General features: G+C 44.3%; 45 protein-coding genes and 1 pseudogene (1 of these 46 running past the window's edge). 22 read left to right on the top strand and 24 right to left on the bottom strand.

All coding sequences use genetic code 11. The features are described from left to right. The 3 genes from AB4329_RS06465 to AB4329_RS06455 all read left to right on the top strand — a co-directional run. Nucleotides 1–1720 carry the 3' portion of a PhnD/SsuA/transferrin family substrate-binding protein gene (locus AB4329_RS06465; protein ID WP_372137875.1) on the top strand. Its footprint begins 152 nt before the window's first position, so 1720 of the gene's 1872 nt are visible here — the last part of the coding sequence; its start codon lies beyond the left edge, outside the window; it ends in the stop codon at nt 1718–1720. A gap of 11 nt (nt 1721–1731) precedes the next feature. Further along, nucleotides 1732–2334 (top strand): response regulator transcription factor, encoded by a 603-nt coding sequence (locus AB4329_RS06460; protein ID WP_372137873.1) that lies wholly within the window; start codon nt 1732–1734, stop codon nt 2332–2334. 353 nt (nt 2335–2687) lie between these two features. After that, nucleotides 2688–3908 carry a tetratricopeptide repeat protein gene (locus AB4329_RS06455; RefSeq protein ID WP_372137871.1) on the top strand — a complete coding sequence of 407 codons (1221 nt, stop codon included), beginning with the start codon at nt 2688–2690 and terminating at the stop codon, nt 3906–3908. Between the two features lie 225 nt (nt 3909–4133). On the opposite strand, the gene sstT is transcribed toward AB4329_RS06455, so the two are convergent. After that, nucleotides 4134–5348 carry a serine/threonine transporter SstT gene (sstT, locus tag AB4329_RS06450; protein ID WP_017078589.1) on the bottom strand — a complete coding sequence of 405 codons (1215 nt, stop codon included), beginning with the start codon at nt 5346–5348 and terminating at the stop codon, nt 4134–4136. Nucleotides 5349–5983: 635 nt separating this feature from the next. On the opposite strand from sstT, the gene AB4329_RS06445 reads away from it, so the two are divergent. The 3 genes from AB4329_RS06445 to AB4329_RS06435 all read left to right on the top strand — a co-directional run bounded on the left by AB4329_RS06445 (nt 5984) and on the right by AB4329_RS06435 (nt 8379). Continuing rightward, entirely contained in the window at nt 5984–6304 is a 321-nt protein-coding gene (locus AB4329_RS06445) for a hypothetical protein (protein ID WP_017072398.1), read from the top strand. Beyond that, nucleotides 6305–7528 (top strand): HlyD family secretion protein, encoded by a 1224-nt coding sequence (locus AB4329_RS06440; protein ID WP_017081815.1) that lies wholly within the window; start codon nt 6305–6307, stop codon nt 7526–7528. A 188-nt stretch (nt 7529–7716) separates the two neighbouring features. Further along, a complete protein-coding gene (locus AB4329_RS06435) occupies nt 7717–8379 on the top strand; it encodes an OmpA family protein (RefSeq protein ID WP_371715186.1) in 663 nt (220 codons plus the stop codon). A 56-nt stretch (nt 8380–8435) separates the two neighbouring features. On the opposite strand, the gene AB4329_RS06430 is transcribed toward AB4329_RS06435, so the two are convergent. Beyond that, a complete protein-coding gene (locus AB4329_RS06430) occupies nt 8436–9443 on the bottom strand; it encodes a helix-turn-helix domain-containing protein (RefSeq protein WP_372137868.1) in 1008 nt (335 codons plus the stop codon). A gap of 284 nt (nt 9444–9727) precedes the next feature. On the opposite strand from AB4329_RS06430, the gene AB4329_RS06425 reads away from it, so the two are divergent. The 3 genes from AB4329_RS06425 to AB4329_RS06415 all read left to right on the top strand — a co-directional run bounded on the left by AB4329_RS06425 (nt 9728) and on the right by AB4329_RS06415 (nt 11036). Continuing rightward, nucleotides 9728–10267 carry an alpha/beta fold hydrolase gene (locus tag AB4329_RS06425; protein ID WP_372137866.1) on the top strand — a complete coding sequence of 180 codons (540 nt, stop codon included), beginning with the start codon at nt 9728–9730 and terminating at the stop codon, nt 10265–10267. Nucleotides 10268–10288: 21 nt separating this feature from the next. Continuing rightward, nucleotides 10289–10696, top strand: a complete 408-nt coding sequence (locus AB4329_RS06420; RefSeq protein WP_372137864.1) for an alpha/beta fold hydrolase — start codon at nt 10289–10291, stop codon at nt 10694–10696. Between the two features lie 148 nt (nt 10697–10844). Beyond that, nucleotides 10845–11036: a hypothetical protein gene (locus AB4329_RS06415; RefSeq protein WP_017072403.1), complete on the top strand. Its 192-nt coding sequence runs from the start codon at nt 10845–10847 to the stop codon at nt 11034–11036. A 330-nt stretch (nt 11037–11366) separates the two neighbouring features. On the opposite strand, the gene AB4329_RS06410 is transcribed toward AB4329_RS06415, so the two are convergent. The 7 genes from AB4329_RS06410 to malT form a co-directional block, all read right to left on the bottom strand. Further along, nucleotides 11367–11900 (bottom strand): DUF4136 domain-containing protein, encoded by a 534-nt coding sequence (locus tag AB4329_RS06410; RefSeq protein ID WP_372137862.1) that lies wholly within the window; start codon nt 11898–11900, stop codon nt 11367–11369. Nucleotides 11901–12287: 387 nt separating this feature from the next. Next, nucleotides 12288–13352 carry a ribosome small subunit-dependent GTPase A gene (gene rsgA, locus AB4329_RS06405; protein WP_017072405.1) on the bottom strand — a complete coding sequence of 355 codons (1065 nt, stop codon included), beginning with the start codon at nt 13350–13352 and terminating at the stop codon, nt 12288–12290. A 507-nt stretch (nt 13353–13859) separates the two neighbouring features. Beyond that, entirely contained in the window at nt 13860–14318 is a 459-nt protein-coding gene (locus AB4329_RS06400; RefSeq protein ID WP_017068936.1) for a copper chaperone PCu(A)C, read from the bottom strand. Between the two features lie 83 nt (nt 14319–14401). Further along, nucleotides 14402–14998 carry an SCO family protein gene (locus tag AB4329_RS06395; protein WP_004732104.1) on the bottom strand — a complete coding sequence of 199 codons (597 nt, stop codon included), beginning with the start codon at nt 14996–14998 and terminating at the stop codon, nt 14402–14404. Next, a complete protein-coding gene (locus AB4329_RS06390; RefSeq protein ID WP_017061864.1) occupies nt 14995–15435 on the bottom strand; it encodes a hypothetical protein in 441 nt (146 codons plus the stop codon). The genes AB4329_RS06395 and AB4329_RS06390 overlap by 4 nt, the downstream gene beginning before the upstream one ends. 203 nt (nt 15436–15638) lie before the next feature. Then, complete coding sequence (locus AB4329_RS06385; protein WP_372137860.1) at nt 15639–16559, bottom strand: DUF368 domain-containing protein; 921 nt, start codon at nt 16557–16559, stop codon at nt 15639–15641. A 627-nt stretch (nt 16560–17186) separates the two neighbouring features. After that, on the bottom strand, nt 17187–19895 hold the full coding sequence (gene malT, locus AB4329_RS06380) for an HTH-type transcriptional regulator MalT (protein ID WP_372137858.1): 2709 nt from the start codon (nt 19893–19895) through the stop codon (nt 17187–17189). 567 nt (nt 19896–20462) lie between these two features. Between malT and AB4329_RS06375 the strand changes: the two genes are divergently transcribed. The 3 genes from AB4329_RS06375 (at nt 20463) to glgB (ending at nt 27637) form a co-directional block, all read left to right on the top strand. Next, nucleotides 20463–22916: a glycogen/starch/alpha-glucan phosphorylase gene (locus tag AB4329_RS06375; RefSeq protein ID WP_136973658.1), complete on the top strand. Its 2454-nt coding sequence runs from the start codon at nt 20463–20465 to the stop codon at nt 22914–22916. A 185-nt stretch (nt 22917–23101) separates the two neighbouring features. After that, nucleotides 23102–25282 (top strand): 4-alpha-glucanotransferase, encoded by a 2181-nt coding sequence (gene malQ, locus AB4329_RS06370; RefSeq protein WP_372137856.1) that lies wholly within the window; start codon nt 23102–23104, stop codon nt 25280–25282. Between the two features lie 174 nt (nt 25283–25456). Then, on the top strand, nt 25457–27637 hold the full coding sequence (glgB, locus tag AB4329_RS06365; protein WP_017067442.1) for a 1,4-alpha-glucan branching protein GlgB: 2181 nt from the start codon (nt 25457–25459) through the stop codon (nt 27635–27637). A gap of 98 nt (nt 27638–27735) precedes the next feature. Here glgB and AB4329_RS06360 read toward each other — a convergent pair whose 3' ends face one another. The 6 genes from AB4329_RS06360 to AB4329_RS06335 all read right to left on the bottom strand — a co-directional run bounded on the left by AB4329_RS06360 (nt 27736) and on the right by AB4329_RS06335 (nt 33337). Next, the gene (locus AB4329_RS06360) at nt 27736–28200 is read right to left on the bottom strand and encodes a TetR/AcrR family transcriptional regulator (RefSeq protein WP_372137854.1); all 465 of its coding nucleotides are present in this window, start codon (nt 28198–28200) and stop codon (nt 27736–27738) included. Nucleotides 28201–28423: 223 nt separating this feature from the next. Next, on the bottom strand, nt 28424–29263 hold the full coding sequence (locus tag AB4329_RS06355) for an energy-coupling factor transporter transmembrane protein EcfT (RefSeq protein WP_017064241.1): 840 nt from the start codon (nt 29261–29263) through the stop codon (nt 28424–28426). Next, the gene (locus AB4329_RS06350) at nt 29260–30954 is read right to left on the bottom strand and encodes an ABC transporter ATP-binding protein (RefSeq protein WP_017061873.1); all 1695 of its coding nucleotides are present in this window, start codon (nt 30952–30954) and stop codon (nt 29260–29262) included. The genes AB4329_RS06355 and AB4329_RS06350 overlap by 4 nt, the downstream gene beginning before the upstream one ends. 6 nt (nt 30955–30960) lie before the next feature. Continuing rightward, nucleotides 30961–31509, bottom strand: coding sequence for an ECF-type riboflavin transporter substrate-binding protein (locus AB4329_RS06345; protein ID WP_017066579.1), 549 nt, complete (start codon nt 31507–31509; stop codon nt 30961–30963). 302 nt (nt 31510–31811) lie between these two features. Next, the gene (locus AB4329_RS06340; RefSeq protein ID WP_017061874.1) at nt 31812–32942 is read right to left on the bottom strand and encodes an HlyD family secretion protein; all 1131 of its coding nucleotides are present in this window, start codon (nt 32940–32942) and stop codon (nt 31812–31814) included. Continuing rightward, a complete protein-coding gene (locus AB4329_RS06335) occupies nt 32942–33337 on the bottom strand; it encodes a DUF3302 domain-containing protein (protein ID WP_017061875.1) in 396 nt (131 codons plus the stop codon). Before AB4329_RS06335 ends, AB4329_RS06340 begins: the two co-directional genes overlap by 1 nt. A 250-nt stretch (nt 33338–33587) precedes the next feature. On the opposite strand from AB4329_RS06335, the gene AB4329_RS06330 reads away from it, so the two are divergent. Next, complete coding sequence (locus AB4329_RS06330) at nt 33588–34490, top strand: DMT family transporter (RefSeq protein ID WP_017061876.1); 903 nt, start codon at nt 33588–33590, stop codon at nt 34488–34490. 31 nt (nt 34491–34521) lie between these two features. Here AB4329_RS06330 and AB4329_RS06325 read toward each other — a convergent pair whose 3' ends face one another. From AB4329_RS06325 to deoD, 4 genes are all read right to left on the bottom strand, one after another. Beyond that, nucleotides 34522–36102, bottom strand: a complete 1581-nt coding sequence (locus tag AB4329_RS06325; RefSeq protein ID WP_017061877.1) for a GGDEF domain-containing protein — start codon at nt 36100–36102, stop codon at nt 34522–34524. Then, on the bottom strand, nt 36102–37571 hold the full coding sequence (locus AB4329_RS06320; RefSeq protein WP_017061878.1) for a hypothetical protein: 1470 nt from the start codon (nt 37569–37571) through the stop codon (nt 36102–36104). Before AB4329_RS06320 ends, AB4329_RS06325 begins: the two co-directional genes overlap by 1 nt. A 186-nt stretch (nt 37572–37757) precedes the next feature. Next, nucleotides 37758–39227: a lactate dehydrogenase gene (locus AB4329_RS06315; protein ID WP_017061879.1), complete on the bottom strand. Its 1470-nt coding sequence runs from the start codon at nt 39225–39227 to the stop codon at nt 37758–37760. 82 nt (nt 39228–39309) lie between these two features. Beyond that, the gene (gene deoD / locus AB4329_RS06310) at nt 39310–40020 is read right to left on the bottom strand and encodes a purine-nucleoside phosphorylase (protein WP_017061880.1); all 711 of its coding nucleotides are present in this window, start codon (nt 40018–40020) and stop codon (nt 39310–39312) included. Nucleotides 40021–40366: 346 nt separating this feature from the next. On the opposite strand from deoD, the gene AB4329_RS06305 reads away from it, so the two are divergent. Further along, nucleotides 40367–41341: a L,D-transpeptidase family protein gene (locus tag AB4329_RS06305; protein ID WP_372111989.1), complete on the top strand. Its 975-nt coding sequence runs from the start codon at nt 40367–40369 to the stop codon at nt 41339–41341. Nucleotides 41342–41498: 157 nt separating this feature from the next. On the opposite strand, the gene AB4329_RS06300 is transcribed toward AB4329_RS06305, so the two are convergent. Next, complete coding sequence (locus AB4329_RS06300) at nt 41499–41765, bottom strand: Lpp/OprI family alanine-zipper lipoprotein (RefSeq protein ID WP_017061882.1); 267 nt, start codon at nt 41763–41765, stop codon at nt 41499–41501. 361 nt (nt 41766–42126) lie between these two features. Between AB4329_RS06300 and AB4329_RS06295 the strand changes: the two genes are divergently transcribed. Continuing rightward, nucleotides 42127–43458 carry a DEAD/DEAH box helicase gene (locus tag AB4329_RS06295; protein WP_017061883.1) on the top strand — a complete coding sequence of 444 codons (1332 nt, stop codon included), beginning with the start codon at nt 42127–42129 and terminating at the stop codon, nt 43456–43458. 115 nt (nt 43459–43573) lie between these two features. Here AB4329_RS06295 and AB4329_RS06290 read toward each other — a convergent pair whose 3' ends face one another. Then, a complete protein-coding gene (locus AB4329_RS06290; RefSeq protein ID WP_372074510.1) occupies nt 43574–44821 on the bottom strand; it encodes an SGNH/GDSL hydrolase family protein in 1248 nt (415 codons plus the stop codon). Between the two features lie 474 nt (nt 44822–45295). On the opposite strand from AB4329_RS06290, the gene AB4329_RS06285 reads away from it, so the two are divergent. Both AB4329_RS06285 and AB4329_RS06280 read left to right on the top strand, forming a co-directional pair. Continuing rightward, entirely contained in the window at nt 45296–46237 is a 942-nt protein-coding gene (locus AB4329_RS06285; protein ID WP_372137852.1) for a lipase family alpha/beta hydrolase, read from the top strand. 38 nt (nt 46238–46275) lie between these two features. Beyond that, entirely contained in the window at nt 46276–47163 is an 888-nt protein-coding gene (locus AB4329_RS06280; RefSeq protein ID WP_136973670.1) for a lipase secretion chaperone, read from the top strand. Between the two features lie 107 nt (nt 47164–47270). Here the strand turns inward: AB4329_RS06280 and AB4329_RS06275 are convergent, their stop codons facing one another. Then, the gene (locus AB4329_RS06275; protein WP_372137851.1) at nt 47271–48914 is read right to left on the bottom strand and encodes a methyl-accepting chemotaxis protein; all 1644 of its coding nucleotides are present in this window, start codon (nt 48912–48914) and stop codon (nt 47271–47273) included. Between the two features lie 480 nt (nt 48915–49394). Between AB4329_RS06275 and AB4329_RS06270 the strand changes: the two genes are divergently transcribed. The 5 genes from AB4329_RS06270 to AB4329_RS06250 all read left to right on the top strand — a co-directional run bounded on the left by AB4329_RS06270 (nt 49395) and on the right by AB4329_RS06250 (nt 55457). After that, nucleotides 49395–50216 carry a phosphate ABC transporter substrate-binding protein gene (locus AB4329_RS06270; RefSeq protein WP_017064254.1) on the top strand — a complete coding sequence of 274 codons (822 nt, stop codon included), beginning with the start codon at nt 49395–49397 and terminating at the stop codon, nt 50214–50216. Between the two features lie 111 nt (nt 50217–50327). Further along, on the top strand, nt 50328–51257 hold the full coding sequence (gene pstC / locus AB4329_RS06265; RefSeq protein WP_019822958.1) for a phosphate ABC transporter permease subunit PstC: 930 nt from the start codon (nt 50328–50330) through the stop codon (nt 51255–51257). Nucleotides 51258–51272: 15 nt separating this feature from the next. Next, a complete protein-coding gene (gene pstA, locus AB4329_RS06260) occupies nt 51273–52136 on the top strand; it encodes a phosphate ABC transporter permease PstA (protein ID WP_017064256.1) in 864 nt (287 codons plus the stop codon). A 90-nt stretch (nt 52137–52226) separates the two neighbouring features. After that, a complete protein-coding gene (gene pstB, locus AB4329_RS06255; protein ID WP_004732036.1) occupies nt 52227–52976 on the top strand; it encodes a phosphate ABC transporter ATP-binding protein PstB in 750 nt (249 codons plus the stop codon). Between the two features lie 336 nt (nt 52977–53312). Beyond that, nucleotides 53313–55457 (top strand): GGDEF domain-containing protein, encoded by a 2145-nt coding sequence (locus AB4329_RS06250; RefSeq protein ID WP_372137848.1) that lies wholly within the window; start codon nt 53313–53315, stop codon nt 55455–55457. A 69-nt stretch (nt 55458–55526) separates the two neighbouring features. Here AB4329_RS06250 and AB4329_RS06245 read toward each other — a convergent pair whose 3' ends face one another. Together AB4329_RS06245 and AB4329_RS06240 are read right to left on the bottom strand one after the other, a co-directional pair. Further along, complete coding sequence (locus AB4329_RS06245; protein WP_372137846.1) at nt 55527–57206, bottom strand: BatD family protein; 1680 nt, start codon at nt 57204–57206, stop codon at nt 55527–55529. Nucleotides 57207–57208: 2 nt separating this feature from the next. Further along, a pseudogene (locus tag AB4329_RS06240) lies at nt 57209–57671 on the bottom strand (hypothetical protein); the annotation flags it as partial.

The raw sequence follows: 57671 nt of genomic DNA, 5'->3' as shown, positions 1-57671 counted from the left end.
AGGCAAGCTTTCCGCGCAGCAGCGTTGGCAGCCGACGATGGATTGGTTGTCGGAGCGCATTCCCGGCAAACACTTTGTTCTCAAGCCTTTCAACTTAGAAGAGATGGCTGATGCGGTAAAAGGTGTTGAGGTCGACTTTGTCATCACCAACCCCGGTCAGGCGGTTCGATTAGGACGTCAATACGCGCTCTCTTGGATGGCGACCATGACCAGTCATAACTTTGAAGCTCAAGACACTAGTAATACACGCAGCATTGGTTCCGCCTTGGTGGTGAGAAGAATGTCGCCTTATATCTCTCTCGAACAACTCAGCGGTAAGCCGATTGCGGCAGTATCTGAAAATGCTTTTGGTGGTTACCTCACTATGCGTTACCAAGTGATGCAACAAGGGCTTAATCCCAACCACTTTTTCTCTAACACCCAATTTTTAGGTTTCCCGATCGACGCCAGCTTGTATCAACTACGTGAAGGGCACATTGAAGCGGCTGTCGTACCAAGCTGTTTAGTTGAGAACATGATCAGTGAAGGTTTGCTGGTGGCTGGGCAATATCGAATCATCGGTAATCAAGCGCCTGAAGGCTTCCGATGCCAAGTGTCTACACCTCTGTATTCTAATTGGTCGTTTGCCAAAACAGAACGAGCCTCTTCGGCACTGGCTAAACAAATGAGTCAGGTGCTGTTTTCGATGCCAAAGAGCAGTGCACCAGCCATTGCAGCGAATGCATCGGGTTGGACGTCACCGACAAGCTTGCTGGCGATCGACAAGCTATATCAACAACTCGACATGCATCCACTGCAACAACCTTGGTGGAAAGAAGCGTTAATCTGGCTCAAGTACAATCAACAGTGGGCATGGGCGTTCTTTATTCTTGTCGTGTCTCTGAATGCTTACCACTTCTGGCTAGAATACAAATTCAGTCGCAGCAAAAAGCAACTAGAAGCGACGCTTTATAAGCTGAAAAGTAAGAGTGAACAGCTAGAGCACTCACAACGAATCGCGGTAGTTGGTGAACTGGGAAGTAGCTTGGCACACGAGATTAATCAGCCTTTGGCAGCTATTCGGAATTATAGCGAAGGTGGTTTACTGCGGATTTCGAAGAACAAACCGCTGACTGACATAGAGCCTGTATTTGAGAAGATCCAGTCGCAAGTGGACCGTGCTGATGCGATCATCCAGCGCTTAAGAAACATGATCAAAAAACGCTCATCAGATAAATCTCAAACTGATATAGAAGCTCTTCTTACAGATACCATCGAGCTACTGCAATTTCGATTACAGAAACACAAGATAACCATTGAACGTTATGTCGTGGGTAAACCTATCACGCTACATGTTGACCCCGTCGGATTGCAGCAGGTGCTTGTAAATTTGATCAACAATGCGACTGATGCGTGTAATGCTCAGATGCATCGCGAACAAAGCGCTACGTCTGATATTGGTAACAAAAACAACGAACCATCGACAATTAAAGTGATTACCGAGTATCAACCGGATAAAATAATGTTGTCGATTATCGATAACGGAACGGGCTTAGATTTCACTGAACAAGAAGTGACTCAAGCCTTTGTGAGCAGCAAAGAAAATGGCTTGGGGCTTGGGCTCGCGATTTGCCAAGATGTTATTGAAGATCACAGTGGTCAAATGACGATCACGTCACTCACCCCACATGGATGTCATGTTGCGGTGACACTGCCTTTCTCTCTTTCAAATGATTCATAAGGAATCTTGTTATGTCTGAACTTCATCAAAGGCTTCCTGTCTATGTGGTTGATGACGATGAGTCGATGCGCGATTCGTTGGTGTTCTTATTAGAAGAGCATGATTTCACTGTGTCAGCTTTTGAAGATGGCCCCAGTTTTTTAGACTCAGTGGATTTGAGTGCGCCGGGGTGCGTGGTGTTAGACAGCCGAATGCCTGAAATGAGAGGGCAACAAGTTCATGAATTGATGGTGAAAGCGCAGAGCCCACTGTCGGTGATCTATCTGACGGGCCACGGCGATGTGCCAATGGCGGTAGAGGCTCTACAAGCCGGTGCGGTGAACTTCTTCCAAAAACCGGTTAAGGGCAGCGAATTGGCTCAGGCAATCAAACAAGGGCTAGAGGCTTCTGAAAAGCACTTACACATGAACGTGCATCGCCAAGCGTATGCGTCGTTAACTGAACGCGAAATAGACATACTAAAGCAGATCATTGATGGCAAACGTAACCAGAAAATTGCCGATGAATTATGTATCGCGATGAGAACGGTGGAAGTACATCGAGCGAGTTTGATGAAGAAGTTTTCGGCGAAGACGGTTGCCGAGTTGGCTTACATATACGGTCAATTGACCTAGGCATAGAGCTATTTCTGTATGCCATTTGAACTAAAGCTGTATGAAGGTTGTACGAAACTATTGATTGGAAAACATCAAGTTCGTCACCAAGCTTTAGGACTTTCCTGATGAAAGGCAGCCTTCATCATTTATTTATATTGAAGCAAGATCACATCGTCTATGGACTGCATACGGATTGAAACCCCTAGGCTTCTTATCGCAATGTAATCCTGAGATACTGAACTAAGTTCATTTTAAGGCGGAACGTGCCAGTAACTGCACTTTTCCCTGTAATTCGAAACATAACATTCACTATGGGTAGAACACACTCTCAACGTCGAGTCTTGTATCTGCCGAGTTAGGTTAAATATTTTATGAGTACAATGGGAATCGCAATTGGTGCGACGGCTCTTTCGTTAATACTTGTCGCCGTGTGGCTGATCTCTTTATCACTAAGAAAGCAGCGCTTGGAACAAGAACGTAAGGCTCGTGCTGTCGCTTACCGAAAAGCGATTGAAAAAGCGCGCATACAAGAGCAAAAAGAGCGTCACTTCAAAGCCGAAACCGGTCATGTACCGTCGATTCTGTATTTGGCAAAAGAAGCTGAACGTAACAATATAAAGGAAGCTCTGTATTGGTACGACAAAGCGGCGCAACTCGATAATATCAATGGCATGTACGGCATTGTGCGCCTAAGCATGAAGCGTAAAGAAGACCTCATTTTAAGAGAGAAAGCCAACTTTTGGCAGCTAGCAATCTCTGCTTTAGACAATGACGTATCGGCGAAATTCGAGATGGGCAAAGCGCTCGTCTTTGGTCGTGGAACCGATAAGAACATCCCTAAGGGTTATACCTATATTGAAGAGTCTGCGGCTGGTGGTAATACCGAAGCGATGCTGTTTATCGGTGACTGGTGTCTAGATAAAGAGAATCCAGATTACTCGGCTGAAAGCTCTGTCGAGTGGTACCAAAAGGCCGCTGAAAAAAACAACCTAGACGGCAAGATCAAACTGGGTATGAGCTATTTGAACGGTGTTGGTGTTGAACCGAATCACGGCGAAGCGGTGTACTGGTTTGAAACTGCCGCAGAAAAGAACAGTGCAGAAGCCATGTTTAGAGCTGGCGAAGCTTGGATTGACCATGGTGAACACGGCAACGCGATTGCTTATATCTGGCTATTTTTGTCTGCTCATTTTGGCTACTCAGAAGCGAAGCATTTGCGGGATAAAGTTGGTGGTGAACTGGGTGTCGATGCCGTCGTGGGCTTACAAGCTCTGACTAAGCCGATCATGACTAAGTTGACTCAAGAAGCGATCACTAAGCATTCAATCATTAAAGCGCTCAATAAGCTCTACAAGCGCAATATACCGATCCCTAAGAAAGTGAAAGAAGCGTCTGATGAAGAAGGTGAGGCATTAAAAGTAGATGCGAGCCATCTAGATACTCAAACGGCGAGTGCTCAAGATACGAATGTTGATTACAGCCAACAACCTAATTCCGAGCAAGCATCAACAGAGAGACAAGCGACCCCAAATAGTGACCCTCTAGACTTCAGTCAGGCAGCCGTGGATCCAAGCTGGAAAAGCAACCACTAAAACGTGTTGGTTAGCTTTGATGAGTTAGACAAAAATGACTGAAGCTATAAATCTATATAGCTTCTGACCGTAATCTAGAAAACCAAGACAACAAAAAAGGGAAGCGAATGCTTCCCTTTTTATTTGTGTGCTATTTGCTTTTAGAGCTTAGAGCTTAGAGCTTAGAGCTTAGAGCTTAGAGCTTAGAGCTTAGAGCTTAGAGCTAAAGCCTAATACCAAGAGCTGTTAAGCTTTGTTTTGCTCAGCTTTACATACAGCCGCAGTGAACACTACGTCAGTTGAGCTGTTAAGCGCTGTTTCAGCAGAATCTTGAATCACACCAATGATGAAACCAACCGCTACAACCTGCATCGCTACATCGTTTGAGATACCGAATAGGCCACAAGCTAGAGGAATCAGTAGCAGTGAACCACCGGCAACGCCTGATGCGCCACATGCTGAAATTGCAGCAACAAGGCTTAGTAGAATCGCAGTGAAGATATCAATCTCAATACCCATTGTGTGTACAGCTGCAAGCGTTAACACAGTGATGGTGATTGCAGCACCCGCCATGTTGATGGTTGCGCCTAGAGGGATTGATACAGAGTAAGTATCTTCATCTAGCTCTAGCTTCTTACAAAGGTTCATGTTCACTGGGATGTTTGCAGCGCTTGAACGAGTGAAGAATGCCGTTACACCAGATTCACGAATACATTGCAGTACAAGTGGGTATGGGTTCTGTTTTGTCTTTACAAAGACAAGCAGTGGGTTAACGACAAGAGCAATGATCAGCATTGAGCTTAGTAGAACCGCTAGCAGTTGACCGTAGCTTGCTAGTGCATCGAAGCCCGTTGTTGCGAATGTAGTCGAAACAAGGCCGAAGATACCGAATGGCGCAAGACGAATAATGAAGCGAACAATGTGTGAAACACTGTGGCTAAGGTCTTCGAAAACCGCTTTGGTTGTTGCAGATGCGTGGTGCAGTGCAAGACCAAGACCGATTGCCCAAGCAAGAATACCGATGTAGTTCGCGTTCATTAGTGCGCTAACTGGGTTATCTACAAGCTTGAATAGAAGCGTATGAAGAACTTCTGCAATACCTTGAGGAGGGTTAGCACCTTCAGCGCCAGCAACCAGTGTCAAAGTGGTTGGGAACATGAAGCTCAGTACTACAGCAGTCAGTGCTGCAGAGAACGTACCAATCAGGTAAAGCACAATGATTGGACGCATATGAGTATGCTGACCTTTCTTTTGGTTTGCGATAGAAGCTGCAACAAGAATGAATACTAAAATTGGGGCAACAGCTTTCAGAGCACCAACAAACAGACTACCTAATAGGCCTGCATCTTGAGCTGCTGAAGGAGAAACCATGGCGAGAACGACACCGAAAACAATACCAGCAAGGATCTGTAGAACGAGATTTCCACGAGCGATGCGGGCGAGCATGTTGTTATTTTGCATAAAATACCTGCAATTGTTAATTTATTATAGTGATGTATTTTTTATAAAGTTGTACCAAATCCAACTATACACTAGTGGAATGGGCGGTCATATTAGCGGGATCTAAGAGGGTGTCTAGGAATAGTTTACTTTTAGGGTGATTGTTTGCGCTGCGTGGTGTTTTTAGAGCTAAATGTTAAATTTTTGTGCTTTTGTTGAGGTGTAAGTCTGCTGAATAATGTTCCATTGGCTTAATGTTCTAGTATTTATGGTGTGTAAACCATTACTGATAAAAACATTGTGTTCGGAAATAGCTGCCTAAACTTGTATAGGTAAAAAAGCTACTTCAACAGACATCATAGACATCACCTACTTTGCTTAATCTACGTTGGTGCATGACTTGCCATGTTTTGTCGTTATCTAATCTTTCTATCGGCATTCCCACCTACTTAAGCAGCGTTAGCTGTGAATCTCATCAGCTCTCCTTAATAGCGTCAGGCTACTGAACTTAATACCTTGCTACTTTGATATATCGCACACCTTATCTGGTGATTTATATCATCATGTTATTTTATATGACGTAATTTATCTAAAATTTCCGTTGTAAGTGGGTGGCATATATCCTGTGTTGGTCTTAATTTACAAGAGTATGAGCAATGAGTTTAATCAGTATCCCTTATGTAGAGACCTCTGCAGATACCGTTTTACATATAGCAGCCGCTATCGTGCTGATCAGCACCATAGCGGCTGGCCTGTTCGGTTTTTGGAAGCTTCACGAGATCCCTATTCAAAAGGCTCATAAGACTGACCACCATCAGATAGGGTTGATTACCGCGCTCACTTGGATTGGCTTCATTTGGCACTGGGTGTGGGTGCTCGCCATTATCATTGCGTTTGTAGATTTTGAAAAAGCCATTATCCGACTGCGTGATTTATGGAATTCTCCGGCTCAAGTTAATCAATCAGAGGATGTCTAAATGTTAGAAGGTTTAGCGGTTTGGTGTTTGTTCATCTATTTATTAAGACTTGTTGGCATGCCTTGGAACACAGGGACTAAAGCATTCGCTTATCTAGGAGGGAGTGGTTGGTTGTTATTTGTGTGGGTAGGATTAATTAACTATACACCAATGGATTTGTCGGGAGGCTCTGTGGTGCAGTCTCCTCACATTCAGCTTCGCCCAACCTCAACCAATGTCTCGGGCAAGGTCGATCAGATTTATATCACCCCGAACCAACGCATTGAGAAAGGGCAGTTAATCTATGAGATTGAAAACGAGCCTTATCAAATTGCTTATGAACAAGCGAAGATTTCGCGCGACTCGGCAAACGTAGCGGTTAGCACTGCGGCTGAAGAAGTAAAAATCGCTGAATCCAGCTATCAGGCAGCGTTACATGATTTTGAAATGACACAAAGTGAGCTTTCAGCTGCTCAGTCAAATAGAGACTTACAGAAAAGAACGTTGAAGCGTTATCTTGAACAAAACCGAGTCGTGCGTAATACGATCACTGAAAGCATGATTGATAACCAGCAAACGGTCGCCGATTCTGCTGTGTACACTGTGGCCAAGCTTGAGTCACAGCTGAGCAAAAAGAAATCTGATGTAGAGAAAGCCAAGCTACAAATAACCAAAGCGGAACTCTCGGTTGAATCCCGTCAGTCAGACTTTAACGAAACAATTCAGAAGGTGAATAAAGCAAAATGGGATCTTGATAGCACCAAGATTTATGCACCCGCTGATGGCTTTGTGACTAACTTTATTCTTCGTGAAGGTCAGCTTGTTTCTAGAGTTCCACGATTGCAGATGTACACCAACGAGAAATACGTATTGATGAGAGTGAATCATCAAGCTATTAGAAATGTTAAACCGGGTCAATTGGCTGAATTTACAACGCCAGTTTATCCAGGGAAAGTATTCACGGCAGAGGTTGAAGGTATTATTGAAGCAACCGGCGAAGCGCAAAGTAACTTGCTTGGCTTTGACCAGAATGTTCGCTCTACGACAGGCAAGAACCTACAAAACAAACATCACTTTGTTAGGTTGAAAGTCTTTGAACCTGAAGGCTATAGCGTACCAGTCGGCTCGGTTGGTTTAGCTTGGATTAGCGGAGAAAAGCCAACAGAGCTTATGGCGTTTCTTGATGTAATACGTGGAATCATTTTACGTATGAAGTCGCAGCTTTACTACTTCTACTCTTTCTAGATCTAGAACCAGAGTTAATTCGGTTATTTAATTCCGAATTATTCAAAATAAGATTATTAATGAAATTACGGGCCACAGTCGTGGTCTGTAATTTTAATATGTTTGCTATTCAGTGAATATTTAATCGAAAGTCTAAATTTAACTGGAATATATTTATGCTGTTCATATCTTCTGAAATAAAAAGATGCATTAAACCTATTATCTCTCTGTTGCTATTAACGAGCTTGGTGGGCTGTCAGGCGACTCAACGTCAGGACGCAACGACTGGTGAGATGGAAACGAATTCCACAACAAAAGGGGCTGCGATTGGTTCTTTGTCTGGTGCTGCGATTGGTCTCCTGTCTGGAGATAATTCAAAAGAACGGAAAAAGAGAGCGTTAATTGGGGCAACGGCTGGCGGTCTCATCGGTGGAGGAGTCGGCTACACACTGGATAAGCAAGAGGACGCTTTGCGTCAGGAGTTGCTAGGTTCAGGCGTTCAAGTAAAGCGTGTTGGTGAAAATGAGTTAGTGTTGGTGATGGAAAACGGCATCGGTTTTCGCTCTGATGAATACCTACTTGAAGCGACGGTATACAATTCATTGAATGGTGTTGCGAGAATATTGGTCGAGTACCCAGATTCGTATTTGCAGATCAAAGGCTATACCGACAGTACTGGCAATGATGCTTCTAATCAGCAGTTGTCTGAGAAACGTGCTGATTCAGTAAAAGCTTACTTAGTGAATCAAAAAGTGAAAGGTGGACGAATCAGTACCAGCGGCCTTGGTGAACGTTACCCTATTTGTGACAATGCAACCGAAGACGGAAGAGCCTGCAATCGCCGTGTCGAGATCAGTATCCAAGCCATCTAGCGAGGTGATGCAACCTTTCTCATCCGCAAGTAGAGACACTCTGCGGATGTTTTATTTTATTCCAATGATTTGAGATATTGCTTGGGTGTCATGCCTCGATGCTTCTTAAACATATGCGTAAAGCTATCGAGATGGTTATACCCTAAACTGCTTGCAACTTCTTCGACTGGTATTGATTGGCTTAGCATTTTGACCGCTTTGTTGCTTAAGACAAAACCACACATTTCGGTAAAGTTGTGGCCATATTTATGGAATCTACGTTGAAACTGCTGAATTGATAGGCCCAACAGGTTCGATACTCTTTCGAGTGTCGGTAAACCAAAATGACATGAGTAGTTGATGGCTTCATAAACTAACTTAGTGTCATCGCTAGGATCGGGCATGTCTAAACATCGGTCCAAATCCTCAAAATTCAGCGAAAAGGTTTGCTTGGTATCTTGATTATCAGCCAGGTTTGCCAAGCGTAAGCTGGAATGAAACCAGATCTCTGTTTGATGATGATTCCACGCGACATCACAGCCAAAATAATCTTGATATAGTTTCTCATCCGCACGCTCTCCTGAAAGTAGTACGCGCATCGGAGCAAAGTCTGCCCCAAGGTGTTTTTTCAATATTTTTGACATCAAAACAGCGACTCTAATACTGTCATGAACGTCTAAGTGTTCTGCATCATACTGATTGTTGTAAGTCCACTTGATGATAGACCCCGCAGGTGCAGCAACCCAAAAAGCACCGGATTGAATACACCCCATGCCGTAATTTACCTTTCTTATCGTCGACATTAAGTCATGACCAGAGAACATCCATTGGCCTAATCCGCCCAAGTCTTCGACCCGGAAATGGCGCACAGCCTCGAGCATAAAGTTTGGATTTTTTGTATAGCATTCGAGTTCTTCATAAAGCTGAAATACCTCAGAAATGGGCAACAGGTTCATTGTGTGATTAAACGCGGATTGGGGAATTGTCTGTGGGGAGATTGGATCTGAATAATATTGATTACATACGTTGTAATACAAATTCATCAGGCTATTTACCCTTATAAAGTAAGTTGTGTTGATAGTCATTGATCCATCCAAACCTCTGTGAATTAGGTCATAAACATAGCATAAATGACGTAATTTAACGAGTTTTAACAGACCCCAACGATGTTAGTTAACATCAAATATATCGGTAAAGTAGTGGCGATAATATTAGTAATAATGGTGTTAACTACAATTATTGATAGCTGTAAATACTGAGTTGAGTAAACCCCAATACTATTTTTGAGAACCAGAAATAAATTGGATGGAAATTTTTAATCATGGTTTCAGCGTCTTTTAACTTCAGAGAATTAAATAGAGATTAATTAATGACACATACTCCTAAGATAGAAAAAATTAGCGTGTTTGATCGTATTAACGCATCGGCACTGATGTTATTGACTTCTGAATATAAAAGCTTGGAGCAGTTGCGAAGAAAAAACGACTATCCAATGTTCCCAACATTTGAAACGACACCATCCATGCCAATAAAGCGAACCAAGATAAATGGTGTCGATATTCGATACGCACATTCTGAAGCGATTGGTAAACCGACTCTTGTGATGCTTTCCCCTTTTCCTCAAAGCATTCTTGCGTATGCCCCTATCTGGAGTGGGTTGGCTGAACACTACAACCTATATGCTTACGATATGCCTGGGTTCGGCGGCAGTGCGGGCGGGATTAAATACATGTCTTTCAAGGCTCAAGGCGACTTTTTAAAAGAATTCTTAAATCATTTGGATATTCAAGAACCACATTTATTGGGGCCTGACGTTGGTATGCCCGCGATCGTTTACTACGTGGGCACATATGACAATGATGTCAAAAGTTTATTGATAGGCGATGGTCCAGCAATTAATCCTTCGTGAAATGCAAGCGCCATCCGAAAAATGGTCGACTCATCGTTTTGGCGCACTGTTTTTAAAGTGACAGGGGCTGGCTCTTTAGTTCAAGGCTGTATCAAGGTTTGCTATACGAACTATCGCCCCAATCAAGAAGAGATTTCCGACTATATTGCTTCTTATCGCAATCGAATTCCTGCCGTCATGCAATGGTTTAAAGACTACCCAAAAAGTCTAGCAACGGTTGATCCATTGCTCGATAAAATAGAGTTACCCACTCAGATATTTTGGGGAGAAAACGATGCAATTCTTTACGTCGATAATGGAGAACGTTTAGCTAAACGTATGTCGAATGCTGAGTTAACAGTATTCAAAGGCAGTGGTCATTTTTGTTATCAAGATAGGTATCAAGAGTTTTCGCTAATGGTGAAATATTGGATTGATAAGACGCAATAACAGTTAAATGATTGAGTAAATATGATTGAAATGGAACTACGAGAAGGTTCATGCTCAATAAAAGTGAATGTCGATTTATTGAGCGCCTTTCGAGCTTTTTACCACTTCTATCCTCATCCCTTACCTAAAACTAATCAAGGCATTGTAAATGCAGAAGCTAACCCTTTTAGCGCTAAGTTGTATTCTATTATTAGGTTGTTCTATTAATAAGGCAGCCGAAGAAAAAGACCACTTCGTTGATGATTATATCGAAATTAATAAACAAAATATTAAAGACTTACCTCAGTTGTTAAATGCTATCGCGTTTGAATATTCTAGGTTTGCTAATCAAGCTGAATAGCCGCTTTTGCCCTCGCTGACAATTATGTTTCACGATCCTGTTTTAGAGTCGAGTCTGGTACATAAAGAGCATTTGAGTACGTTAGGCATCCCCTTAAACGTCTCGCTATATATAGACGAAAATGGAGCTCCTAACGTGATTGGAGTGAAACTCGTCACTCGGACGTGAGTTACAGCGTTAGCTTTAAGGTTGAGGGTATATAACAATATGATGCAGCTTTGATCTATTGCATTAGTGGCTTTGGTGCCTTCTTCCTCTAATGCCTAGGCTTCCTCTATCTGCACATTCAATGGCCGATATTTGAAGAAGTTATCACCTAGAAGTTTTCAATCATTTGTACGAAGGGTACTGTTGAAACATTTCAGCGATCTCCTCGTAAATCAGCTCTTCACGTTCCTTAGAACTCATTGAGCGAGTCAATTTTCGGCTTGAATTCGCTGTCCATACAACGATGTTGGTTCTATCATCGATCAGTTCTACAACCAATTGTCCGTACGTCTGTCGGTGATAATTTTGTGGAGTGGACATTCCCCCACGGAAATTGTTCCAACCATAGCCAATACCAACTGACGAGCCGGAAGACACAAGTTCAGATTCTTGCTGAAGTTGGTAGCGGACGTATAGGTCGCCTCCGTCCTCTACAAACGAAACCCCTGTGCGGCTCATTTCTTTAATGATCGCACTTTCAATCCTGATTAAGTCGATACTAATCGGTATTTTGTTCTTCTCTTCTGCCGCAGTCCCGGGCGAGCTGAAATCATAGGTTTTATACATTGAGAAATCGGTTTGCTTATCGAAGTCAGTATTTATTGTAGAGCAGGCAGCTAGAGGAAGCGTTAATAATATGGTGGTTAGACGAAGCATTTTCTATCTTCTTGGAAGGTGGTTTGAAATGAAATTTTCTTCTGAAGGTGATTATACTTGTCCGGTATTCGATACTTTATGTTCGTTATATTCAGTCAATCTGATAGTAAAAGTGACGCGATTAATCGTATTTTAACTTTATTGTTCAAGGGCGAATTATATTGAACTGGATAAAGAGAATCATTAACGTGATGATTAACTCGCTAAGAAAAATTCCAACTATTATAAATGGTGAATTTTTACTTTCGGAAGCAGACGATATCTTAATATCCCTTGTTGATGAGGAAGGGAATTTGTAGATAAAGCCCCACGCGATTGACACGTGGGGCTCGGTGTTTCAGCTCAGCGTTGAGCGATTAACTCAGATTACCGTCAATATCCAACTGCTTAAGCTGAGCCTTTCTTAATATTGCGGCTTTCTGACTGTACGTTTCGGTACATTTTGGAAAGCTGCTTATTGTTAGCGCGTTGCTCTGCAAGAGAAGCGCCGTTTCTTGCTTGCTCTCTCAGTAGCTTTTGATAGTTAGTAAATCGTCTTTCAGACAGTTCACCACTCTCAATGGCAGCCCTTATCTTGCATCCCGGCTCTGATTCATGATGACAATCAGAGAAGCGGCAGTGCATTGCTAACTCTTCGACGTCTGAAAAAGTTTCACTCACGCCTTCAGCGCAGTCTGCAAGTTGTAGCTCTCGCATTCCTGGAGTGTCGAGAAGCAAGCCACCTGATGCGAGCAAGTGGAGTGATCGTGATGTGGTTGTATGACGACCTTTACTGTCGTCTTCACGAATACCACCAGTTGCCTGCGATGCTTCACCTAGCAATGAGTTAACCAAAGTCGACTTACCCACACCAGAAGAGCCCATTAGCGCGACGGTCTTGCCGATTTTACACCAAGGTGAAAGTACTTGGGTTGAGTCTTGATCTAGGCTGTTGACCGCTTCGATCATCAGCATCGGGTCTAAGCTTTGTACCTGTTGTACTTTGTCTTCGTAGTCGTCACACAAGTCTTTCTTCGTCAGGACGATAACCGCTTCAACTTGTGCTTCATTTGCGAGTGCCAGGTAGCGTTCAATGCGACTCAGATTAAAGTCGTTGTTCAATGAAACCACGATAAACACTGTGTCGATATTGGCTGAAATATATTGTTCAGCCACACGACTGCCCGCAGCTTTTCGGCTAAAGAGCGATTGGCGTTCTAGTAAGCGATCGAATTGCAGTTCAGAGTTCAATATTACCCAGTCGCCAACGGTCATTGCCGGTTGGTTTTGGTGGATGGGTAGAACAATTTCACCTTGCTCTGACGCTAATGTATAGCCATTGCGGTGATGTGCGACGATACGAGCAATGACGGAGTGATCATAGTCTTCGAGTGTCAGTTGTTGTTGGAATACAGGTTGCCATCCAAGTTGTTGAAGTGACATTGGATGAGAAAATGCGTTTTGTGAATTCATGTCTATTTACCCAGACGTGCGAGCTTTCTTTTCTTGTGAGAGCATTAAAGTCTTATCAGTGCATTAAAGTCTTATGAGAGCATTAACGTCTTGTAAGATCTCAGGTTGTCGATGAGATCGAAAAGCGTTGGTCAGTTCAAAAAGCGTCGAGACGTCAAAAATGTTTGAGCTTGGGTCGAATTCAAAATCGATAGGACCCCGGATTTGAGTCATGCTTTACAGGCATGCAGATATTGATCACTTACGATCAACAGTAAACCGGGTAAAAGTGTGCGGTAGCCAGCTGATGGCTTAATGTTGGTAGTTCGAGATTAAAGTTTGATTAACCAAACAAATTAACGCGTTACTTTTACTGCCAGTTTTAGTGTTTTCATTACAATCATCTTCTATTCTCCTTGGTTTATTAATGTGTTCAGGCTTTGAATAAAAAGCGCGCTCAGTTTAACAAAAAGCCACGATGGCGAGAAGTCATCGTGGCTTAAATTATTTTATCAATTGTGAATACGATTAATGATGGTCGTGGTTCATCTTTTTCATGCCGCTCATCACTTTCTTCACTGGTGCGTCGAAGGTTTGCGTTTCACCGTTAGCGAAAGTCAGAGTCATCTCGATTTGCTCACCTTCTTTTAGGCTACTTTTTAGGTCGAACAACATGATGTGTAGGCTACCAGGTTTAAGTACCGCTTCACCGTTTGCAGGGATGGTGATCTCTTGAACTTGGCGCATTTTCATAACATCGCCATCCATGATTACATCATGAAGTTCTACTTTACCTGCTGCAGGTGTTGTTGCAGAAACAATAGCGCGATCTTTATCGCTGTGGTTCATCAGAGTCGTGAACACCGCGCTGTTCACTGCTGAAGGCGGGGTTGCACGAGCGTACGCGTCATGAACCATAATATCGCTACTAGCCTGAGCAAAAGGGGTGAGCAATAAGCCTGCTAGAGCAAGTGCTTTTAACTTCATGTTGTTGTCCTTAATTTTTATGTTTTTGGTCTGGGACCTGACTTTTTTTGAACTTTATTGAGTAAGTTCTTTGTTTTTACGTTTTACTGCGTCAGCTTGTTGATAGCCTCAACAATTGGCGCTGGCGTCAACGTGTGCGGTACTTTGGTAATCAAGGTACCGTCGGGCTTTAAAAAATAAAAATATGAGCTGTGGTCTAGGGTGTATTCCAACTCTGAACCTTCCAGCTTGGTCTTTCTGAAAATAACACCGTAGTTGTGTGCAAGCGTGGTTGTCACATCCAAAGGACCACTTAATCCTTCCATCATTGGGTGGAAGTATTGTGCGTATTCGTATGAGGCTTCTGCTGCATCACGCTCAGGGTCGAGAGAGACAAACATCGGGCGAATCTTGGCTTTTGCTTCATCAGAGACTTGGTTAAGTGCTCCGGCCAACATAGCCAAAGAAGTGGGGCACACATCTGGGCAGCGTGTGAAACCGAAGTAAACGATACGAATTCTGTCATCGGTTTGGTCAAAGATTTCCGTTGGTTGGTTGTCTTTGCCGAAAAGAGTCGTTGCGGAGAACTCTTGTTTTGCAGCGTGTTGTTCTTGAACTTCGTTTTGCCCATCAAGATAGCTTTTGACACCAAAGCCAAGTACAAAAGCGACAACCAATGCTAACGACCAATTTCTACTCATCTTGCCATCCTTATTGCAGGGTTTACAGTATCGACACCATCAGTGAGTTCACCGATCCATGTCATTTTATCTAAAGTACATACAGGTAAAATCACATCACCTTCATAGGTATTGTTGCCAATGCTCTTTAATTGAAAACGCGCTGATCCCATTTCCATTTCTAAACCTGTGAGCGATAACACCAGTGTCTCAGATGCAGCACCTTCCCAAACTACCTTTATCTTTGTGGGTAGAAGAGGTTGCGCGGTTTCTCGGTCAAGCGACATTGAAATGGATTCCTGCTCACACGATGTGGTTGAAAGCATGCAGTAATCATCCAAGCTGACGTCGGCAGTTGAGTGCTCCATCGCTGATTTAAATTGCTGAATTGCTTGCGGCCCATAAAAGCCTGCCACGAGAGCGATCCCAACAGCAGCAACCTTTAATGCAGAGTGCATGTCGTGTTCTCATTTGATTTTATAAGAACGGCGATGGTATCACACCACTCAATACGTGCTTGTATCAAAAAGCAATTTTGTGCGTATGGTAGAACTAAAAAAGCGAAGCCATTGGCTTCGCTTTTGTCTGTTTAATAGATATGTGAGCTTAGTATTTCTAAGTTCTATCCATTCTGAACATGTTCCAGAAATACGTTGAATGATTAGTCAGCGTTACGCTCTGCGAACTTCTCCAGGCCTAAAACCAATGCAATCGCAGCAAACATCATCACAATAGCCATTACCAGCTGAGAAGGCTGAGAAGTTACGGCTTCAAAATCAAACGGTGACAGGTTTTCTTGAATCAGAGGAACTTGTTCACCTTTTGAGTTTGTGCGCCAGCTGATGGTCTCTTTCCAAGGCCAGATCTTAGGCAGCGTACCGATCATCAAACCGGTTAAGAATACCAATGTGAAGTCGCGGAATGAACGCAATAGCCAAGACAGTGCATGTGAGAAAGTCAGCAGTCCGATCACACAGCCCGCAAGGAATAGCGCAAGTACATCGACTTGAAATGATTTAACGGCGCCAAGCACGGGGCCATACATGCCAATCAGGAGCAGAATAAAGCTGCCTGAAATACCGGGTAAAATCATCGCGCAGATAGCAATCGCACCCGCAATCAATACGTTGATGCTGGTTGGTTCCATTTGCAGCGGTTTAAGCACGGTAATGCTATAAGCGAAAGCAACGCCAAGCAGCAAAAACACGAAGCGAATCATATCGCGTTTCTCTACTTGCTTAAGAATATGGAAAACCGAGACCAAGATCAGGCCGAAGAAGAAAGACCACAGTGGAACAGGGTGGGTGACTAATAACCAATAAATCAATTTTGCGAATGTCGCAATGCTCGTGAATACGCCCGCGAACAGTGAAATTAGGAAGAAACCATTGATGTGATTAAACGCGGCTTTGAAGCCTTCGCGTTTCCATAAGCCAAGTACGCTAGGGTTAATTCTGCGAATGCTTTCTAGCAGCGTATCGTAGATACCAGTGATGAATGCGATGGTTCCGCCCGACACGCCAGGAACAACGTCTGCTGCGCCCATAGCCATGCCTTTGAAAAAAGTACTTAAGTAGTTCATTGCTTCATAGAGTTGAGGATGATTTTGTGCAGTATACAAACTTTAGTGTAAAAAAAGTATGAATATGCTTTTGGGGAAGGGCTTTTATTACTCTATTAATTGTAAGGCAATAAGTTGAAGTGAATATTTGCCTAACATTTAGATAACAACCACTTAGTGATTTGTCATTAAGAGCAGCAATGAAACTGATCTCTTATCGATATTGCATCTTGGTTGCATTATGCAAATGCACTTTGCAATTCGCATGACAAATTCATGGTTTTTATGCGATGCAGGGCTTATAAAACGTCGAATAAAAGTTGGCACGCTAACTGCATTATATACATTGACCCTTCTTAAGCCGAGGGTCACCTAGCCAACTGACGTTGTTAGTGAACTTATGATTTGTTCACAAATATATAGAGCCAATCGCGATTATTGCGGTTGGCTATTTTTTTGCTTGTCATTTGGTGATTGTCTTTTTTCATTTCCCGTTCCTACACTTTTAGGCTCTAAACTTCAGATGAAAAAAAGCCAGCCACCATAGGTGACTAGCTTAAACTTTTCTCGAATCTCGAATCTCGAATCTCGAATCTCGAATCTCGAATCTCGAATCTCGAATCTCTAATCTCGAATCTCGAATCCGTTTTAGTACCCCATCAACTGCAGCAAGTTCTCCGCTGTGCTGATTGCTTCTTTACGGTTAGCAATGTTGAGCTTTTGGTAAAGGTTACGGATGTGAGTCTTGATTGTGGTACCCGCTACATCGAGTTCTTGAGCGATCTGCTCATTACTGAATCCTGAGTAGATCAGACCAAGTACTTGCCATTCACGCTGGGTGAGTGGGCTAGTACGCACAAGCTCAGGAATGTTCGGGTGATTAACCAAGTTCTCAACAAAGTCTTCATCGAAGTGAACCGAGCGGCTGCGTTGGGTCGCGGAAATATCTTTCATGATTTGTTGTGCGCGGTGACGTTCTAAATCACCTAAGCCTGGCTTGTTGCTCAACTTATCCAAGATATGCCCGATAGTCCCACCGTCTACCAAGAAGTTACCGACCATACCGGTTTGGTTAGTCATATGAAGCGCTTCTTCGAGTAGTATTCGTGCGCTGTCTTCATCGTTAATTTGTGTACGTAACACGGCTTCAACGATCAAGTTGCGGTTGGTGTCTGTAATCAGGTGCGAACGCTGGGCTTCACTCTTAAGGAAAGTCAGCGCTTCTTCTGCGTCTTCATACTGCTCAAGGATGATGTGAGCACGAACGATGTTTCGCCACTGAAGTTGGCAGAAGTGGTTACTTGCCGATTCAGGTCGAACAGCCACACTCAGCCAATCACGGATAGCTTCTTTATCGCCTTTTACTTGCCAGAACAGAATCAAAGAAAGAGAAGCATTTGCCGTCCAATCTACGTGGTAAGTCGATTGACGCAATAGGTGCTGAATCTGGTCGATAAATTTCGACGCTTTATCAATCTCACCACGGCTCAATGAAATACGAGCCAACATAGAATAGCTGTGCAGGTGTTTACTCGGAGAGTGGTGACCAAGGATATCTAAGCCTTTGTAGCAACACTCTTCCGCTTCATCTAGTCGGTTCCAACACCAGAAGATCTGAGCGCGAACACGCAGCAAGAATTCGTGCAGAGGTACGTATTGCAGCTGATGTTCTTCAATCAATTTGAATGCACTGTCTTGTAGCTCAAATGCAGCTTGAACATAACCTTGAGCAATCAAGATTTCGCTTTGTTGCAGAATCGCCCACAGGGCCTGATGGTAAACCTGATACTGACGTGCCAGTTTTTCTGTTTGTTGCATCATCGGTAGCGCACGGCTTAGGTTACCCATTACGTGATTCACTTCGCCTACAACCGAGGTTGCGACAATGCGGCTACGATAAACGGTGGTGTTCAACTGACTCAACGAAAGCTCAGCCAATTCCAATGCTTTCTCAGGCTCATTGCTGTTGATGGCAACTTGTGCGCGTAAGGCGTTGTATTGGCCTTGCTGCTGAGTATCGAGTTCAATGTTTCGAGCTTGATATTGAGTCTCAGCCTCTTCCAACAAAGTACCCACTTGGTCATAACGGTGCTGACTTTGTGCAAGCCAAGCACGCAACATCGAAAGCTTTGGCTCACTGTAAAGTTGGTCGGTAGTCAGTTGCTTGATCGCCATCTCTAGTGACGACAGCTCACCTTGGTTGAACATCGGCCAACCGTGCTCAGTAAGGATTTGAATGATCAGTTCTGGATCTTCAGCGCGCTGTGCGTGACGTAGTGCTTGGTGCGGTGTGTTTTGCTTGATCCAAGCTTTTGCAGCACTTCGATGCAGTTCTGCTTCTTGCTGAGGAATTCGAGCTTGGCGCTCATGTGCGAGGAATTCACCAAATAGATTGTGGAATCGGTACCAGTTTTTCTCGCCTTCAAGCGGGTAGATGAATAAGCCAAATCGGTTGAGTGATTCGATCATACCCAGTGCGTCTTCACGCTGTGTAAGCGCGCAGACTAATTCGTCATTGAAATGATCAAGTACTGAACACTGCATTAAGAACTGTCGGGTTTCTTTATCCAGTAGATCGAATACTTCTTCAACCAAGTAATCCCAAAGGTGGGCATGGTTAAAGTGAGAGAATGACTCTGCGGACTGTGCAAGAGTGCGTTTTTGGTGTTGTGCTTGTAGCGCGATAAGTTGTAGTGCAGAAGGCCAACCTTCTACATAACTACAAATGCTATCTGCCGTGGTGTCATCAATGCCGTCGGCTACGCGTTGGTTGAAAAAGCGTGTGGTTTCTTCGGTATCAAACGCCAACGAGTCATTACCTAATTCGATCATTAAGTCACGAACGCGCAGGTTTGCTGTACCAAGTGGTGGCGTACCACGACTGGTGACAACCAACGTTAGGTTATCGGGCATGTGTTTGAGGAAGAAGCGCATGGCTTCGTGGATGTCGTCATTGTTGACCAAGTGATAGTCATCCAACACCAGAAAGTACTCGTGATGGAATTCCGACATCTCGGCAAATACTTCACTTAATAAAGAATGCAGCGATGAAAACTGTCGCTTTTCTGCCAGTTTTTGGGCATTCGGACAGGCATTTTGAGTCGCTTTATTAAGTGATTGAAGTAGGTAGTTGATAAAGCGGAAGGCATCATTGTCGCTATCATCAATGCTGTACCAACCCACATTAGGTTTATCTACCAACCATTGTGCAGCCATGGTGGTTTTGCCGTAGCCCGCTGGAGAGCGGAACAACACAAGCTTATAGCAATCTGCATTGTGAAGCAGATCGAGAACCCTAGGTCGTAGGATTGCATTATGTAAGCGGCCGGGACGAGTCAGTTTCGAAGGGATCCACATATCGAAGTTTTACACCTATTCCGTGGCTATGTTCTGGAATATCCCAATCTATCGTTGAGTGCACTCCAATGACATGAGCCTAATTACTTAAGTCTTTACTCATATTACGTGAAGCCAAACGTTACCGACTACGATCCTCCTCAGAAACCTTGCACTCCTGCATGTTTTTGGGTGTCTACGCCCTTTATTTGAGACTTTGCTCACGTTGCGGGTTGGTTTGTGAATGTGACTTCGTTCATCCCTACACGGGAATCAATGCAAAAGATGAGAGTTGGAAATTATTTTCGTGATCTGAAACTCAGATTTGGCAATGACTTTAAATGGGTTAAATAAAAGTCACATCAATTGAAGTTAAGTTATCGAACGGGAGCTTGTGATCTTAGTCACTCCAAGTTTTTGTTCGCAGTCAGAACATGAGAGTCAGATCACTAACCCTAAGTCGGTACGCCCCCTACGCCCTCCCATCTACTCCTAGTCAGTTGCATTAGCGGGAGGATGTTTAGTTTATGGTGACCATGCACGATATGTCACAGATGAATTAGAACTATTAAAAGCGAGATTTCTGAAATGAAACCAACTCAGCAAAAAACTTTCGATAAAGTGTCATTCCAAGAGAGTGTTAAGAAACATTTATCTGCAACCTACGCAACAACGATTGAAAACGCAGATAGCCGCGCATGGTACCTAGCAATGGGGCGTGCGCTAGCAGAACTCACAACATTTGATCTGTTAGAAACTGAAAATGACGAAAAAATTAAGAACGCGAAGAGCGTTAACTACCTTTCATTAGAGTTTTTGATTGGTCGTTTAACCGGTAATAACCTGATCAGCATGGGTCTGTATGAACAGATCACTCATGCAATGGAAGAGCTAGGTCAAAACCTAACTGATCTTCTAGAAGAAGAGCGCGACCCATCACTAGGTAATGGTGGTCTTGGTCGTCTAGCCGCTTGTTTTATGGATTCTTGTGCCGCTCAAGAATACCCAACAGTAGGCTACGGTCTTCACTACGAATACGGTCTATTCAAACAGTCTTTCCAAGACGGTCGTCAGCAAGAAGCACCTGACGCATGGCGTGGTGTTGAAGGTTACCCATGGGAAGTAGCTCGTCCAGAACTAGCACAACACATTGGTTTTTACGGTCATGTAGACGTTGAATTCATCGACGGTAAAGAAGTACGTACTTGGGTTCCAGGTATGGAAGTAAAAGCAATGCCTTGGGATCTACCAATCGTAGGTTACGAGTCAAGCACGGTTTACCCGCTGCGTCTTTGGGAATGTCAGGCAATTGCACCATTCTCACTAGCAAGCTTCAACAACGGTGATTACTTCGAAGCGCAACACTCGCTAATCGATGCAGGTAACATCACTAAGGTTCTTTACCCGAACGATAACCACGAGAAAGGCAAGACTCTGCGCCTAATGCAGCAGTACTTCCACTCAGCAGCGTCTGTTCGCGATATTCTACGTCGTCACGAAGCAGCAGGTTTCTCTCTAGAAGATCTGCCTAAGCAAGAAACGATTCAGCTTAACGATACGCACCCAACGATTGCGATTCCTGAGCTAATGCGCATCTTGATTGACGAGAAAGGTCTATCTTGGGACCAAGCATGGGAAATCAGTGCTCATACGTTCGCATACACGAACCACACACTACTTCCTGAAGCACTAGAGACTTGGTCTGAATCACTGATCAACCGTCTTCTTCCACGTCACATGGAAATCATTTTTGAAATCAACCACCGCTTCATGCAAGAAGTTCGCAAGATGTGGCCTGGTGACGGTGAGAAGCAAGCGAAGCTTTCTATCATCCAAGAAGGTTTCCACCGCATGGTTCGCATGGCAAACCTATGTGTGATTGGTTCTTACAAAGTAAACGGTGTAGCTGCGCTTCACTCACAACTGGTTAAGAAAGACTTGTTCCCTGAGTTCAACGAAATCTTCCCAGGTAAACTGACTAACGTAACGAACGGCATCACGCCACGTCGTTGGTTGAAGTTCTGTAACCCAGGTCTATCTACGCTAATCACGGGTAAGATCGGCACTGAATGGCCAGCAAAACTTGAGCAGCTAGAAGGCATCGCTAAGTTTGCAACAGACGCGAAATTCCAAAAAGAATTCATGGCTGTTAAGAAAGAAAACAAACAGCGCCTAGCTGATTGGGTTCAAGAGAACATGGGTATCGAGCTAGATACTAACGCTATCTTTGACGTTCAAATCAAACGTCTTCACGAATACAAGCGTCAGCACCTAGATTTGCTACACATTCTATCTCTGTACCACCGTATTCTTAACGAACCTGGTTTCGAGTGTGAGCCACGCGTATGTTTCTTCGCAGCGAAAGCAGCACCGGGTTACCACCTAGCGAAAGAGATCATCTTCGCGGTTAACAAGATTGCAGAGAAGATCAACAACGACCCTCGCATCGGTAACAAACTGAAAGTGGTATTCATTCCTGACTACCGTGTAAGCATGGCTGAAATCATCATCCCTGCAGCAGACGTTTCTCAGCAAATCTCACTAGCGGGTAAAGAAGCATCTGGTACGGGCAACATGAAGATGGCTCTAAACGGCGCGCTAACTATCGGTACGATGGATGGTGCAAACGTTGAGATTCGTGAAGAAGTGGGTGATGAAAACATCTACATCTTCGGCCTAGACGTTGATGGTGTTCAAGCTCTGAAAGCTCAAGGCTACAACCCATACGACTACTACAATGCAGACCCACTACTGAAAGCATCTCTAGACCTACTGACTGGCGATGAGTTCACTCCAGGTCAACCAGGCCTTCTACGTGCAACGTTTGATAGCCTGCTAGACGGTGGTGACCCTTACCTATGTCTTGCTGACTTCGCATCTTACGTGAAAGCGCACGAAGACATGGGCACGCAATACAAAGACCAAGCAGGTTGGGCTAAGAAAGCAATTCTTAACACAGCATTGGTTGGTAAGTTCACATCAGACCGCTCTATCCGCGACTACGTGAACAACATCTGGAAACTTGAAGCGGTTAACCGTTAATACTTCCAAAGTAGCCAAGGCAGTTTCTGCCTTGGCTCAATTAGCTTGTGAGCAAACGAAAGGCTTAAAGGTTTCGTTTATAAACAAGCTGCTTACAAACCGATTGTCACAAGCTAATTGATTAGTAAAAATTAAATTAACAACCCTACAAAATAGAAAGCGTCAGAACGTTTTCGGAGAGAGCGATGAAAGAACAGACCGTATTAAAACAAGTCGCAGAAATGGCAAACATTGCCGACAGTTACGTTAGTGCGTGGGGCGATGAAGCACAAGTATCAGACGAGACGATCACGTCTCTATTGGCTTCGTTGGGCTACGATACAAGCAGCGATGATGCACTGCTTAAGTCAGCAGAAAGAAAACACAAAAAAGATGTACTAGACCCAGTTCTTGTCTTGCGTGACGGTGAGCCAGTAGAAGTGGCGCTTAATCTAGGTGTAAGTGCTCGTGAAAGTGAGTTCAGCTGGCGCTTAGAAACCGAGCAAGGAGAGGTACTTGAAGGCTATCTTCAATCTCAAGTCATTCGTGACGAGCGTGCCGAGGGTGGCCCTTTAGTGTTTGCATTGCCAAGTGATTTGGCATGGGGTTATCACAAGCTCATTGTGAGCCGTAAGCGCCGTAAGAAGCCTTACGAGATGACACTGATTATTACGCCAAAAGCGTGTTTCAAGCAGTCACCAATCGAGCAAGGCAAAAAGCTTTGGGGACCCAGTGTTCAACTTTATACCCTAAGAACTCAGCATAACTGGGGTATTGGTGATTTCGGAGACCTAAAACAGCTTGTTGCGGATATCGCTTCTCGTGGTGGTGACTTCGTTGGTCTAAACCCAATTCACTCATTGTTCCCTGCGAACCCTGAAGGTGCGAGCCCATATAGCCCATCTTCTCGTCGCTGGTTGAACATCTTATACATTGATGTGAGTTCAGTTCCTGAATTTGCACTAAGTGCAGAAGCACAACAAACAGTCGGCAACGCAGAGTTCCAACAGCGTCTACAAAAAGCGCGTGAAGCACACTGGGTAAACTACACCGAAGTGTCTGAGCTTAAGATGAGCATCTTGCCTCTGCTATTCGCAGAATTTAAGACTCGTCATCTAGACAAAAACAGCGACCGTGCACAAGCGTTCTTAGCCTTCGTAGAAGAGGGTGGCGATAGCCTGATGCATCAAGCGGCGTTTGATGCTCTACATGGTGAACTGCATGCAGAAGATTCTGGCATGTGGGGATGGCCGGTATTCCCTGAGAAGTACCGTACATTCGACAGCCCAGCGACACAGAAATACATCAAAGAGAACTTAGAAAACGTTCATCTGTACATGTACCTGCAATGGCTAGCAGATTGCCAGATCAACGATGCACAGTCTCTTGCAGAAGAGAAGGGCATGGCTGTTGGCCTGTACCGTGACTTAGCGGTAGGTGTTGCAGATTCAGGCAGCGAGACTTGGGCTGACGAAGGCAACCTAGTGATGGATGCGAGCATTGGTGCTCCACCTGATATTCTTGGTCCTTTGGGTCAGAACTGGGGTCTACCTCCGTTAAACCCAGAAGTGCTTCAAGAAACAAGCTACGACGCTTACATCAAGCTACTTCGTGCGAACATGAAGCACTGTGGTGCACTGCGTATCGACCACGTTTTAGGTCTACTGCGCTTGTGGTGGATTCCAAAGGGTGAGAACGCAACTAAGGGCGCGTACATCTACTACCCAGTACAAGATATGCTGTCTATTCTGGCGCTTGAATCTCACCGTTACCAATGTAGCGTTATCGGTGAAGATTTAGGAACGGTACCGGATGAGATTGTCGACATCCTTGCAGATGCTGGCGTGCACTCTTACAAAGTGTTCTTCTTCGAAACATCAGAAGATGACGGTGGTTTCATCTCACCAAAACACTACGCATCACAATCGATGGCGGCACTGTGTACTCACGATATGCCAACGCTTCGTGGCTTCTGGCACTGTGATGACCTGAAAATGGGCCAAGAGATTGGCTTATACCCAGATGCAGAACAATTAGAAACCTTGTTCGATGACCGCCTAGAGTGCAAGCAAGGTATCTTAGATTCAGTAGCATGGCATGGTTTCCTACCAGAAGGTGTGGGCCGCGATGCGAGCCAAGTACCGATGGACTCTTACCTTGCTGAGGCACTTCAACTGCACGTAGCGGCTGGTGGTTCAACACTACTGAGCGTTCAGCTAGAAGATTGGCTAGAGATGGACAAGCCAGTAAACATTCCTGGCACGGTTGATGAATACCCTAACTGGCGTCGTAAACTATCAATGAACTTGGACGAAATATTTGCTCACGAAGGCGTTAATCGTATCGCTTCTAAGCTGACTGACGTTCGAGAAAAAGCCGGTAAGTAATGACGTGAGTGACTTGAAATTAGGTGGTTTTTTGCTTACGCCGTACGAAACTACAACCTCGGTCACTCAATAATGAATGCTCATCTGGTAGAATAAACCGTCGTTATATTGCCCGCACTAATAGCGGGCATTTTTGTATTATGTTTTTTGGATGTTTGGTTAGGGAGAAACGTTTTGGAACTAAGTTCGATTTCAAAGCAAAAACAAATATATACCCAACTATCACAGGCTTGTTTCACAGACCCATTCGCGTTTTTAGGGCCATACCTACCTTCTGAGCAAGGTGCATTACGTGTGTGGATTCCTGGGGCAGATAAAGTCGAGTTGATTGTTGGAAAGGAACCTCGTATTGAGTTAGCGCGAGAGGGTGAAAGTGGTTTCATTCTTAAGCAAGAGAGAGACTTACGTTTTACTCACTATAAGCTTGCGGTTGATTGGGCTGGCGTAGAACAGATCATTGATGATCCGTATCAGTACCACGATCTATATGCGAGTTATGAAGATCTTCATACACCGAAAGATATGTATCATCACATGGGGGCTCAGTTTATTACGCTAGAGCGTGATGGACAGACGATTTCAGGTACGCGTTTCTTGGTGTACGCACCGCATGCAACTGCGGCAAGCTTGGTGGGTAACTTCAACGCTTGGGATGGTCGCCGCCACCCAATGCAACGCCTAGATTACGGTATGTGGGGCTTATTCATTCCTGAACTGGAAGAAGGCGCTCAATACAAGTTTGAATTAAAAGGACCAAATGGCGAAGGCTTACCACACAAAGCTGACCCATGGGGTTTCTACTCTGAGCAATACCCATCGTTCTCATCTGTAACTTACGATCACGCTCGTTACCAGTGGCAAGATACTCAATGGCAAAATCGCCCGGTAACGCAAAAGCGCAAAGAAGCGCTTTCGTTCTATGAATTGCATGCAGGTTCTTGGAAGCGTAACGCTGAAGGTGAATTCTTAAATTATCGCGAGCTTGCGGCAGAGCTGATCCCATACCTAACGGATCTTGGCTACACGCACGTTGAACTAATGCCAGTTTCAGAACATCCATTCTACGGTTCTTGGGGCTATCAGCCTGTAGGTCTATTTGCACCGACTAGCCGTTTTGGCTCTCCAGATGATTTCAAATACTTCGTCGATCAATGTCACCAAGCGGGTCTTGGCGTTGTTCTGGACTGGGTTCCTGCTCACTTCCCAAGTGATGATCACGGCCTAGCAAACTTCGATGGTACGCCATTATTCCATGATCCAGATCCACGTCGTGGTTGGCATCAAGATTGGAACTCGTACATTTACGATTTAGGCAAAGAGCATGTTCGTCGTTTCTTAGTTTCTAATGCACTGTACTGGTTCGAGCAATTCCACATTGATGGCATCCGTGTTGATGCGGTTGCTTCGATGTTGTACCTCGACTATTCGCGTAGCCATGACCAATGGATCCCGAATGCGGATGGCGGCAACGAAAACTACGACGCTATCGCAACCCTTAAGTGGATGAACGAAGAAGTGTATAAACACTTTCCGAATGCGATGACGATTGCTGAAGAATCAACGGCTTTCCCTGGTGTTTCAGCACCGACTTTTATGGGCGGCTTAGGCTTTGGCTTTAAGTGGAACATGGGTTGGATGCACGACAGCTTGTCTTACATTCAAGAAGACCCAATCAACCGTAAATATCACCACGATACGATTACCTTCCCACTGGTTTACGCACACAGTGAGAATTATGTATTGTCTCTGTCTCACGATGAGGTGGTTTACGGTAAAGGTTCTATCCACAACAAGATGCCTGGTGATGAATGGCAGCAAACGGCAAACCTACGTGCTTATATGGGTTACATGTATGCGCAACCAGGTAAGAAGCTGAACTTCATGGGTGCAGAATTTGGTCAGACGGCTGAATGGAACCATGACGACCAGCTGCAATGGTTTTTGCTGGATTACGAGCGTCATCAAGGTGTTCAGCGTTTAACGAAAGACCTGAACAATCTGTACCGCTCTGAAGCTGCAATGCACGATCTTGATTTTGATCCGAAAGGCTTTGAATGGCGTCTACAGGACTCTGCTGAAGCGAGCATTCTTGCGCACGAGCGCATCAGTGAATCTGGTGAGCGAGTATTGATAGTGTCTAACTTTACGCCAGTGCCTCACGAGCATTTCCGCTTAGGTGTTCCTGCAAAAGGTGAATACGCATTGTTGTTGAATACAGACTCTGTCGACTATGCAGGCAGCGGTTTTGAAGTGAAGCAGACTGCTGAGATTGAATCTGTAGAGAGCGAAGGGCTAGACACATCGATTGAGCTGCGTTTGCCGCCGTTATCGACCGTTTTTTACAAGCTAAATTAGGTCTATAAGTTGAGCAGGTCATCGCTGCTCACTTTTCTGAAAGTCTAAAAAAGGGAACCCTAGGGTTCCCTTTTTCTATTTCAGTAAGCTGGTTAGCGTTACTTGAAGTTGGTGAGATAGAACATTGAGCGTCCGACTACCATTTCAAGGATTCGAACTGAGTCGTTGCCTAAACTGTCCAACATCTTTTCACGAAATTCGCCGTTCGAGCTGAGGTTAAATTGCTCAGGGTTCTTTATTTGCGAAGCATGGAAAAACATCAATTTAATCACGTATCGAAACTGCTCATTATCTAGAGCGGCTTGCCAAGATTGGATAAAAAGCGCTTCCGATGAAAAGTCTAGACTGTCTATAACGATCGATAGCATGTGTTCGTGAAGTACTGAACGAATAGCGCGGGTCGACGGATAATAGCCCTGAAGCGTCGTTAAACTAATGCCAACCTCTTGAGCAATCCTTGCATAAGTTAGTGCTTCATGTCCTTCAGCCAGAAAAAGGTTTAGTACGATCTCATCGTAGTTTTTTTGATTTTCTAGTTTCTGTACTTGAGTAATTCGAGCCATTACAAATCTCTACTGATTGTAACATTCTGTAAACGAGTATATTAAGAGCTTATGAATTAAATCTCAAACTCCAAGGGTAAATAACTGGTCAATTTATCGTTAAATATAGTCAGTATTGTGTCATTGGTTCAATTATCAATCAGATTTTGGCATAAACAAAAACACCGCCCTATTGAGCGGTGTGTTATTTAAAGTCTTTGTTTATCTATGCTAATTCAGATGACTAGAACGGATACCAAAATAACTGCGGCTCTAGAATGCGTTTCGCAATGGCTAACACCACGATAAAAGCGATGACACCTAAACAAACAAAGTCGATACGTTTCAAAGGTGCATAGCTATACCAAGTGCGAGCTTTGTGTCGGCCAAAACCTCGTAACGTCATTGCGTTAGAGATCTCGTCTGCTCGGTCCAAGCTAGAGAAAATGAGCGGGCCTAGAACCTTAGCCACATTTTTGATTCGAGTAATTAGAGGCGCTTTCTTTGAGAGCTCTACACCACGAGCCTGTTGAGCATGCATGATATTGATGAAGTCCTTCTTAACTTCTGGCAAGTAACGCAGTGTTAAGCTGACCGCATAGGCGATCTTGTAGGGAACACCGATACGGTTGAGGCTCGCAGCAAACTCCGTTGGATGCGTTGTGAAGACAAAAATCAACGCTATCGGGAACATGCTCATGTATTTGAGCGTCACAGTAACCAAGTAAAACAGAGTCTCTTGGCTCAACGAGTAGTTACCCGGCAATGTCAGCAATAAGGTTTTGCTGCCGATGAGCTCAGTACCTTGCTGTGGAGCCAGCAGATACATGAACAAAGCATTTAGGCTCAATACACTCGCCGTACCCAATAACAGAGGCTTATATACGCGTACAGGCACATTGGTCAGCTTTAGCAGGTATAAACCAGTCACAATAAGCAGTGCAATCAATCTTAGGTCGAACGTAGTTAAGACCACGGTTACCCAAGCTAAGAAGAGCGCAAATTTGGTGATGCCGTTAAGTGCATGAAGCGGTGATTTTGTATCAATGTAATTGATGCCGAATTTTACTTTTGATACGTTCATTGAGCGCTTCTCTCGTAGTCGATGAAGTACTGCATGAATGCGTTGGTGTCGTCGATTTTCATCATAGTCGCGAGTTCATAAATGCTGGTGGTACAAAGATTTGCGCGTTCTAACAGCGATGGCTGACTGAATACTTCCGTCATCGCGGCATTGGCAATCAGCTTGCTGTCAGCAATGACAATTGAGCGTGTGGTGTACTCTAGAACAAGGTGCATGTCGTGTGAGATGATCACAACGGTAATACCCAAATCACGATTAAGCTTTTGGATGAATGCCAGCATGGATGTGTAGTTACGGTAGTCTTGACCTGCTGTCGGCTCATCCAAGATAAGAAGCTCAGGCTCCAGCACCAAAATAGAAGCGATGGTTACTCGTTTTTTCTGACCGTAGCTCAGTGCTTCGATCGGCCAGTGGCGGAACTTACTCAGCCCACACAACTCAAGAGCATGCTCTACTTTTTCTGTGATCAGCTCTTCTGCAATGTTGCGGTTACGAAGACCAAAAGCAATCTCATCAAAAATCATATGATGCGAGATCATATGATTTGGGTTCTGCATCACGACACCGACTTTCTGGCTTCTTTCAAAGATAGAAAGCTCAGATAGGTCTTCACCATTTAGATAGGAAGAGCCTGAATCGGCATCGATCACACCCATGATGAGTTTAGTGATGGTAGATTTGCCTGAACCGTTTTTGCCTAAGATTGAAACGAACTCACCCTTACCAATCTTAAAGCTGACATCTTCGAGAGCGTTCTTTTCACCATCGTAAGAGTAAGTCAGGCCGTGGACCTCAAGCAAAGGTTGGTACTGCTTCTCGGCAACTGGAGTCGGGCGCTCTGCAAACCAAGCCTGAACCGCAGGGCGGAATCTTTTGTAATCGAGAGCTTTGAGGTTTGATAGCTTATCTTCACTGGTCAAAGGTGCTTTCGCTGCCTTCAGAGCAGATAAATAAAGTGGTTCACGAATACCGTGTGTTTCAAGCAGTTCAGAAGCTAAGATTTCATCGGGTGTCATGTCCGCGACAATTTCACCGCGCTCCATCAAGATCACTCGATCGATATCGCGATGTAGTACATCTTCAAGGCGATGCTCGATGATGACTATAGTCTTGTTGGTTTCTTTATGCAGTTGGTCGATGATTTCGATAGTCGCTTTACCCGTTTTCGGGTCAAGGCTAGCCAAAGGTTCATCAAACAACAGGATGTCAACGTCATCAACTAAGATGCCCGCTAATGACACGCGTTGTTTCTGGCCGCCGGATAAATCATGTGGCGAGCGATCAAGCATATCTGCTAAGTCGACCATTTTTGCTGTCGACTTAACCAGAGGGTACATATCAATGTTCGACACTAACTGATTTTCCAGTGCGAATGCGATGTCTTCGCCAATACTCAAACCGACAAATTGGCTATCAGTATCTTGTAATACTGTGCCAACCTGCTCGGTATAGTCGTGCATAGAAAAATCAGAAATGTTCTTACCGTTGATCTCTAGAGAGCCAGTCACCTCACCTTTGATAGCATGAGGAATCAGACCGTTAAGGCATTGACCTAGGGTAGATTTACCACTACCGCTTGGTCCAATAATGACGATTTTCTCTCCTTTCTCTATCCTTAGATTGATATTTTTTAGCGTCGGTTTATCCAGCGACTCATATCTAAAAGAGAAGTTCGAAAATGCTATAGTCATTATCGCTTATGCCTCAGTCAGGTTACGGCTTTGTTTGTTGCGTTTAGCGACTGATTTTAGGATCAGTAAGCCAACAACAGCGATCAGAACGGTGTTACCCGCAGCAATGATAGAGAGTTGAGTGAAGACTTTAGTAAACGGTTCTGCATAAAGGATGGTATCTAGGAATGCAGAGCAGCCGTAACCAACCACATTACCGGCAAGGGCAAGTACCACAAACAGCGCGAAGTCCTTCATAGGCAACTCACCTTGCTGAAGGCGGTTCTTGGTCAACATCGGGAATAAGCCGATAACCATGCCTACGATACCTGAGCCTAAAACCCAAGTTAACCACACACCCCAGCCTGCGAACAGATCCGTTACCCAGTGACCGATAAAGCCAACTAAGAAGCCAACAATAGGGCCGAACAAAACAGAAAACAGTGCTAGAACTGCCATTGCTGGTTTCAATGTCGTGTTAGCAAACACTGGGACACCAAACATAGGTAAACCACCAATGCCGTACAGTGCCGCGCCAATGGCGATAACGACCACTGTTTTAGCTGAAAAGTTCATAGATAACCTCGAATTCTGAAAAATAAAGCAAAATAAAGAATAAATATTCGCCATTATTAATATGCGTCTCAATGAGAACGTTTTTTGGGCAAATATAAAAAATAAGGCGCGCATTATACAGTAGAACCTTTCCATAAGGGAAGGTAAGTGTCTAGATGTCTAAAATTCCATCTGAACACCTAAATATCGTGTAAAAAGCGTAATTTTACGGTTAATCCAGCAACAAAAAAGCCAGAGCGAGTCTGACTTTTTCATTCGTCTTAACAATGTGTTAAGCGGGTTCGTCACGTACCTTTGACCGTTTAGTGGTCTAGGTATAGATAGTTTTGCCAACTCTTCATGCGAATAAGGACCTTGCGCATGATTGAAACGTGGGTGAAGCTGTCAGAATAAACGGCAACTTCAACCGCGGTACCCATAGGTAAATGGTAGTCAGACAGGTCATCAGTGATGGTCATTTTAGCAAATACGCGTCCATTAGTACGAAGTGCATTGGTACCAATAAGTGTCCCGCGCGCTTGAATTTGACTCTCACCAATAGCTGGGATTATTTCATCAATGCGTCCTTTGAAAATCTTGCCTGGTAGTGCTCTGAATAAAAATTCAGCTTCGAAACCAGGATGCAGTCGTTGCAATGAGTTTTGTCTGAATGCTGCGATGTAGTATTTTTCTTCCGTATGGACAAATGTCATGACAGGAGCAAGAGGTAGCGGTACAGCCATTACGCCTGGACGCAGTGCTAGTTGTGTAACATATCCATCCGTTGGTGCTCTCACGACCGTTTGGTCAAGGTTGAATTGAGCCTTACGTAAGTCTGCAAGTAACCCTGCCACTGCGGTGTTCTCGCCACCAATTTCAGAATTTAGAGCGATCTGAGCTTGTTGTTGACTTGCTTCTGCTACTTTTACTGCTGCTTCCGATGCCTTATAAGCTTGTCTACGAGTATCCAATTGTTGTTCGGTAAACGCACCACTTTCAAAGCCACGCTTATAACGAGAAAATTCGCGTTGCGCTTTGTCTCTTTCTGCAATCGCTTTGATTTTAGCAGCTTCAGCTTCAGCAACTTGAGATTCAAGCCCAAGTGCTCCTTGGCTTGCTTCTTTTACTTTCGCTTCGAGCTTAGCGACTTCTGCTTCAAAAGGGATAGGGTCAATTTTAAAGAGGATGTCTCCTTTCTTTAAAGGAGAATTCGCCTCAACAGGAACCTCAATGACTTTACCTCTAACGCCTGAAACAATTGGAGTCGTTGAGTAAACTTGGTTGCCAAGTTGTGTGAAAGGATGGTTGTAGTTCATTAATAGGATCAATGTTCCTACGATGACCACACCACCGAGCACTGCGGTAGGCACTGTCCATTTGTTTAGTGGGATATTAAATACTTTGAAAATAGTGATACAAAGTGCCGCGTAGGTCATTATCAGTAGTAAATCCATTACTTAGCCTCCTGATCTTGAACGTTGTTTGACTCTTTTTTTGTGCTGCTTTGTTTAGTATTTGCTTGTTTGAGCTGTGCGATCTCTTCTTGAAGGGTGCTAACTTGATCGATTAAAACATCCACTCGGTGATGAATATCGTGCTGCTCTTCTTCGAGTTTTTCGAAGCCCCAGCCTCGGTCTTTCCGCCATAATGTTGCCCAAATCCATAGAAAGGGCCAAATTGTGTGCAAAGTGAATAGGCTAACCCAGCCTGAGACGTGAATTGCGTCTTGGTGAGGATGATTACGTTCTTTGGCTATTTCATAAGGGATATCGTGAATAACGATGATGCCGTAAAAGATGACTAGAGCAACGAAAATGAGTAAGCCGAGTGCAAAGTAGTCTAAAAACATAACAGATCCTTGTAATGTTAGATGTTAGTTATAAATATAGTACGCTATCATCCAAGTAATTGTTATAAAAATGATTTACTGAGTTATAAATAATGAGTGTTCGCTTCTAATGTGAGCAAAACCATTGACGAATCTTATAAAATCTCATCGCGTTTGAAGAGGCTATTTCGGCTTTCTGGTTGGTATTTTAGCTGAAATGATGACAGCTACGATTCTAAATGACGTGCACAACCACAAAGGATAAACACGGATGTATATAGGTGAATTGGCGGCTATTGGTGCTGCGATTGTGTGGGCGTGTGCGACATGGATTTATGGACAGTTTGGTCATCGCTTCTCTGCGATGCAATTGAACATTGTTAAGGGTGTAGTGGCGTCAGGGATGATGTTGCTGGTGATGCCTCTTATTCCGATGCCGGAGTTTGAACTGAGTACCAACCATTTTCTGATATTGGCAATTTCAGGTGTGATTGGCATTGCGATTGGAGATAGCGCCTATTTTGCGGCGTTGAAAAGAATCGGTGCCAATAAGACGCTGTTACTGGAATCTTTAGCCCCGCCTCTTTCTGGTGTGCTGGCATTAATGTTCCTGGGCGCTGTATTGACAGTGCAAAGTTGGCTCGGTGTCGTGATTACAACACTAGCGGTGACCTTCGTTGTCTTCCAGCCATCAAAATCGGCGAGCGGTGAATCGAATAACAAAGCGCAGTGGGGTGGCATTGGTTATGGGCTTGTGGCGAGTGTCTGTCAGGCATCTGGTGTGGTTATTTCTCATTACGCGTTAGTGGCGGGTGATATCCCACCATTGTTAGGTGCTTTGATTCGCCTGACGATTGGCGTGTTTGCTGTGATGCTGATTATCCCTTTCGTTGAAAAGAAGCCGTATTCATCGATAAAAAGAGATTTATGGGAAATGACCAAGCTCGATAAACTGTGGTTACTAGGAGCAATCTTTGTCGGGACGTTTCTCGCTCTATGGCTTCAACAAGTGGCGTTGAAGAATGCTAACCCTGCGATTGCACAAACGTTGATAGCGACCAGCCCGGTCTTTATTTTGGTGATTTATGCGCTGAAAGGGGAGAAGGTGTCAAAGCAAAGTATCATAGGCACACTTGCCGCCCTTGCTGGTATTTCTCTGTTCTTTTATCAATAAGCAGTTGGCTAAGCTACAGAGCTATATGCCACTACTCTGTACACACTTGATTACGGCCGTTGGCTTTAGCTCGGTATAGCGCTTTATCCGCACGGTAGAAGGTGCGTTGAGTATTCTCTCCGTCACGATGCAAAGTGATACCAATACTCACGGTCAAACCACGCTCCCCAAGTATTTCATGCCATCCAAATTGGAAGATGCGCTCTCGATAATTTTCAGAGTGCATTTCTGCCTTCGGAAGATCAGTGTTCTCTAGAATGACGAGGAACTCTTCTCCACCAAATCTGACACATGACGCGCCTCTAAACTTAAAGTATGAACGTAGCTCTTGAGACACACTAACAATCGCTTTATCGCCCACTAAGTGACTCAGTTCATCATTGATAGACTTGAAGTGGTCAATATCAATAACCATCAGTGCGAAAGAGGTATCGTGCAACAGCATGTCTTTCAATTTCACATCTAACCAGCGACGGTTGTGTAACCCTGTCAATGGATCGGTGAATACGTCTTGTTGAAGCTGAGCAACCGCATTCTTGTGTTGTTCCGTTGTCTCTTTCAGCTCTTTGTTCTCTTGTTCAGAGAGAATGAGTTTAAGTTGTAATTCAAAACGGGACAGGCGGCGTAGTTGGCTTGCACCGAGTTCACTGATCGGGATCTGCTTCATCAGATCGGTTTCAATTCGGTAGCCTTTTTTCTCATAGCTTAGCGCTTCTTGAAAACGCCCTTGATTCATACACACATCACTCAGCGAATCGTAGAATCGTTTTGCAAGTACTGGCGACGAGTAGGCTTTCACGCGTTTGTCTGTGCTCGACAAAATCATGCTCGCGTAGTCTTGCTTGCCGGTTGCACTTAGGCAATGTGAGAGCTCTAGACGAGTCATGGTTGCAAGCCAGCTTGCTTGAGTGCTGTTGGCTGGGTATTGAACCTTAGACAGACAGCGTAGCGCTTCATGGTGTTTTTTCTTAGCGCGCAGCACCTTTGCTTGGTAAAGCAGTATTTGAGCTGTGAGCAACTTGTCACTGACCAAAATACTCAGTTCTTCGCACTCATTCAGTAAATCGCTGGCTGCTGTAATGCGATTGAGTAGAAGTAGGCTTGCTACCATATGCAGCTTGAATTTGAGGCGAAGTGAGCGACTGCTTATCGCATGGTCTATGCTGCTGATTTTTTGGTAGTAACGAAGTGCTCTGTTGTGATCGCCATAGGAATCACACAGGTTGCCCATGCCTAAAATAGCTAATACATACTCATCGATATGACCGTGTTCAACCGCGATAGTCGATGAACTGACGAATTCATTGAGTGCTGAGGTGTAATCACCAGTTTCAACTAAGCGGTCACTTAAACTGGTTTTGACTGTCAGAATATCTTCGATATCGGCAGGAAGGTGGAGCAGATCGAGTGCTCGTCTCAACTCTTCGATACTGGTTTGATTTTGTTGTAACTCGGCACGGTATTCAGAGCTAATGATATAGCAGTGCGCTTGCTCTGTTTGCGTTGTCGAAACGTGCTGACGAATGTGGTTCCAGAAGATGATCGCTTCTTCACCTGATACTGATGAAGGGTCTAAACCGGCGTCTGTGATCTTGCTTAATAGAGTTTCCATTATTCTATTACCTCAGCATCGTCTTCTTCTAATTGTTCAAGCGTGAACGGGAACGTCAAAATATCATTGAGGCTGACGGTCGGTTTCGAACCCTTTAGTCCTTTTCTATGCCATGGATAGATATCAAGCATGGTGCTGAGAGTTTGGAAGGTTTGCTCTGCGGCTTCGCCTTTTTCGGAAAGCATAAGGGCCACACGTTCAGAACTTAGCCTTGCGATGAAGTCATTCTGGTTACATAAAGCATGAGCAATCTCGGTACAGACATCTAAGTAATCAGTATCGACATGATGGAACATAATGATGCTGTGGTTTGAACGTTTAAGCTCTGTCTTGAACAGAACCAACTTTTCCCACCAAAAGGTTTCAGAGACAACGTAAGAGAGGTGCTTTTCAGGATCGTACTCGTGCTGACCGCGAATACGATTAATCAGTTTTCGTGCTCTCTGTTCAAGTTGGCGTTTTGAACTGCGTGCTTTGTCCAAACCGACACGTGTCGTTTGCTCTTTGAGCATGCCGATAGAATATTGACGGTACTTTTTAAAGGCGACGAGCGCGGCTTGGAAGTCTTGGTTTTCTTCCGCCACCAAGGATTGTTGGTAACAGATTTGGCTCAGCAACTCGCCATTATCGAACTCGTTTGCGGATTGTTCTGCGAGCCTCAGTAATTCCGCCGCTTGTTCTGGTCTTTTTCTCAGGAGCTCCAATCTAGCTCGGCTGATGTATGAGTGCGCCTTCATCCAAACTAGGTTGTGTTCAACTGCCAGATTGTGCGCTTTGGCCGTGGCGCGCTCCGCGTCATCTAAGCGTTCAAGACCAAGTAGGGCAAGGCCTCGGAAGTCCCATACCTCTGCATGCCAAGTGTTATCTTTATGGTCTTTTAATGCTTCTTCTGCACCGTCCAATACCGACAGCATTTCAACATAGTTGTTGAGCAGGTAGTAATCCCACGCAAGCAGTATTCTGGCTTTACCCTCTAACCAACCAATGCGGCTGTTGTTAGCAACTTTAACGGCAAGCTGGTGGGTAGAACGTGCAAGTTTATATTCGTGGGTCATCCGCCAAATATTGCCAAGGCCAATGAGGCATTCAATTTGAATTTCGACTTCATCAACCAACGCGGACTGCTCTAAAGCATTGATCCAGAACTGTTGGGCGGAATAGTACTTGGCTTGTCCCCAGAACTGGAGCGCGTGTAAATGGAGGATTTCAGGGAGAAAAAGGTCGGTATCTAATCGGCTTTGGCGCTTGTAGGCTTCCTTGATGTATTTTAAACCTTTTTGGTAATCCATCAGGTTCCAGCTACATCTTGCCATTAACATTAATGACTGGATGGCACCCTCTTCAAACAGAACTTGCTCTGATCGGACTAGGCACTGTTGGGCAATCTCTAGGATCACCGATGGCTCAGAGTCGACACGAGTTTTGAGTTTTTCTAATTCTGTTTCAAGAAGGTACTGATTTTTGTCCAAGACTTACATCCATGATTATCGAACATATTGATAACACAATCATTATAAGAGTGTAATTTGAGATAAGCACCAATTATCTTTCGTAGAGCGTCAAAGGAACATCGATCTTTTCTAATTATGGGTGTTACCTCATGTTGTCGCTTTAAAATCAATGAGTTCCCGAATAATTACCTAGAGGCTTTGTTGCTATGAAAGTAGTTGCTTTAGAGTTAATGGCAGCTCCCCTACGCCTAAGCGTTGTGCTGCCGTGAGCCCTTGCTTATCTTGGTAGCACAGATTGTGCCAAGCTCTAAATATGTCGAGCAATGGAAGAATGCCCCCAGGACGAAGCTTACGTCTGGGCTCATTAATAAAGCTATCAAATAACAACTGAAAGCGCTGTTGATAGAACTTAGTTTGTTGAATTGAGGCTGTGTTAAACCACTGTTTTGGTTCTGGATTGTTACCGGTTAGGTAGCAGATACCTTTCTGGTTATCACCCTGATTGGCAATAGCCCAGCGATCTCGCCACCAACTCATGTGAACGATGTCGATCTTTTCAAAACTTTGGTCGTCTTGCCAGCCTGAATCTTCTTCGACATACATGAGGTCAATATTTTGACTCTGAATGCGCGGCAAACATACACTTAAAGCGGCAGATCTTAGTAATGGATCTTGTGGCATATAGATGGCGACATGCTTGTCTTCGTTACACATATCCAACACATGTAAGAAGTGAGCATAAGAGGTATAAGGCGGTCGAATGAGAGCGCCTTTTGAAGGGTAACTAAATGTGGTGAGGTTACCCATAGGGTCCTCAACGTTACCTCTCGCAAGAATCACTTGGTACTGCTGTTCAATGCGCTCTTTTAGTTTGTCAGAGGGCTGAGGCAGTTCGAGATTTGCTTCTGAAGAGTGCTCTTTGGATACAAATCGTGCCACATCATCATAAGGGTTATGGTCGACGTTTCCTGATGGTTCTTCATTTTGAGAGTAGTTAACGTGTTGGCAAAGTATATAGCCAGAATGCGCCTCGCCCGTCGCTATCCACACCACACCGTTGTTACTTTGTGGTTGCAGACGCTGGTAGTGAGATGCGAACTCGTAATCTTTCGCATGGTTAACCCATCGTGCATCGATCATCGCTAATTTACGACGACAACGGCTCGCGATATGGTCAACATGATCATAGAAAGTCTTTGGGTTGATCTCTAATTTTCGGCAGATTTCACGTACGGAATAGCCCATGAACAGTAAGCCCATGAGGTTCTCTTGAAATTGGAGTTTTTTATTGGATCCAGACCATTTATCAACGAAGGTTGTTTGGCAGTCTTTGCATCGATAACGCTGCCTGTCGCCACTGTAGCCGAAGGCATGATAAAGATGTTTATGGGTATGAACCGATAAGCCGAAGTTATCGCAATCATCATTACGACAAGCAGGGAGCCCGTCGCTGTGAAGTTGTCTTAGGCGATGAAGTTCGCTTAACACTTCACGATTGTTAAGTAAGGGGGGGAAAGCTCCACATTCACGACAAACCATCGCTGGACGCTTAGGGTTCGCGTGTTGCAAAACATACCGTTTTGCATCGCTCAAGCCAAAGTTGTCACACGCCAATGTTTTACAAAAGTTGAGTTGCAAACCATCCGCATCTTTTGGCAGCTTGTCGTTAGACACGATCTCCCCCTCGGGATTATTTGAGCAGCCAAGCGAGCCTGGCTGCGGGGTAACGCTTTTCAATGTATCTTTTATCAAATCGTTAGATGTTGATTGCTGTCTCTAGAGCAACTTTCATCATGTCGTTGAAAGACTTTTGACGCTCTTCAGAACTTAGTTTTTCACCACGGATGATGTGGTCAGATACTGTTAGGATAGTTAGTGCTTTAGCACCAAGGTCTGCAGCAACGCCGTAGATACCAGCCGCTTCCATATCAACACCTAGGATGCCTAGCTTTTCCATTTTTTCGAAAAGGTCAGCTTCTGGAGTGTAGAAAAGGTCTGCAGAGAATACGTTACCAACTTTAACTGGAACTTCTTGTGCACGAGCTTGGTTTACTGCTTCTTCTAGAAGACCGAAATCAGCGATAGCAGCGAAGTCGTGGTTGTTGAAACGAATGCGGTTTACTTTTGAGTCAGTAGATGCACCCATGCCGATAACAACGTCCATTAGTTTAACGTCGTCACGTACCGCGCCACAGCTACCTACACGAATAACGTTTTTCACGCCGAACTCAGCGATTAGCTCGTGTACGTAGATGCAGCATGATGGGATACCCATACCGTGGCCCATTACAGAAACTTTCTTACCTTTGTAAGTGCCTGTGTAGCCAAACATGTTGCGAACGTCACAAACTTGCTTCACGTCATCAAGGAATGTTTCTGCAATGTATTTTGCGCGAAGCGGGTCGCCCGGCATAAGTACTGTTTCTGCGAAATCACCAGCTTGAGCATTAATATGAGGTGTAGCCATGGTCGTTCTCCAAAGTTTAAACGGTAATTATAGGAACAGGATTTAATCAATTACCGATTCTGTTGAATTGAATTCGTTTTGTTGAGGCAATATTAGCGAGTTAGAACATGGCTCCATGAGACTTTAGTCACAAAATAGGTCTGCCATTATAGTTTTATTAATATTGATAACCAAATATGTTGAAAGCGTAAAGGCAATCGATTTTGTATGGGTAAATTGCAAGTGAATGAGAAGAAAAGGCTTACATATAAACTTGTTGCCTATTAGTTTCGAGACAACAATACGTTGTAGAGACGTTTGATCAGAGATAATCTAAACTTTGATAAAAGACAAACCAAGGATTTGTATGTCGTATTGCGTTAACTCGACGCCTTTGCAGTCAATGAAAACACGACTCCACAGGGCGGCGTCGTTTGTTGTAAGAACTACTTTGCTTGCCAGCGGGATAGCTTCATCGTGGGTGTCTGCTGCAACCTTTGAATTGCCACCAACGGAAAGCCGCATTGTGGGCAGAATCCAGCAGCATGAAGTGGCGGCGGGCGAAACCTTGGCCATCATTGCCAAGCAATACGATATTGGTTTTCTCTCTTTAATGGCAGCCAACAAAGGGGTGGATCCTTTTCTTCCCGCGGAAGGCTATGTGTTAAGCATTCCAAGCCGCTTGATTTTGCCTGACACCCCAAGAAAGGGGATTGTCATCAATCTTGCTGAGTTAAGGTTGTATTACTTTGAGCCTGAGAAAAATCAGGTGCATGTTTTCCCTGTCGGCATCGGTCGAGTGGGGCGTGATACTCCCGAGATGATCACCAAGATAAGCCAAAAAAGACCGAATCCAACATGGACGCCACCAAATTCAATCCGCAACGAGTATCTTGAAAAGGGCATTGAATTACCGAGAGTGGTTCCTGCCGGGCCGGAAAATCCATTGGGAGAGTACGCTTTGAGGCTTGCTTATGGCGCTGGCGACTATTTGATCCATGGTACAAACAAAGATTTCGGGATAGGTTTACGAGTTAGCTCTGGTTGTATCCGAATGGAACCTAAAGACATTGAGTGGCTGTTTGAGCAAGTGAACCGTGGTGAACAGGTCACCATTATCAATGAGCCGATTAAGGTGTCATTAGAGCCTGATAGAAGTGTGTTTGTAGAAGCGCACGAGCCATTAACTCGAAGTGATGGTTCAAAGAAATCATTACAGATCCCTGTGGAACTAAAATGGTGGCTTGAAGACGCAGAACTGCCAAATTCAAAGGCGAAAGCGGTTATCTTTGCTCAAAACGGCGTACCTGTAGAGATAGCACCACCTGTGATTGAGTTTTAATTCGATTGCCTCTTCTGCAACAAGGGGCGGTTTTATCTTGTTTACTCGCATTAGTGTCACCCAAAAAAAGCACCACATCCGATAAGAAGTGGTGCTGTCTATATACTGCTTTTTGCGACTTATTTAATCTACAGCTTAATCGCGATTAGATCTCAAACTACTTAGTGTAAGACTCAGCGATGTTGTCGATGCGTTCGTTAGCACGATCCGCTTCTTCTTTCGCTGCCATAGCGGCTGCTTCTGCTTCTTGAGCCTTCATTTCTGCGGCTGCTTTGTCACTCTTAAGTGCTTCAACTTCGCTTGTAAGTTGAGCCACTTGGTTAGTTAGTTGATCCATTTCTGACACTGCAGCTTCTTCTGGTTCTGAAGAACAACCGGCTAAAATGAAAACTGATGCTGCAGCTGCGATTAACGTCTTATTCATAAGAACTCCTTGCTTATTTATCATCAAAAGATGCGCTATACATTCTTTATCATATAGTCGCTTCATTAATGATTGTAGCGACTAATTTTTTAACTGCAAAAACAATAACTAAAGAAATTGCTAAATTTTTGAGTTAATTAGCTAAGTATCACGTTGTGTCTCATTTATGAGATGAAGGATTTAGAGACGACTTGAAGGTGTTTTTGGAGAGCTATCCCTTTGCTAGCAATGCATACGTTGTTCTAGCTAAAGATAGATAAAGGGATAAATTTACTGTGATCTCTATCCTTATAAAGTACTTTCGCGGTATCATGTCACGTTAAATTAATTTTATTCAATACCATCATGACTGGAGAGTCCTTTGCACTTTAAAGATTTAGGCTTAGATAACCGCTTACTGAAGAACTTAAAACATTACGACTTCAAGAAGGCGACAGAGATCCAATCAAAAGCGATCCCTGTTGCTATTGCTGGTAAGGATCTATTGGCTTCATCAAAAACGGGATCAGGAAAAACATTGGCGTTTGTGTTGCCAATGATACATAAAGCATTAAAAACAAAAGCGTTTTCTGCTAAAGATCCTCGTGGTGTAATTTTGGCTCCTACTCGTGAGCTAGCGAAGCAAGTTTACGGCGAACTGCGTAGCATGCTTGGTGGTCTGTCTTATGAAGCGGCGCTTATCTTAGGTGGCGAGAACTTTAACGACCAAGTTAAAGCACTGCGTAAGTACCCTCGTTTTATCGTTGCGACTCCAGGCCGTCTTGCTGACCACCTAGAACATCGTTCATTGTTCCTAGATGGTGTTGAAACGCTAATCCTTGATGAAGCGGACCGTATGCTTGATCTGGGTTTCGCTCCAGAACTTCGTCGCATTGCCAATGCAGCTAAACACCGTCGTCGTCAAACGTTGATGTTCTCTGCAACGTTAGATCACGCCGAAGTAAATGGCATTGCAAATGAAATGCTAGACGCACCTAAGCGTATCTCTGTTGGTGTTTCTAACGAGCAACACTTAGATATCACACAGAAATTCTACTTATGTGATCACCTAGATCACAAAGAAGCGATTTTAGACCGTGTACTGGAAGAAGCTGAATACCGTCAGGTAATGATCTTCACAGCAACACGCGCTGATACTGACCGTTTAACAGATAAGTTGAACGAGAAGAAGCTTAAAGCGGTAGCACTGAGTGGTAACCTAAACCAAACGCAACGTAATGCTATTATGAGCCAGTTCGAGCGTGCGGTTTACAAGATCTTGGTAACTACCGATGTTGCTTCACGTGGTATTGATATTCCAAACGTGAGCCACGTTATCAACTTTGATATGCCTAAGCATACGGAAGAGTACGTGCACCGTGTAGGTCGTACTGGCCGTGCGGGTAACAAAGGCGATGCGATTTCTTTGGTTGGTCCAAAAGACTGGGACAGCTTCAAGCGTGTTGAACTTTACCTTCAACAAGATTTGACCTTCTCTGTACTTGAAGGCCTAAAAGGTAAATTCAAAGGCATTAAGCCACGTAAACCTGCGTTTGCTAAAGGCGGTCCTGCTAAGAAGAAGACCAACACTCAAGCGAAGAAAACGCCGAAGAAACCAGTTAAGCGCGATAAGAGCTTCCACCAAAATGTGGCCGTGGGTGATACCGTGTTTATCCCTAAGAAGAAAGTCGCACCAAAAGTGGACGACGAGTAATCACCAGCCAGTTTTAAAGCGTTTGCTAGTAAAACTGACATAAATAAAAACCGCCAATATTAGGCGGTTTTTTTGTATCTCGACCTTGGCTCAGCCATTACTTTTCGATATTTAGTTAGAAATTGAACGTCGAGAACGAATACGCCAAGATGTGGTCGGCAATGTATTTATGAGTAGCTGTAGTTGGGTGTGTCACGCCCCAAAATACATAACTGTCTGAACCATAGGTGGCACAGTCATTGGTTAAGCTGTGGCTTCGCAAGTAGTCCGCGGCTGAGCTTCGATTGATATTAAGACAAGCATCACTCGCGTTTCGAAAGCCATGTTGTTCTGGGTTATCGGTAATGCTGGCGAACAACGCACTTGCATCGAACAACACCACGTTTTTCCCCATACCTTGGTAATACTCGGCTTGAGCTTTGATGAACTGGTTGAATTCTAAGATCTTGCCACGAACTTTTATTATCTCTTGTTCGGTAGAGTATTTGAATTGAGGGGCTTTGGTTGCATCGGGTAAGGTGAACAGCAGGATATTGTTCGCACCAGATTCTGTTAAGCGGATCAGCGCGCTGCTAAAGTCAGCCTTTACATCGGCGACTTCTCGGTTGTAATTCATGAAGTCATTGAGGCCAAACTCTAAAGTAAACAGTGAGTTTTCCGGACGATAGTTTTTGGCGACTTTCATGTAGGTCAGATAAGAGGTGACTTGATCATAAACACCAGTCAATGCCACGTATTGGTTGGTACCTGCTGCGCCACCTACAGCCCAATTATACAAAGGGACGTCTTTGGCTTTTGCTAGGTATTCTGTCCAGACTAAGCCATTAGAAAAATGCCCTAAAAACCACGAATCTGCGTTGGGGAAAACCCATTGAGACCCATTAAATAGATTACCAGTGTCGGACAGGCTATCACCAAAGGTGACAATACGATTGATGCTACTGGCTTGAAAAGCGTTGTCGTTGGTCCAGATTGAGTGGTTGTAAGAGAAGCGATTATCTGCGGCAAAGTAGGTGATGTCAGCGGCGTCATGTTGGATGTCGAGCGTCTGTTCGCAACGTTGTTTAATTTCCGATTGCGGGGCATCGCTGTAGAACATGTTTTTGAATGAAACGGAAGACCACCAATATCCGTTGATCGTGTAGTAATCACCATTCTCTTTCTTTGCCCACTTCCAGTCGGTGGCTGGGGAGTCATGAGAGGCATCGGTTCGATACCAACATCTAACATATGAATAGGTCTCTGAGCCTTGTGCACTGAGTACTTGTGCAGATGTAATCGATTCAGGTGTTGGTATTGAGTCTTCAGCGGCATAAGCGCCAAAAGGCAGGGCTAACGTGAGTATTAAAGCCGTATTTTTCATCACTGTATTCTCTTTTATATTTAGATGAGCCAAACAGAAACGCTGTTGCTTGATAAGTGGATAAGTGGATAAGTAAATAACTGGTACGACCTATATCTAAAGTCAATAATTAGCGTCAATACATTCAGGGTTGTGGTGTGTCGTTAATGGAATAAGCATCAAGTTATCAACGAGTTTTGGTTGAAAAACACCTGTTTCCAAACGGTTATTTGTCGAATAATTTTGGTTTATTGAGAATGTTGAATTGATATTTGAGTCGGGATATTGAAAGAACAATCTCATCAACCTTAGTTAAATGTTAATTTAATCAATTGCTTATGTTTTTTTCTCCTGATTCTGTTTGCCTGATGTTCATCGCACCTGTTTAATTCAAGTTCGCCATCACAAATATGAAGTCGTTACTTTCTGTTTTATAAAATCATCATCTACGGTTCTTTTACTCATCAGAGGTCTAATCTGTTTAAGGAAAGAGCATTGAAAAAGATATTAATTTGGACGATAGCCTGCCTATCCAGTTTTGGCGTATATGCCGGAACGAGCGCATCAGCATTAGAAGCCAGCGGATACACTGAAACGAAATACCCCATTATGTTGGTACATGGTCTGTTTGGTTTCGATACATTAGCGGGCGTTGACTATTTCTATGGCGTACCTGAATCCCTAACCAAAGATGGCGCGAACGTATATGTCGCTCACGTCTCTGCAACCAACAGTTCAGAGGTCCGTGGTGAACAGTTACTCAGCCAAGTTGAAACGCTGTTAGCTGCAATAGGAGCAAGTAAGGTGAATCTGGTTGGTCATAGCCACGGTGGGCCTACGGCTCGTTATGTTGCGTCAGTTCGACCTGATCTTGTTGCTTCAGTGACCAGTATTGGCGGTGTGCATAAAGGTTCTAAGGTCGCTGATCTCGTTCGAGGGAACGTATCTGAAGGCTCTGTCACAGAAGGTATCGCGGTTAAATTAGCAGGTGGATTAACGACACTGATTAACCTTTTATCTGGTGGAACGGATCTCGACCAAGACGGCCTCGCTTCTCTTGAAGCATTGACCACAGAAGGCTCGCTAGCCTTCAACCAGTTTTACCCTGAGGGCGTTCCGACGTCTGAGTGTGGCGATGGTGAGTGGCAAGCAAGTAACGGCGTTTATTACTATTCATGGACAGGGTCTTCCACTTTTACCAACCTTCTTGATCCTACCGACGGAGCGATGACAATCCTAGGCTTAGCCTTCAACGAACCTAATGATGGCTTAGTAGGAGCATGCAGCGCGCATTTGGGCAAAGTGATTGGTGATGATTACAAAATGAACCACCTAGATGAGATTAATGGGTTATTGGGAATTCACCACTTGTTTGAGACAGATCCTGTAACTCTATATCGTCAGCATGCCAATCGATTGAAGTTGGCTGGCTTGTAGTCTGCAAAGCCGTTTAACAAGAAAACAAGGGAAGTATGATGAAAAAGACCGCCATTTTGTCGATAACCACGATAGCCCTGATGAGCACAGCGGCGGTCTTTTTATATCTAAATAATCAAGATACACATACTGACGACGAACAACGCGTCTCCTCATTGAAAGTCACCTCTCAGCAAGATACCGACATCGATAACGCATCAGCAAAAGACATGATGGAATATTTCGTGTCAGGTAATACAGAATTAACCCTTGAAGATATTCGAGACAACGTGGCGAAACACCACGAACAAGCATCAACAACCGTGGTTGATGAAGCACTGTTTGCCAAATATCTTGAGTATAAGTCGGCACTGACATCGTTGGACGTGCAGTTCGGTACCACATCCATTTCCGCTGATGATCTACGTGCACTCAATCAAGCGCTCCTTGACCTCCAAGCTCAGTTTTTCAGTGAGAGCGAGATAAGTATTCTGTTTACGCACGACAACAGAATGAGAGAAATCGCCTTAGAAAAGTTACTTCTGAAACAGGAGGGATTAGAGGATGAAGAATACCAACAAAGACTCGAATCCTATCTATCTGAGCAACCTGATTATGTTCAGTCGAGTCACCAGAATCAGGTGTTACTCCAACAGCTCTCTAGCTCTGAAGGTCTCGATGAACAGGGTAAATACTTAAAGAGAAGCGAACTTGTCGGTGAAGAAGCAACCCAGAGACTTGAAGCACTTGATAAACAAAGAGCGGCCTTTGAAGACTCGTTAGAGGTCTACTTCGCAGAACGAAATGATGTCTTGAAAGATTCATTCCTATCAAAAACCGAACAACAAGAGAAGATTGCGCAACTTAGGACTGAACATTTCCTACCAGAACAGCTTAGAAGGGTAGAAGCGATTGAAAGAATTCGAGCGGCTGAATCTCGTCAGTAGTGTCTAAAAGCGAAAAACCAGCCATGATGGCTGGCTTTTTGTTTATCGGCGAGTTCTAAAGAGCATACAGCCTGAATCTGTTTGCCTTGAACTTCGTACCTTGAAGCCTATACCTTAAAGTAATCCAACTGCTGCTTCTGTTGTTCTGCTAGGTTAGAAAGCTCGTGGCTTGCTGCAGCGGCTTGAGTAATGCCGGTAACGTTTTGGCTTACTAGGCTGTAGATGTTTGAGATGTTACGGTTGATGTCTGAGGTTACTTGGCTTTGCTCTTCGGCGGCAGAGGCAACCTGAGTGTTAATCTCAGTCATGTCCGTTACCGAGTTAGCAATGCCTGAAAGCGCCGCGCTTACTTCACCTGCAAGAGTTTGGTTGTGTTCCAGCATAGATAATGAGCTGCTCATGCTTTCATTCGCGTTACCGGATTGAACCTGCAAACCTTCAATGATGGTTTGGATCTCTTTGGTTGAATCTTGTGTACGTGCCGCTAGCATTCGAACTTCATCAGCAACCACTGCGAAACCACGACCGCTTTCACCTGCACGAGCGGCTTCGATTGCTGCGTTAAGCGCAAGCAGGTTAGTTTGTTCAGAGATACTTTGAATCACCTCAATCACTTTACCAATCTGTTCAGAGTGCTCTTTTAGCGTGCCCACAACATTTGCAGCTTCGCTTAGCTGAATCGCCATCTGTTCGTTAGCTTTGTTGCTTTCATTAAACAAGCTCATGCTGTGTGTCGCCATTTCGTCAGCTTGCTTAGACGCTGAGTCGGCTTGTACTGCGTTCTCGTTAACGTGTGCTGCTGTGCTTTCTAATTGGTTTACAGCAGAAGCAACTTGTTCTACTTCTTGTTTCTCTTGGTCTGAGTTAACGCTGGACTGTGTCATTACAGCCGCTAGCTCTGTCGACGCAGAAGCCACTTCGATACTGATTCGAGACAGCGAGCTTACCGTGTCACGCAGCTGTTCAACAGACTGGTTTACGTCTTGCGCTAGGCGTGAGATTTCGTTGTCGCCATACTCTTCTGCTTTAACTAACAAGTTACCTTTTGCCACTTCGCGCATGGTTGCTTGAATATTGCTGATCGGCTTAACAATGATGCCAGCCAGCGTCCAACTGATAATTAGAGCTACAGATAGGATCACTAGAAGCGCAATGGTTGCGGTATCGAGTGTGCTGGTGTGTTGCTGACCATTGATGTCGACTTCTTGAGTCGCAAGCAGATTCAACTTTTTAGAAAGCGTGTTGATCGCTTGCACCATGTCATTACCCGCGTGTCGGTATTGGTCGATTGCGATCTGGTAGCGGTTTTCAAAATCTGAAGAGAGTGATGTATCGCCGTGTTTCGCTCTTAATAGAGGAAGCATGGTGGTGCGAGAAAAGTCGACATAGTGATTCATCGCTTTGTTCATCGCCGCTACTTCATCTTGCATGCCTGGCACTGTGTCTAATGAATTCAGTAGGCGAGTATTCTGATCACGTTTGTGGTTTAGTGTTTCAACCAGTGTTTTTACGTCATCAGCATTGAATAGACTGTAAATCGCTTTGATACGCATGCCATAGCTGTTGTCGACGATTTCGCTGAGTTCTTCTTTATGTAAGATTAATTGGTCGGTTGCTACTGACACATCTTTGAATGCACTTTCTAGCTTTTCACCACCGATAATGACACCGGCTAAAAGTAAAACGACGGAAAATAGTACGGGTATAAGAATTTGTATTTTGATTGATAAGCCACTGAGAAGTTGGCGCATGTAATGTCCTTTTTTGAATAAAATAAATAGATGAGAATTATTATTATTAGAATTAATTGGCGATTCTAACTAATGAGACTGACAATTCAATCAATAAAGGCTTTGATTTCGTTATATGCGATAGGTATTTGATATGGATGGTTGTTTATTGTTCGAAATGGCGATAAAGGTGCATCTTTTTATCCATCGTCTTAGGGCCACTTGATTGATAAATAGAGAAATATATTGGTTAGTGTTGGATATAAATAGAGAGGGAAATCTAGTTTTTTGGTGCTAAAACGATGGTGAGACCTGCATTCAATAACTGCATCTGATGGGCGCGCGACTATCAATTAGTCGAGTAGGAGAGAAATTAGCCATTAATTTGTAGTTGTCACATAGGCTTCAATTAAGTGAAACACAACTGTCACATTCGGATTCTAAAGTAGGCCTCGTTCAAGCAAAACATTACGGCAATAACGCCACTAAAGGAAATTTGTGATGAAAAAGACAGTTATCGGTGCAATCGCACTACTAGGCGCTCTAACAGTGAATACAGCTTCAGCTAAAGAAACTATCTCTGTAGTTGGCTCTAACAGTGCTTCTCCACTGGTTGAAGTTTTTGCAGAAACCTACATGAATAAAGGCGAACCAGTGTTCATCGAAATTCAAGCACCAGGTTCTTCTGCAGGCATCAAAGCAGCAAAAAATGGAAGTGCTGACCTTGGCATCTCTTCTCGTGACCTAAAAGAAGAAGAGAAAACAGCTGACCTGAAAGAGCTAGTTATCGCTCGTGACGGTATCGCAGTTGTTGTTAACCCGAACAACGAAGTATCTGCTCTTACTGCTGAGCAAATCACTTCAATCTACAAAGGCGACATCACTAACTGGAAAGATGTTGGCGGTGCTGACAAGCCAATCGTAGCAATCACTCGTGATACTGCATCAGGTACACGTGGTGCATTCGAAGACATCATGAAGCTTAAGAAGAAGATTGGCGATAAGAAAGTATCGGCTATCTCTCAACGTGCACAAGTTGCAAACGGTAACGGCGCACTTAAAGTTTCTGTAGCAAGCAACCCATACGCTATCGGCTTTATCTCTCTAGGTACAGTTGACGAATCTGTTCAAGCTCTAACTATCGACGGCGCTGCTGCGACTGTAGACAACGTTAAGAACGGTTCTTACAAAGTTGCTCGTCCATTCCTAGTTCTTTACAAAGCAGGCGCTCCAACAGCTGAAACTCAACAATTCCTAGATTGGATGGTTGCAGATGAAGCTCAAGCTATCGCTGGTAAGAAAGGCTACATCACAGTTAACTAATCTTAACTGACTCAATCTTAATTATTGCTCAGCCTGCTTTAGGCTGAGCCTTTTCTTTCAACTTTGTTTATTTCGAGCTCTTATTGAGCCACAAAGTTTGAGATTTTATATATGACCATCGCAAATAGTGAAAAGCTTATGAATACTGAAGCGACTCAAATCAACAAGCCAAGTCTACGTGCTAAGAAGCGCATCGACTGGAGAGAAAGAATCTTTCACGGCTTGTTCTTATCGAGTGCTGTAATCGGCATCGTATCACTAGCCGTTATCGCTTACTTTATCGTTGCAGAGAGTATCCCTGCATTCCAAGAGGCCGGCGTTTCTGGCATTGTTCTGGGTGTTGACTGGTTACCTCCAGCTCTATTCGGTGTTGCAACCATGATTGTTGCATCGATTGTTTCGACACTTGGAGCTGTAGTTGTTGGTGTACCAGTAGGTGTACTAACCGCTATTTTTATTGCTGAGATTGCTCCTAAGCGTCTTGCAGATATTATTCGACCTGCAGTTGAGCTTCTAGCGGGTATCCCGTCGGTTGTATACGGCTTCTTCGGTCTAGTAATTATCGTTCCAATGATTCAGAACATTTTCCAAGTACCAGCGGGTAACACCATCCTAGCCGGTATCATTGTTCTGGGTATCATGATTCTTCCTACCGTTATCACGGTTTCTGAAACGTCGATTCGTGCTGTACCTCGTACATACAAAGAAGGTTCACTTGCACTGGGTGCTTCGAAAATCTACACGATTTTTAAGCTACTCGTTCCTGCTGCACGTTCAGGCATTATGACTGGTGTGATTTTGGGTATCGGCCGCGCACTTGGCGAAACGATGGCAATCATCATGGTTATGGGTAACGCGCCAGCAATGCCAGAAGGCATTTTGGACTCTGCTCGTACGCTAACAGCAAACATTGCAATTGAAATGTCTTACGCAAGTGGCGTTCACGCTAACGCACTGTACGCAACAGGTGTTGTACTTCTAGTGTTCATCATGATGTTAAATGGTGCTCTACTTTATCTTAACCGTGAAAAAGCGAAGTAGGCGAGGATAAGTAATATGGATCGCGTAAAACTAAAACAAGCACGTCAAACCAAAGATAACATCCTAAAAGGTTTTATCTGGGCAGCTGCAGCTGTAACCGTTGGTTTCTTATTCTGGATTATTTGGTACATCCTATCGAACGGTCTGCAATACGTAGATTGGAACTTCATCACTGACGATTACACTCGTACTGGTGAAGAACGTGGTATTTTCCCAATGATCATTGCCACGATCTACATGGTTATTGCATCGATTGCGGTAGCTGCGCCACTAGGCATCATGACGGCGATTTACCTAACTGAATATGCGAAAGTAGGTAGCCGATTGGTGAAAGTGATTCGATTCTGTACTGAGTCGTTAGCTGGTATTCCATCGATCATCTTTGGTCTGTTCGGTATGACCTTCTTTGTTTCGATTCTTGGTCTTGGCTTCTCGATTCTGTCGGGCGCACTAACGCTAAGTATCTTGATTCTTCCTGTAATTATCCGTACTACAGAAGAAGCATTGATGGCAGTACCACAAACTTACCGTGAAGGCTCATACGGCCTTGGCGCTTCAAAAATCTACACTATCTGGCGTTTGATATTACCAAGCGCAATGCCAGGTATCTTAACTTCGGTCATTCTTAGTATTGGTCGTGTAATTGGTGAATCAGCGCCTGTGTTCTTAACAGCAGGTATGGTGGCACGTGTTCCTGAGTCGGTATTCGATTCTGGCCGTACACTAACGGTTCACCTATATAAGCTGACAACAGAGCTATTTACTATCGATGAGTGGAACCAAGCCTACGGCACGGCGACAGTCCTAATCGTATTGGTTCTCTTGATCAACATGGTTACAAAACTGATTGCGAGACGCTTCAACACGGCAACTTACTAAGCTCATTAGCTGGCTCAACAATAGAGAGAGCCCCCGTGATAAAGAAAGCATCAAGTTAGACACGAATTTAAGAATTTAGAGATTACGAACATGAACAAATTTGATATTGAGAACCTAGACCTGTTTTACGGCGACAACCAAGCGCTTAAATCTATCAACCTGCCAATTCCTACTCGTCAGGTTACGGCACTGATTGGCCCATCTGGTTGTGGTAAGTCAACGCTACTACGTTGCTTGAACCGCATGAATGACCTAATTGAAGGCGTTACTATCAAAGGTAAGCTGGATATGGATGGTACAAACATCTACGGCAATATTGATGTGGCTGACCTACGTATTCGTGTAGGCATGGTATTCCAAAAGCCAAACCCATTTCCAATGAGCATCTACGAGAACGTGGCTTACGGCTTGCGTGCTCAAGGTATCAAAGACAAGAAGCACATTGATGAAGTAGTAGAAAGCTCACTGCGCAGTGCAGCACTGTGGGACGAAGTAAAAGATCGTCTTAAAGCGCATGCATTTGGTCTGTCTGGTGGTCAACAACAGCGTCTATGTATCGCACGTACCATTGCAATGGAACCAGATGTAATCCTGATGGATGAACCAACATCGGCTCTAGACCCAATCGCGACACACAAGATTGAAGAATTGATGGAAGATCTGAAGAAAGACTTCACTATCGTTATCGTAACGCACTCAATGCAGCAAGCGCGTCGTATCTCAGACCGCACGGCTTTCTTCCTAATGGGAGAGCTTGTAGAGCATAACGAAACCAGCGTTATCTTCAGTGAACCAAAAGATGATCGTACTAAAGGTTACGTAAACGGTGACTTCGGTTAATCGACGATTTACGTGTGGTATTTAAGCGATTAGATACCTTTACACACTAACTGAAACGCAGGTTAGATAATCGAATAGAACAACAGAATTATCACTATAACTATAAGCGATGGAAGTTTTGCCCCACTATAGGTGGGGCTTTTTTATGTGTCTAAAAAATCCCCAATGTCGATGTGATTTTGGGCAGAGAATCCCATTTTTGTCGTCCTTCTCATGCTTGTGATAATGTTAAAGGTGAAACTGCGACCCGCTTAACATCTCATTTTCACTTACATTGATTGCATATCAAGCCTTCTGTATTTTTGCTTTATTCTTAATCGCCAATGGAAGGAAGCTGTGCCTGTTAAAGCCTTTGCAAAACAAATATCTGCGACACGCGACCATCGTCTGTTGGCTGAGTCTCTTTTTGACTATCTGGTTAAGGTACTTACTCCAAAAGGGATAGGAATATTTGCTGAACCGACGCCGGAGAGCGACGCATTACCGCTTTTTTCTTATGGCGACCTAACCTCATTGGCGAGCTACCCCTCTACATTTTGGCCGTGGGTCTCACAGTTTGATACCGCAGACGGGGTTTTGCCAATGGCTATCAACACCTGCAAGTGGGAACACATGAAAGTGCTTGGTGGGGAGTCGTTTATCATGATGCTCGACAACGCACCTGCCTCCAGAACTTATTTAATTGTTCAAAATTGCAATGCTGAGAAGGTTAATCAAACCTTTGACCAAGATCTTGATGTGTTACAGCTCGCGGCTGCCCGTTGGCAATGTATTCGTGCCGAAAAGAACGCGGCGCTAGAAATCAAACACAGAGACACACGTGAAGCTCAATACTTAGATGAGATAAAGTTACGTGAGCTGTTTGTAGAGAACATGAAGCTGGTTCATCAGGTCGCGCTTGAGCTTTCTAACCCTGAGTCACTCGATGCTTTGTATAAAGCATCGGTTGAGGCTGTGCGAGACAGGTTAGGGTTTGATCGTGCGATCTTCATGTTGCTTGATATGAAAAAGCGTTGTTTCAGCGGAACTTATGGCACTGACGAAGCGGGTAAAACCAACAGTGAACACCACACTCAATACGATTTGCACCAACTTGAAGCGGAATACATTGAAGCGCTGTTTGATAACCATACTAATCTAGTCATCATCGATAATGCGCCCCTGTATACAGAAGGTAAGGTGGTCGGGCAGGGGTGGAATGGCATGCTTATCTTGCGTGAAGGCGACAAACCTGTCGGCTGGATCGCCATGGATAACTACATTCATCGCTCACCGATTACTAACTATCAAAAGCAGATGCTTGAGTCTTTTGGCTCTTTGCTTTCTCAAATCTATATTCGCAAGCGCCAAGAGCAGAACATACGTATGTTGCACTCGAGTATGGTTGAGCTGTCTCGATGCGATAGCGTCAGTGAAGTCTGTAAGTCCGCGGTTAGTTTTGCGATTCAACATCTAGGTATCGATCGACTGGCTGTTTTCCTAACAGACAAAAAGTGCAGTTACATGCAAGGTACTTGGGGCACTGACATCAAAGGCGATATTGTCGATGAGTCCTATTATCGCTCTGAGCTGGTGGAACGTGACATTGTAGCCGCAGCTCGTGCTTGCCCTAATCAAGTTGCCTTTGAAGAATCAGTTCCTATCTATCACGATTTCAATATTGTGGGAGTCGGTTGGACGGCAATGACCATGCTCACCACCAATACGGGTGAGCCGATTGCGTTTATCGCTGCTGATAACCTATTAACTCGCAGTCCTTTAACCTCCCAGCTTCGTGAGGTAATACGTATCTTTGCTTCGAGCCTTGCTGAGGTGCTGCAAAGAACCATGGCTCAAGAAGAACTGAAAAAGCTCAATGAAACATTGGAGCAAGAAGTCAGTAAGCGTACCCAAGAGCTAGAGTTGGCGAATGAGCAATTGGATATCATTTCTAAGCTAGATCCTCTTACGCGCCTTGGAAACCGCCGTATGTTGTCGCAGGTTCTAGAAGACTTGAACGGTGACGATCAAGGTGCCTTTGCCTTACAGAACGAAATTACATTTGGCTTGATTCTTGTCGACCTCGACCACTTTGGTTTGTACAACAGTGTCTATGGTCATACTGAAGGGGATGCGGCTCTGAGGACGGTAGGTGAGATACTGAATGCCCATGTTCACAATGATAAAGAAACCTTCTGCCGGATTGGCGGAGAGGAGTTTATGTTGTTGATGATTGGCACGAATCACTCAGAGACAAAGCAACGTGCAGAGTCGATTAGAAAATGCATTGAAGAGGCAAAAATCCTGCATTGTGAAAGTAGTACCAGCCCATATTTAACGGCATCCGTTGGCTATGCCTCGATAACGTCTGACCAGCATCAGTTCGATTTTGATTTGTTGTATGGCAAGGCAGATAAAGCCTTGTATCAAGCCAAAGACTCGGGGCGAAATCGAATTGTTTCTGCCTTAAAACGTAAAAAAGTCACAGCCTCTCTTTCTTAAAATAAAGGCCGTTGATCTCAAGATGATCAACGGCCTTTGTGTTTTACTGTTCTTGATGAACAGCGTCGACTAAAGATTTTCTAGCGAACTATTATGCTTTTTACTCGCAACTCTCTTGGGCTTCTTCACCGTTTTGATTGCCAGCTCAGGGCTCCATGTTTGGGCTGGTGAACCGGCTTCACCATAAAGGCTTTGGTTTAGCTTGGTGAGTTCGGCTTCAACGGTTTGTAACGTCTCATCACTTAGATCTGTATTTTCAGATTTCCATTGCTCAAATAAGGTTCTGGTCATCACGCCATCTTTCGTTCTTAGAGCTTCAATAAGCGCTTCTGCGGTATCTGATTGACGTTCAACAGTGTGTGTTGGTTTTGTCGTTACACCGCGGCGTGACCAGAAGTAGAATGCCAATGCTGAGCTGATTAGCCACAAAGCTGCAAATAGGGCGGTGAGATAAGGCCAGATCCCTGGGCTATCCACAGTAACAACCGTCGGGCTTACTTGTTGGGCGGGCGTAGCAGTAACTGGTGGAGTGCTTGACGCTGCGCGATCACTTGCTTTTACCGCTAACTCTAGCCCCTGCGCTTTGCTTGTTTGTTCTGATTGCAAATCGGTGTTAAACCAAGCTTGAGACACATCAGGAAGCGAGATGTTTCCTGCCTCTTTCGGAATCAAGACTTGCTTGTAAACAACGACAGAATCACCTGACTGAGTTGTGCCAAATTGCGGCTTCTCTTCATAAACACGTACCGAATTAGGGTAGGTGATATTCAGTTTTGGCAGCTGGTGTTGCGTTAAGTTGCTAGCCGTCATCGTGATGGTACGAGTTAACGAATCACCCGCTTCCATTTCAATGGTTTGGTTGTCGCCTTCTAAACCATTACTATTTCCCAGTTGATTGCCTTGGCTATCTGACCATTGTTGAATCAGTTTGAAGTTTGATGTTGGTAACCACTCACCTTGGTAGCCTTTTGGTACGTCCTTCACAGTTACATCTAAGATTTCAACGGGCGTGTCGAGCTGGAACAGACGCGTTGTACTGGAGTTGTTGGTTGAGTAAACAACGGCTCCATTCAGCTTCGGTCCATTCAGCTTAAACTGTCCGGCCTTTTGTGAAGAGATACGGAAAGACTGTTGAACTACCGTCACCTCTTGTCCATTGAGAACATCTTGAAATTGCTTCGATTCACCAATAGGTTCCACATCTAAGCCCGGCGAGCTCGGTGGCGCTATTTTAGGATCTTGCAGCCTTCTTGGGTCAGCTTTGATGATGAGTTTTACATCAAGCTCAGCCACTTCTTCTGGGTACAGCGAGTTCTTGCTGAGATTAAGCTGGAACTCTGCCATATCATGTTGAGTTGGAGCGGCTTTGTTAATTGCAACATTGATGGTGATAGGCTTGGTTTTTGCCCCTTCAATATCAAAACTCGGGATTTGCAACTTACCCAAACGCAGTGGAGCAAGGCTAATGTTCCATTCACTTGATACCGAACGGCTGCCATTGACGATTCGCATCGACGACCCAAAGTTTGGTGTGCCAACATAGAAATCCTGCTGGAGCGCTGTTAGATCTAGAGCATCAGAGGAGACCTTTTCATCGGTTGCAACTCTAAGAAGGAACACTTCATCTTTGGTGACACTGTTATGTGAAACGCTCGCCACGGCGTTTGCAGCCAATACTGAGAAGGACGAGAAAGCTCCCAACAACAATGTTAGGAGTACGGATAAAAATGGCTTGTTTAAAAATCGCATGGTTACCACTTTTTGTTCTGGTTGTTAGGAGCACTTTTTTGTCGTGCTTGTAAAATCATTTGCGCTTTAAGCAGTTGGCTCGGGTCACGGGCGCTTTCTACTTGCTCAAGTTTTCGCATGTCAGGGTCGCGCGACAGAGGTTGATCTGAGGTTTGTGCTACAGCTTGCTGACTACTTTGCTCACCATCTTCTTTTGAAGCTTGTTGTGCGCTAGCACTTTGAGGTGTAGCGCCTTCTTGGTCACTCTGTTTCGGCTGATCACTGTTACTTTGTTGCGTGGCTTGCTTGTCGTCTTGTTTAGACTTTTCAGAGTCAGAGTGATTTTCAGGTTGGCCTTGAGATGAGTTTTGGTCTTGGCTACCGCGTTGATCTTGGTTACTGCTTTGATCTTGCGACTTGCCACTGGAGCTTTGTTGTTGATCCTGAGAGCTTTGCGAAGAATCATTTTGCTGACCTTGCTGACCT

The sequence above is a fragment of the Vibrio sp. 10N.261.54.A5 genome (assembly GCF_041471145.1).
Taxonomy (GTDB): domain Bacteria; phylum Pseudomonadota; class Gammaproteobacteria; order Enterobacterales; family Vibrionaceae; genus Vibrio; species Vibrio crassostreae_C.
This window is presented reverse-complemented; position numbering and strand designations above follow the sequence as displayed.

What these genes read in the sequence shown, in the direction of transcription:
- AB4329_RS06460 (WP_372137873.1), top strand. Translation starts at nt 1,732, where the DNA reads ATGTCTGAACTTCATCAAAGGCTTCCTGTCTATGTGGTTGATGACGAT.
- AB4329_RS06455 (WP_372137871.1), top strand. Translation starts at nt 2,688, where the DNA reads ATGAGTACAATGGGAATCGCAATTGGTGCGACGGCTCTTTCGTTAATA.
- sstT (WP_017078589.1), bottom strand. Translation starts at nt 5,348, where the DNA reads ATGCAAAATAACAACATGCTCGCCCGCATCGCTCGTGGAAATCTCGTT.
- AB4329_RS06445 (WP_017072398.1), top strand. Translation starts at nt 5,984, where the DNA reads ATGAGTTTAATCAGTATCCCTTATGTAGAGACCTCTGCAGATACCGTT.
- AB4329_RS06440 (WP_017081815.1), top strand. Translation starts at nt 6,305, where the DNA reads ATGTTAGAAGGTTTAGCGGTTTGGTGTTTGTTCATCTATTTATTAAGA.
- AB4329_RS06430 (WP_372137868.1), bottom strand. Translation starts at nt 9,443, where the DNA reads ATGACTATCAACACAACTTACTTTATAAGGGTAAATAGCCTGATGAAT.
- AB4329_RS06425 (WP_372137866.1), top strand. Translation starts at nt 9,728, where the DNA reads ATGACACATACTCCTAAGATAGAAAAAATTAGCGTGTTTGATCGTATT.
- AB4329_RS06420 (WP_372137864.1), top strand. Translation starts at nt 10,289, where the DNA reads ATGGTCGACTCATCGTTTTGGCGCACTGTTTTTAAAGTGACAGGGGCT.
- AB4329_RS06415 (WP_017072403.1), top strand. Translation starts at nt 10,845, where the DNA reads ATGCAGAAGCTAACCCTTTTAGCGCTAAGTTGTATTCTATTATTAGGT.
- AB4329_RS06410 (WP_372137862.1), bottom strand. Translation starts at nt 11,900, where the DNA reads ATGCTTCGTCTAACCACCATATTATTAACGCTTCCTCTAGCTGCCTGC.
- rsgA (WP_017072405.1), bottom strand. Translation starts at nt 13,352, where the DNA reads ATGAATTCACAAAACGCATTTTCTCATCCAATGTCACTTCAACAACTT.
- AB4329_RS06400 (WP_017068936.1), bottom strand. Translation starts at nt 14,318, where the DNA reads ATGAAGTTAAAAGCACTTGCTCTAGCAGGCTTATTGCTCACCCCTTTT.
- AB4329_RS06395 (WP_004732104.1), bottom strand. Translation starts at nt 14,998, where the DNA reads ATGAGTAGAAATTGGTCGTTAGCATTGGTTGTCGCTTTTGTACTTGGC.
- AB4329_RS06390 (WP_017061864.1), bottom strand. Translation starts at nt 15,435, where the DNA reads ATGCACTCTGCATTAAAGGTTGCTGCTGTTGGGATCGCTCTCGTGGCA.
- AB4329_RS06385 (WP_372137860.1), bottom strand. Translation starts at nt 16,559, where the DNA reads ATGAACTACTTAAGTACTTTTTTCAAAGGCATGGCTATGGGCGCAGCA.
- malT (WP_372137858.1), bottom strand. Translation starts at nt 19,895, where the DNA reads ATGTGGATCCCTTCGAAACTGACTCGTCCCGGCCGCTTACATAATGCA.
- AB4329_RS06375 (WP_136973658.1), top strand. Translation starts at nt 20,463, where the DNA reads ATGAAACCAACTCAGCAAAAAACTTTCGATAAAGTGTCATTCCAAGAG.
- malQ (WP_372137856.1), top strand. Translation starts at nt 23,102, where the DNA reads ATGAAAGAACAGACCGTATTAAAACAAGTCGCAGAAATGGCAAACATT.
- AB4329_RS06360 (WP_372137854.1), bottom strand. Translation starts at nt 28,200, where the DNA reads ATGGCTCGAATTACTCAAGTACAGAAACTAGAAAATCAAAAAAACTAC.
- AB4329_RS06355 (WP_017064241.1), bottom strand. Translation starts at nt 29,263, where the DNA reads ATGAACGTATCAAAAGTAAAATTCGGCATCAATTACATTGATACAAAA.
- AB4329_RS06350 (WP_017061873.1), bottom strand. Translation starts at nt 30,954, where the DNA reads ATGACTATAGCATTTTCGAACTTCTCTTTTAGATATGAGTCGCTGGAT.
- AB4329_RS06345 (WP_017066579.1), bottom strand. Translation starts at nt 31,509, where the DNA reads ATGAACTTTTCAGCTAAAACAGTGGTCGTTATCGCCATTGGCGCGGCA.
- AB4329_RS06340 (WP_017061874.1), bottom strand. Translation starts at nt 32,942, where the DNA reads ATGGATTTACTACTGATAATGACCTACGCGGCACTTTGTATCACTATT.
- AB4329_RS06335 (WP_017061875.1), bottom strand. Translation starts at nt 33,337, where the DNA reads ATGTTTTTAGACTACTTTGCACTCGGCTTACTCATTTTCGTTGCTCTA.
- AB4329_RS06330 (WP_017061876.1), top strand. Translation starts at nt 33,588, where the DNA reads ATGTATATAGGTGAATTGGCGGCTATTGGTGCTGCGATTGTGTGGGCG.
- AB4329_RS06325 (WP_017061877.1), bottom strand. Translation starts at nt 36,102, where the DNA reads ATGGAAACTCTATTAAGCAAGATCACAGACGCCGGTTTAGACCCTTCA.
- deoD (WP_017061880.1), bottom strand. Translation starts at nt 40,020, where the DNA reads ATGGCTACACCTCATATTAATGCTCAAGCTGGTGATTTCGCAGAAACA.
- AB4329_RS06305 (WP_372111989.1), top strand. Translation starts at nt 40,367, where the DNA reads ATGTCGTATTGCGTTAACTCGACGCCTTTGCAGTCAATGAAAACACGA.
- AB4329_RS06300 (WP_017061882.1), bottom strand. Translation starts at nt 41,765, where the DNA reads ATGAATAAGACGTTAATCGCAGCTGCAGCATCAGTTTTCATTTTAGCC.
- AB4329_RS06290 (WP_372074510.1), bottom strand. Translation starts at nt 44,821, where the DNA reads ATGAAAAATACGGCTTTAATACTCACGTTAGCCCTGCCTTTTGGCGCT.
- AB4329_RS06280 (WP_136973670.1), top strand. Translation starts at nt 46,276, where the DNA reads ATGAAAAAGACCGCCATTTTGTCGATAACCACGATAGCCCTGATGAGC.
- AB4329_RS06275 (WP_372137851.1), bottom strand. Translation starts at nt 48,914, where the DNA reads ATGCGCCAACTTCTCAGTGGCTTATCAATCAAAATACAAATTCTTATA.
- AB4329_RS06270 (WP_017064254.1), top strand. Translation starts at nt 49,395, where the DNA reads ATGAAAAAGACAGTTATCGGTGCAATCGCACTACTAGGCGCTCTAACA.
- pstC (WP_019822958.1), top strand. Translation starts at nt 50,328, where the DNA reads ATGACCATCGCAAATAGTGAAAAGCTTATGAATACTGAAGCGACTCAA.
- pstA (WP_017064256.1), top strand. Translation starts at nt 51,273, where the DNA reads ATGGATCGCGTAAAACTAAAACAAGCACGTCAAACCAAAGATAACATC.
- pstB (WP_004732036.1), top strand. Translation starts at nt 52,227, where the DNA reads ATGAACAAATTTGATATTGAGAACCTAGACCTGTTTTACGGCGACAAC.
- AB4329_RS06245 (WP_372137846.1), bottom strand. Translation starts at nt 57,206, where the DNA reads ATGCGATTTTTAAACAAGCCATTTTTATCCGTACTCCTAACATTGTTG.